Raw genomic sequence first — 57671 nt, 5'->3', positions numbered from 1 at the left:
GTCGGGCGAAGAGGCGTTGCGCGCACTGCTGAAGGAGGATTTCGCAGTCATCCTGCTGGATGTGCTGATGCCCCGGCTGGATGGCTACGAGACCGCGGGATTGATCCGCCAGCGCGAGCAATCCAGGCGAACGCCGATAATTTTTCTCACCGCCATCAACAAGGAAGACGCGCACATGCTGCGCGGCTACGACGCCGGCGCGGTCGATTACGTGTTCAAGCCTTTCGACCCGGCCATGCTGCGTTCCAAGGTCGCCGTGTTCGCCGAACTTCATGAGAAGACGCTGGAAATCCAGCAAAAGGCGGCTGCCGAGCAACGGCTGCTGGCCCAGGCACTGCAGGCGCAGAAGGAAAAGCTCGAGGCCGAGCGAGCCCTGCGCAGCGCCCAGGAGCGGCAGCATGCCATTTTGAGCTCTCTTCCGGTCTGCTTCCACGCAAGGGCGGCGGAGCCGCCGTTCGGCGCCAGCTTTGTCACCGAAGGGGTCGAACGCCTGACCGGCTTTCCTCCCGAACGCCTGACATCCGATCCAGGCTTCGGCCTGAGCCGGGTTCATCCCGACGATCTGCCGAGAGTGAGGGAGGTCCTGCTCGCAGCCAAGGCCGCCGGCTCCTACACCTGCGAATTCCGCTGGCAATGCGCCGACGGCAATTACCGGATTTTTCTCGACCAGGGCGTCCTGTCGAATGGCTCCGACGGCAAAGAGCCTGAGATCCTCGGCACGTTGCTGGACGTTACCGAGCGGCGCGAGCTTGAGAACCAGCTGCTGCAATCGCAGCGCCTCGACGCGATCGGCAAGCTTACCGGCGGGCTGGCGCATGATTTCAACAATCTGCTTGCCGCAATTCTCAGCGGATTGGGATTGCTCGAGCGCCACGCCGAGTTCGATGGACAGACCAGGCAGGTTCTGGAACTGACACGCCGGTCGGCAAAACAAGGCGCCGAGCTCGTCAACCGCATGCTTGCGTTCTCGCGCCGCCAGACGCTGAGGCCGCAGGCCGTGCGCCTCGCCGCGCTCGGCGATACAATGAACGGGTTGGTGGCCCCGGTCCTGGGCGGCCTGATCCGTTTCGATTGGCTTGTCGACGACACTGTGTGGCCGGCGCATGTCGATGCCAGCCAGCTGGAGCTCGCGCTGATGAACCTGGTCTTCAACGCGCGCGATGCCATGCCGTCCGGCGGCACGATAATCGTGGAGGCGCAAAATCGAACGCTAGGCCGTGCAGCCGAGGATATTTCGGCGGGCGACTATGTCGTGGTCACCGTCAAGGACACCGGGTCGGGCATACCGGCTGACATTCTCGCCAAGGTCGTCGAACCGTTCTTCACCACAAAACCGGTCGGCAAGGGCACTGGCCTCGGTCTGAGCACGGTGCATGGTTTCGTCAAGCAATCGGGCGGCACGCTTCGCATGGAAAGCACCGTCGGCAGTGGAACATCCGTCCAGCTCTGGCTGCCGCGTTCAATCGAGCGTCCGGTCGAAATCCCCGAGAAATCCGATGCCGACGACAGCGTCGTGAATGCCGGCGAGGACTATCCATCGGTCCTGCTGATCGACGACAGCAACGTACTGCGGGAACTGACGGCGCAATCGCTTCGCCAACACGGCTTTGCGGTTACCTGTGCCGCGGGCGGTGCCGAAGCGCTGGCGATGATCGAGCGCGCGCCGTACGATTTCGATGTCATCGTCACCGATTTTGCCATGCCGCTCGTCTCGGGCCTGGAGGTCATTCGGTTCGCCCGCAATCTGCGGGCCGATTGGCCGGCGGTGATGATAACCGGATATGCCGATGCCGACGCGATCGCCGGCCGGCCCCCCGACGTGCCGCTGCTCGGCAAACCGCTGCGCGACAAGGATCTTGTGGAGAGCATTCTTGCAGCGGCCGCGCGCGCCGGCTCGCAGAAAGCCAGGCAGGCCCAGCCGGTGAAAGGCGGGTACCGGTTTTCGACCTGAGGAGACAAGCCTCATCGAATCGAAACGGTACGTTCCGTATCCTCGATCGTCCGCGACATCCAGCCTGTGCGCAACACGGAGCGCCGGCCATGCCGCGCTCGACGGGCTGTGATGCGATTGATAAGCCCTCTCCGCAAGGAGAGTCGAGACATGACCGTTGCGATCGAGATGGGCCAGACGAGCGCAGGCGCCCCGGCGGCGCTGGATCTCGAGGAGCTGCTGGCGACCCGCCTTTTGGTGCAGGGCAATTCGGGCTCCGGCAAGTCCCACCTGCTGCGCCGGCTCTTGGAGCAGAGCGCGCCCTGGGTGCAGCAGACCATCATCGACCCCGAAGGCGACTTCGTGACGCTGGGCGACCGTTTCGGCCACCTGGTGATCGACGCCGAGGAGCATACCGAGCGCGGCCTGCAGAGCGCCGGCGAGCGGGCGCGCATCCACCGCGTCTCCACGGTGCTCAATCTCGAGGGGCTCGACGCCGAGAACCAGATGCGGCGCGCCGCCGCCTTTCTCGGCGGGCTTTTCGAGGTCGCCCGCGACCACTGGTACCCGATGCTGGTGGTGGTTGACGAAGCGCAGCTGTTCGCGCCGGCTGTCGCCGGCGAGGTTTCCGACGAGGCGCGCAAGCTCTCGCTCGGCGCCATGACCAATTTGATGTGCCGCGGCCGCAAACGCGGGCTGGCCGGCATCATCGCCACCCAGCGGCTGGCCAAGCTTGCCAAGAACGTCGCGGCCGAGGCTTCCAATTTCCTCATGGGCCGGACCTTTCTCGATATCGACATGGCGCGCGCCGCCGACCTGCTCGGCATGGAGCGGCGCCAGGCGGAGGCTTTTCGCGACCTCGAGCGCGGGCAATTCATGGCGCTCGGCCCGGCGCTGTCGCGCCGTCCGCTGGGCTTGCGGATCGGCCCGACCGATACAAGTCCGCGCAACGCGACCCCGCGCCTGATGCCGCTGCCGGAATCGGCGTTGGAGGACGCGCGCGCGATCATCCTGGCGGCCCCGCCGCCCGAAACCGTCCGGCCGCAGCGCCGGTCGTCGCCGGACCTGCTCGACCAGCTGATGGCGGCGAAATCGGCGGCGCTGGAAATCCGCCCCGAAGCGGTGGAGCCGCCGATCAGCGCCGAGGATTTGGCGGAGCGCCGCGAGCGCGTCGACCGGGTGCTGCGCGCCGTGCTGGCGCAACCCGATGCCGGCTTCCGGGTCATCGGCGTGCTTTATCAGGAGTTCGTGGTCCGCTGCCGCATCGAGGGCCTCGCCTCGGTCGTGCCGGACCTGCCGGAGTTCCGCCGCATGCTGACCCGCGCCCGCGCCGGCCTCGGCTCCGACATGGCAGGCGATGACGCTTGGCAGGACGTCTCGGCGCGCGCCTCGCTGCTCCCCGAGGACATGCAAGGCGTGTTCATGATGATCGCCCGCGCCGCCAAGGAAGGCTGGCCCTGCCCGAGCGACGCGGCGATCGCCCGCGCCTACGGCTCGCACTCGCTACGCCGCGCCCGGCGCCTGCTGATATATATCGAGGAGCAGGGGCTGATCGTCTGCCAGCTCGACGGGGTTGGAAGGCGGACGGTGACGCTGGTGGAGCTCGCCTGGGCGACCGCGCCGGGCGATCCCAATGCAGAGGACGCGGAGCAGGGGAGTTTGGCGGTGTAAGGGCTGATGCGGTTCCGATAGCGAAATGGCGGCTTTAACGTTTGAAGAAGGGTTGCGGACGTTCAGCCCGACGGGACCAAGGTCTGTTCCCAGGTCTAGCCGCCCCCTCTCAATGGCATCCCCGGACCGCCCGGTGGATCTGCATCGCAAGTGGCGGGTGGCGGGGCAGCCACAGGGTGGACATTTCAGCCCACATCGAAAATGATCATGTTGCCATGCACACACTGTAGTGCTCTGATTTCGACGAAAGCCTGAGCGTAGAAGCGGATCAACCGACCTCCGGGTCCAGCGAGCGAGGACGCAAATGGACACCCAAGAGAATGGGCAATTGCATCGCGACGCGGGCGGGCGACCCTGTCGATCGGCCGGCTGGCTTACCCGCGCCGCCGTGTTGGCGGCATTCCTGCTCGGCATGGCTTTCAGCAGCACTGCGTTTGCGCAGGACCAACAGTTACCCGTGGTGACGGCGGCCAAGCCGGTGGTCCGTGAAATCGTCGAAGACGACGAGTTCGTCGGGCGCTTCGAAGCCGTCGACCAGGTCGCCATCCGTTCGCGCGTCAGCGGCTATCTGGACAAGGTCAGCTTCCAGGACGGCGCACTGGTCAACAAGGGCGACCTGCTCTTCACCATCGACCAGCGTCCGTACCAGGCGGCTTATGATGCCGCCAAGTCGCAAGTGGACGTCGCCAAGAGTCTGCTCGAATTCTCCAAGATGCAGCTGGATCGCGCCGACGAACTCGCCAAGACCGGCAATATTTCAACCGCGACGGTCGACGACCGCCGGCGGGAATACCTTTCGGCGCAGGCGCAGATGCAGGGCGCGACGGCTGCGCTGACGACGGCCAGACTGAACATGGAATTCACCGAGATCAAGGCGCCCTTGTCCGGCCGCATCGACCGCCGGCTGGTGTCGGTCGGCAACCTCGTGCAGCCGGATTCCACCTTGCTGACGACCATCGTTACGCGCGATCCGATCGACTTCTATTTCGACGTCGATGAGCGCCTGTATTTCAGCTACGCCCGCGACGCGAAGGAGCGCGGCGGCAGCATGCAGGAAGGCGCCGGCGGGCTTGAGGTGGTGGTTCGCGTCGCCGACCGCGCGGAGGCGGTATTCAAAGGCAAGCTCGATTTTGCCGAGAACCGGATCGACAACGCGACCGGCACCATGCGGGTGCGTGCAAGATTTCCCAACGCCGACGGCATTCTCCAGCCAGGCATGTTCGGGCGCATCAACGTGCCGGGGTCGCTGCCGCATAGCGGCGTGCTGGTGCCCGACGAGGCGATCGGCGCCGATCAGGATCGCCGCATCGTGTTCCTGGTGGATGAGGCCGGGATGGTGTCGGCGAAGCCCGTGCGCACCGGCCCGCTTCTCGACGGCTACCGGGTGATCCGCCAGGGCCTGACCGGCGATGAGACGATCATCGTCAACGGGCTGATGCACGCCAGGCCCGGCACCAAGGTGAAGGTCGAGATGGTGACGTTGCCGCCCAGGGCCGAGACCGCCGAGTTGCAGCAATGAGGTTCGCACATTTCTTCGTCGACCGTCCGATCTTCGCATCGGTCGTTTCGATCGTCCTGCTGATCCTTGGCGGGATTGCTTATACCCAGCTGCCGGTCGCGCAATATCCCGAGATCGCGCCGCCGACCATCGTCGTTCGCGCCCAGTATCCGGGCGCAGACGCCGACACGGTCGCAGCGACGGTGGCAACGCCGATCGAGCAGGAGATCAACGGCGTCGAGGGCATGCTCTACATGTCGTCCTATTCGTCGGGCGACGGGGCGATGGCGCTGACCATCACCTTCAAGCTGGGCACCGACCTCGACCAGGCGCAGGTGCTGGTGCAGAACCGCGTGTCGGTCGCCGAGCCGCGCCTGCCCGAAGAAGTCCGCCGCCTCGGCATCACCACCACCAAGACCTCGCCCGACCTGATGATGGTCGTGCACATGCTGTCGCCCGACAATACCTACGACCAACTCTACGTCTCGAACTACGCCCGCTCGCGGGTGCGCGACATACTGCTCAGACTAGACGGCGTCGGCGACCTCATCATCTTCGGCGAACGCGAATATTCGCTGCGCATCTGGCTCGATCCGGAAAAACTGTCCGCCCTGGGGATGACCTCGGGCGATGTGGTGCAGGCGCTGCGCGACCAGAATGTCCAGGTGTCGGGCGGCTCGATCGGCGCGCCGCCGACCAGCACCGGCACGGCGTTCCAGTACACGGTCACAACGCAAGGCCGCTTCAACGACGCACGCGACTTCCGATACGTGATCGTCAAATCGACCGACGACGGCCGCCTGATCTCGCTCCAGGACGTGGCGCGCATCGAGCTCGGCGCCAAGGATTACGTCACCAACTCCTATCTCAACGGCAAACCGGCGGTGGCGCTCGCCATCTTCCAGCGGCCGGGCACCAATGCGCTCGCCGCAGCCGCGGAGATCCAGGACAAGATGAAGGAGCTTTCCCGCGACTTCCCGAAGGGGTTGAGCTACGACATCGTCTACAATCCGACCGAGTTCGTCGCCGAGTCGATCCAGGAGGTCTACAAGACGATCCTCGAGGCGATGCTGCTGGTCATCATCGTCATCATCGTCTTCCTGCAATCGTGGCGCATGGCGATCGTGCCGATCGTGGCGATTCCCGTGTCGCTGATCGGCACGCTGGCGGTACTTTACGCCGCCGGCTTCTCGCTCAACATGCTGACGCTGTTCGGCCTCGTTCTGGCGATCGGCATCGTCGTCGACGATGCGATCGTCGTGGTCGAAAACGTCGAGCGCAATATCGCCAGAGGGCTGGCGCCCAGTCCGGCGTCGCACCTGACCATGGACGAAGTCGGAACGGCCGTCATCGCGATCTCGCTGGTGCTGATAGCCGTGTTCGTGCCGACAGCCTTCATCCCCGGCATTTCTGGGCAGTTCTATCTGCAGTTTGCTATCACCATCGCGGTGTCGACGGCGATCTCGGCATTCAATTCGCTGACGCTTTCGCCGGCGCTGGCCGCACTGCTGTTCAAGCCGCATCACGCCGCGGCGGCGCCGCCGCGCTTTTTCCTGGCGCGGTTCGGACGGGCGCTCGCCGACGGCTTCAATCGCGGCTTCGACAGGGTCGCCCATTGGTATTCGAGCATTATCCGCGTGCTGGTCGGCTCGTGGATAACGATGGCCGCCATGCTGGCCGTTTTCGCGGCCCTCATCTACGCCACGGTCTACATGGTGCAGGCGGTGCCGCGCGGTTTCATTCCGTCGCTTGACCAGGGCTATGCGATCGTCGTCGTCCAGTTGCCGGACGGCGCTTCGCTGTCGAGGACCGATTCGGTCATCCAGCAGGCGTCGCAGATCATCCAGAAAACGCCAGGCGTCGATTACGCTGTCGCCTTCGCCGGCTTCTCCGGCGCGACCTTCACCAACGCCAGCAACGCGGGCGTGATCTTCGCCAGGTTCAAGCCGTTTGACGAGCGACTGAAAGCCGGCCAGTCGGCGACCCAGGTCATCGGCAATCTGTTCGGCAGCCTGCAAAGCATCAAGGAAGCCTTCATTATCGCACTGCCACCGCCGCCGATCCGCGGCGTCGGCAATGCCGGCGGCTTCAAGCTGCAGATCCAGGAGCGCAACAGCGCCGACATGCGGCAGATCCTGGCGCTTGCCTACGAAATCGCCGGCAAGGCCAACAAGACGCCGGGGCTGACGGGCGTGTTCACCACCTTCTCCGCGTCGAGCCCGCAATTCTTCCTGGAGATCGATCGCGACAAGGCGCGCATCCTGAACGTGCCGATCCCCAACATCTTCGAGACGCTGTCGATCAATTTGGGCACCGCCTACGTCAACGACTTCAACGCGTTCGGGCGCGTCTACCAGGTGCGGGCGCAGGCCGACCAGGCGTTCCGCCTCGATCGCGCCGACATCTTGAAACTGAAGGTGCGCTCGGCGACCGGCGCGCTGGTTCCGCTCGGCACGTTGATCGAGATCCGCGACGTCACCGGCCCGGCGCTGGTCCAGCGCTACAACATGTACGTCTCAGTGCCGCTGCAGGGCAACGCCGCGCCCGGCGTTTCCACGGGCGACGCGCTGGCATTGATGGAAGGGATCACGGCAAAGACGCTGCCCGCCGGTACCTCCTATGAATGGACCGAGCTCGCCTATCAGGAGCGCAACACCGGCAATGCCGCTGTCTATATTTTCGGACTGTCGGTGCTGTTCGTGTTCCTGGCGCTGGCGGCGCAATATGAAAGCTGGGTGCTGCCGTTCGCCATTGTGCTGGTGGTGCCGCTCGGCGTGCTCGCGGCGTTGCTCGGCGTGTCTTTCCGAGGGCTGGACAACAACATCCTCGTGCAGATCGGCCTCATCGTGCTGATCGGGCTTGCCGCGAAGAACGCGATCCTGATCGTCGAATTCGCGCGGCAGGCGCAGGAACGCGGGCTGTCGGCCGCCGAGGCTGCCGTCGAAGCCTGCCGGCTCAGGCTGCGGCCGATCCTGATGACCGCCTTCTCGTTCATCCTCGGCGTCGTGCCGCTGATGATCGCAACGGGACCGGGCGCAGAAATGCGCCAGTCGCTCGGCACCGCGGTATTCTCCGGCATGCTCGGCGTCACCTTCGTCGGCCTGTTCCTGACGCCGGTGTTCTACGTCACGCTCAGGTCGCTGTTTTCACGGCGCAAGCCCCGTGCCGAGGCCGAACCTTCGGGGCCGGCAGAGGCGCCATCGGAGACGGCCGCCGAGTAGGGTTACGAATTCGCCGCGCGAGCGCGGTTATCACTCCAGAAAATCGGCGCGGCGCGGCAACGGCTACGATCTGCGCAACCTCGGCGTCGAGGTGCCGCGGAGACCCTGCTCGGTCTGATCCAGCCTGACAGCCGCATCCAGTTCAGCGAGACGATGCCGGGCGGAGAGGCCAATGCGATCTTCTATCTGGTCGACCAGGCGGGGCTTGAGGGCGCAACCGCGACCTCCGGAGTCCTCGCTTGCGATGTCTGCTTCCGCCCGACGCGATCACCGTGCGCCGACAGACCTGCAGGCAGCCGATCAGGCGGGTGCGGCGCCCGCGGCGTCAACTTCGTGGCGCCGGCCGTCGTCCAATTCCTCAGGCGGCGCCTGGACGCCGGCTTTGTTTCCGTGAATCTCGCCATGCCGCATTGCACAATCGTCTCGCCTGCGCAAAATGCGGCATGATCCGCAAATCCCTCACTGTTCTGGTGATCGATGAAAACCACATCCGCGCTTCGATAATCGAAGCGGGATTGCGGGAGGCCGGGCATCAGCAGGTCACGGTCATCCACGACGTCGCCGGCATCGCGCGGCGGATCGCCGAGATCGAACCCGACGTGATCGTCATCGATCTCGAAAATCCCAACCGCGACATGCTCGAAAACATGTTCCAGCTTTCGCGCGTGGTGAAGCGGCCGATCGCCATGTTCGTCGACCGCTCGGATCAGGCTTCGATCGAAGCTGCGGTGGAAGCGGGGGTATCGGCCTATGTCGTCGACGGCCTGCGCCAGGAGCGGGTCAAGCCGATCCTCGACATGGCGATCAGCCGCTTCAACGCCTTCTCGCGCATGGCGCGCGAACTGGAAGAAGCCCGCAGCGAGTTGGAGAGCCGCAAGGTGATCGATCGCGCCAAGGGCATCCTGATGAAATCGCGCGGCCTGTCGGAGGACGCGGCCTACACGCTGCTGCGCAAGACAGCCATGAACCAGAACCGCAAGATCGCCGAAATCGCGCAGAGCCTGGTGACGGCGGCAGGGCTTCTGGATCCCGAGGAGAGTTGAGAATGGCGGCCGAGCACCGGATCAATGCTGGCTTCATGCCGCTCTTCGACAGCGCCATCCTTGTCGCGGCGAAGGAAATCGGCTTTGCTTTGCGCGAAGGCATCGACCTCACCCTCAACCGGGAAACGTCCTGGGCCAACATCCGCGACCGCATCGCCATCGGCCACTTCGATCTGGCGCACATGCTGGGGCCGATGCCGATCGCCTGCAATCTGGGGCTGACGCCGCTCGCCTCCGACACGGTCGTGCCGTTCTCGCTCGGCCTCGGCGGCAATTGCGTGACGGTTTCAAACGCGGTCTGGGCCGGCATGGCCGCGCACGGCGCCCAACCCGATCTCGATCCGGCGCGGGCCGGCAAGGCATTGCGAGCGCTGATTCGCGAACGGGCGAATGGCGGCGGCGATCCGCTGCGCTTCGCCGTCGTCCATCCGCATTCCGGGCACAATTACGAATTGCGCTACTGGCTCGCCGCCTGCGGCATCGACCCGTCGCGTGAAATCGAGATCGTCATCGTGCCGCCCCCCTTCATGGCCGACGCGCTCGCCGCCGGCAGGATCGACGGCTACTGCGTCGGCGAACCTTGGAACAGTGCCGCGGTCGTCGCCGGCACCGGCCGCATCGCCACGGTCAAGGCGGCCATCTGGAAGACCAGCCCGGAGAAAGTCGTTGGCGTGCGCAAGGCATGGGCGGAAAGAGAGCCGGACGCGCTTTCAGCCCTGCTGCGTGCGCTTCATCACGCGGCGCGCTGGTGCCAGGATCCGGCAAACCGTGACGAACTCGCGGCCCTGATGGCGCAGCCGGCCTTCCTCGGGCTTGCGCCGGCGCTGCAGATGCCGATTCTCAGCGGGCATCTGGCGCTCGGCGGCGGCGCCGAACTCACCGTCGGTGACTTCTTTCTGCCCTTCAACAAGGCGGCGAACTTCCCGTGGAAGAGCCATGCGCTGTGGTTCTACACGCAGATGGTGCGCTGGGGGCATGTCCCGCACACGCCGGAAAACCTCGCTATTGCCCGCGACTGCTACCGCCCCGATCTCTACCGCTCGGCGTTGAAGCCGCTTGGCGTGGCGCTTCCCGGTGCCAATGCCAAGGTCGAGGGCGCGCTGAAGGCCGCGACTCCGGTCGGTTCGGCGGGGGCAAGCCTGGTGCTCGGTCCCGATGGCTTCTTCGATGGCCAGATATTCGATCCCGACGAGATCGACGCCTACATTGCCGGCCAGAAATTGGCGCGCGCTGAGGCCTGATCATTTCTCCGGCATTCTTGTGCGCTGCACAAAAAATGTGCGTGCAACTGCGCTAATGAACAATCCTTGGCTTGCTCGCCCAGCGGCCCGGCGCGCCGAAGATTGTGGCATGCCGTTGATCTCATTGATGTTTGTCACCCATTCCGAAACTGGCACGGTTCCTGCTTTGTAATAGGCAGACTCTTCTCGGGTCACGGAATAGGCGTCCAATGGCGGGCGCTACAGGCAAAGCTGCCGCTCAGGTCAACACGCGATCCCGGATGGACGGACGCGCGCGGCCTGGCCGGCGGCTTTTTTTGTTTTGGTCGAACACGCAATCGACGGCGCCGATCCCAAGCCGCGCCCAACCGGAGATGACGATGACGAAAAGCACCAATAGCCATTCCGCCCAAACGGCGATCAGCCGCCGGGATTTCCTGAGGATCAGCGCGGCCACCGCGGCAACGCTGGCCGCGGCGCGTGCGCTGCTGCCCTCCGGCGCCTATGCGGCGCCCGCCGCGCCGGAAGTCACCGGCGCCAAGCTCGGCTTCATCGCATTGACTGATGCAGCACCGTTGATGATCGCCAAGGAGAAAGGCCTGTTCGAGAAATTCGGCATGCCCGATGTCGAGGTGCTCAAGCAGGCCTCCTGGGGGGCGACGCGCGATAATCTGGTGCTCGGCGGCGAAGCCAACGGCATTGACGGCGCCCATATCCTGACGCCGATGCCTTATCTGATGCACACCGGCAAGGTGACGCAAAACAAGCAGCCACTGCCGATGGCGATCGTGGCGCGGCTCAACTACGACTGCCAGGGCATTTCCGTCGCCCAGGAATATGCCGGCACCGGCGTCGGCCTCGACGCCTCCAAGCTGAAGGACGCCTTCGCTGCGAAAAAGGCCGCAGGCAAGGAGGTGAAGGCCGCCATGACCTTCCCGGGCGGCACGCACGATCTTTGGCTGCGCTACTGGCTGGCTGCCGGCGGCATCGATCCCGACAAGGACGTCTCGACCATCGTCGTGCCGCCGCCGCAGATGGTCGCCAACATGAAGGTCGGCAACATGGACGTGTTCTGTGTCGGCGAGCCGTGGAACGAGCAACTCGTCCACCAGAGCGTCGGCTTCACCGCCGCCACCACCGGCGAACTGTGGAAGGGCCATCCGGAAAAGGCGCTCGGCCTGCGCGCCGCCTTTATCGACAAGTACCCGAACGCCACCAAGGCGATCCTGATGGCCGTCATGGAAGCCCAGCAATGGTGCGAGGCAAAAGAAAACAAGGACGAGATGGCCGCCATCATCGGCAAGCGGCAGTGGATGAACGTGCCGACTGCCGACATCATCGGCCGCCTCAAGGGCGACATCAACTACGGCAATGGCCGCGTCGCCAACGGCACCGACCTCTATATGAAGTTCTGGAAGGGCGGCGTGTCCTATCCCTTCAAGAGCCACGACAGCTGGTTCCTCGCCGAAAATATCCGCTGGGGCAAGTTCGCGCCGACCACCGACATCAAAGCACTGGTCGGCCAAGTAAACCGTGAGGATCTGTGGCGCGAGGCGGCCAAGGATCTTGGTGTCGCCGCGGCCGATATTCCGGCGTCTACGTCGCGAGGCACTGAAACCTTCTTCGACGGCAAGATATTCGATCCGGAGAACCCGTCGGCCTATCTCGACAGCCTGAAAATCAAGGTGTCGGCCTGAGCCTGACAGGGGATGCGCGGCAGGCGGTGGCAGCGCCGCCTGCCTTGCACCTGCCGCCAAGGAGTTTTTCGAGAATGTCTATCCAAGCCATCGAGGACCGCAAGGTGAAGCCGTTCCCCGCACCGGCCAAGCCCGCCGAGGTCATCGCCTTGACCGCCAGGGCGCGGCGCCGCTTCGACCCGGCCGCGGTCGCCGCCAAGCTGGCCAGCACGCTGGTGCCGCCGGTCATCGTCATCACCATTATGCTCGTCGTCTGGCAGGTCGCCTGTTCGTCGCCCACGGCCAGCCTGCCACCGCCGAGCCAAGTGTGGAACCAGGCCTATGACCTGATCGCCCACCCGTTCTTCGACAATGGCCCGCAGGACATCGGACTCGCCTGGCGGGTGCTGATGTCGCTGCAGCGCGTCGCCATGGGCTTCGGCCTGGCAGCAATCGTCGGCGTCGCGCTCGGCGCGCTGGTCGGCCAGTCGATCTGGGCGATGCGCGGTCTCGATCCGGTCTTCCAGATCCTGCGCACGGTGCCGCCGCTCGCGTGGCTGCCGCTGTCGCTGGCGGCGTTCCGCGATTCCAGCCCGTCGGCGATCTTCGTCATCTTCATCACCTCGATCTGGCCCATCATCATCAACACCGCGGTCGGTGTCCGCAACATCCCCGAGGACTACCGCAACGTCGCCCGTATCCTCCGGCTCAACCAGTTCGAGTTCTTTGTGAAGATCATGGTGCCGGCGGCCGCGCCCTACATCTTCACCGGCTTGCGGATCGGCATCGGCCTGTCCTGGCTCGCCATCGTCGCCGCCGAAATGCTGACCGGCGGCGTCGGCATCGGCTTCTTCATCTGGGACGCGTGGAACTCGTCGCGCCTGCCCGACATCATTGTCGCGCTCGCCTATATCGGCATCACCGGCTTTTGCCTCGACCGCCTGGTCGCGGCGGTCGGCGTCTTCGTCACCCGCGGCACAACGGCAAAGTGAGGAGAGGGACGATGACGGCCTATCTGAAACTCGACCACATCAACAAATCCTTCGCCCGCGGCAGCCAGGTCAGCGACGTGCTGAAGGACATCCGGTTGACTATCGACAAGGGCGAATTCGTCTCGATCATCGGCCATTCCGGCTGCGGCAAGTCGACCTTGCTCAACCTGATCGCCGGCCTGACCAAGGTCTCGGCCGGCGCCGTCCTGCTCGAAGACAAGGAGGTCGACAGCCCCGGCCCGGAACGCGCCGTGGTGTTCCAGAACCACAGCCTGCTGCCATGGCTCACCGTCTACGAAAACATCAACCTTGCGGTATCCAAGGTCTTCGGCGGCAAAAAGAGCCGGGCCGAACGGCATGAATGGATCATGCGCAATCTCGATCTCGTGCAGATGGCGCATGCCAAGGACAAACGTCCGGCCGAGATTTCGGGCGGCATGAAGCAGCGCGTCGGCATCGCCCGGGCGCTGGCCATGGAGCCGAAGATCCTGCTGCTCGACGAGCCCTTCGGCGCGCTCGACGCGCTGACCCGCGCGCATCTTCAGGACGCGGTGATGGATATCCATTCGAGGCTCGGCTCGACGACGATCATGATAACTCACGATGTCGACGAGGCGGTGCTGCTGTCCGACCGCATCGTGATGATGACCAACGGGCCGGCGGCCACCATCGGCGAGGTTCTTCCCGTGCCGCTGGCCCGGCCGCGTCGGCGCATTGAGCTTTCCTCCGACCGCACCTTCCTGCGCTGCCGCGAGGCGGTGCTGAAATTCCTCTACGAACGCCACCGCTTCGTCGAAGCGGCGGAGTAAGGCCATAATTGGAAACTCGTCATCATCATTGGCAAATCTGCATCGGCAATGGGCAATCTACCGCATTGCACAAATATTATGCTGCTGTGCAAGGCATTTTGACTAATCTTTGATCCGCTGCCGAGCTTGGTCAAAAGTCGCGCGGCTGCGGTTCATATTGATTTCATTCTATAATTAAGAGCGCTGTCGAATTGGCACGCTTCCTGCTTTCCAAAATGTAGGGTCCGCAAGGGCCAAGTGACACGGCGTCCAATGGCGGGCGCCACAGGCAAAGCTGCCGCTCAGGTCCACACGCGCTCCCGAAATCCCGGACGCGAAGACCTGGCCGGCGGCTTTTTTGTTTTGACGCAATCGACACGCTGGTCCCAAGCGGCGCCAACCGGAGACGACGATGACGAAACGGATCGGAACTGGCGCGTCCCTCGCGGACTTCACGCGCCGCGATTTTCTGGCCGCCAGCGCGCTGACGGCGGCGCTGTTCACCGCCGCGCTCCTCCTCTTTCCCGCCGGCGCCAAGACTGACGGCAAGGGTCTTGAAGTGACCGCGCAAAGGTCGGTTTCAACCAGTTCGCCGATGCTGCGCCGCTGACAGTCGCGAACGAACAGACAAGGGCGGTGCCTCCCACGCCGCAAACCGGAGCCAGAAAATGACCGCAAATCTCCCAGCCGCGCCCAGCCAGGACAGCGCTCCCCGGCAGGCGCTTGCCATGTCCACCATCGCCTTCACCGTCTGCTTCGCGGTGTGGACGATCTTTTCAATCATCGGCGTGCGCATAAAGCAGGAGTTGGGGCTGAACGAGACGGAGTTCGGCCTGCTCGTCGGCACGCCGATCCTCACCGGCTCGCTCGTGCGTATGGTGCTCGGTGTCTGGACCGACCGTTTTGGCGGACGGCTGGTATACACCGCGACCATGCTTGCGGCGGCGGTCGCGACCTTTCTGCTCGCTTTTGCGCACACCTACGGGCAGATGCTGGTCGCCGCATTAGGCGTTGGGCTCGCCGGCGGTTCCTTCGCCGTCGGTGTCGCCTATGTCTCGCGCTTCTTCCCGGCCGGCAAGCAGGGTACGGCGCTTGGCATTTTCGGTGTCGGCAATGTCGGCGCCGCGGTCACCAAGTTCCTGGCACCGTTCGTGCTTCTTTCCTGGGGCTGGCAGTCGGTCGCGCTGATCTGGGCGGCAGCACTAGTCGTCATGGCCGCCGTCTTCTGGTTCACGACTGGCGACGATCCGGTCATCCGCGAGCGCCGCGCCGGCAAGGCAGCGCCCAAGAGAAGCTTCTTGCAGGAATTCGCGCCGCTCAAGAACCTGCAGGTCTGGCGCTTCGCCTTCTATTATTTCTTCGCCTTCGGTGCATTCGTGGCGCTCTCGCTGTGGCTGCCCCGCTACCTGATCGGCGTCTACGGCTTCGGGCTTGCGACCGCCGGCATGATTGGCGCGGCCTATTCAATTCCGGCAAGTATTTTCCGCGCCTATGGCGGCGTGCTTTCCGACCGGATCGGCGCCCGCACCGTGCTCTACTGCACCTTCGCTGTCAGTGCCGTCGCGACTCTCGTTCTGTCTCTCCCCTCGGCAGACTACGTCGTGCGCGGTATCAGCGGGCCGATCGCCTTCCATTTCGAGATCGGCCCGCTTGCCTTCATAGCCGTTGCCTGTGTGCTCGGCTTCTTCATGAGCCTTGGCAAGGCCGCCGTCTACAAGCACATCCCGGCTTACTATCCCCAGAGTGTCGGCGCGGTCGGCGGCGTTGTCGGCATGATTGGCGGGCTCGGCGGCTTTATCCTGCCAATCGCCTTCGGCGTGCTCAACGACCTCACCGGCGTCTGGTCGAGCTGCTTCATGCTGCTCTTCGTCATTGTCGCCACCTGTTTTGCCTGGATGCATTTTTCCATCCGGCGGATGGAGCGCACGGCGTCTGACGAAGCTTCAGGCCTTTCCTACGCGGCTGAGTGAGAGCGGAGTGGATCAGGACATGACCGAGAAACTCGTCATCATCGGCAACGGCATGGCCCCCGGGCGCATGCTGGAGCATCTCCTGGAAAAGGCGCCTGGGCGCTACCAGGTCACCATCTTCAACGCCGAGCCGCGCGTGAACTACGACCGCATCATGCTGTCGCCGGTTCTGTCGGGAGAAAAGGCCTATGAGGAGATCATCATCCATGGCGACGGTTGGTACATCAAGCACGGCATCACCCTCTACAAGGGCCACAAGATCGTCGCCATCGACCGGCAGGCAAAGACCGTCACCTCCGATCATGGCGTGACCGAGCCCTACGACAAGCTCGTCATCGCCACCGGCTCGGTGCCGTTTATCATTCCGGTGCCAGGCCATGACCTGCCGGGCGTGCTCACCTATCGCGATCTCGACGACGTCCGGGCGATGATGCTTGCCGCCCAGTCGCGGGCCAAGGCTGTCGTCATCGGCGGCGGCCTGCTCGGCCTGGAAGCGGCTGCGGGTCTGAACGCGCAGGGCATGGACGTCACCGTGCTGCACGTCATGCCGACGCTGATGGAGCGTCAGCTCGATCCGGCCGCCGGATATCTCCTGCAGCGCGCCGTCGAGCAGCGCGGCATCAAGGTCATCACCAAGGCCAACACCCAGGCGATCACCGGCAACGGCAAGGTCGAGCGGGTGGAGCTTGCCGACGGCACAGTCATTCCCGCAACGCTCGTCGTCATGGCGGTGGGCATCAGGCCGAATGCGGCGCTGGCGAAGGAAGCCGGCATTGCGGTCAATCGCGGCATCGTCGTCGACGCCGGCATGCGCAGCAACGATCCCGATATCTACGCAATCGGCGAATGCGCCGAGGTCAACGGCCAGGTCTACGGGCTGGTCGCGCCGCTCTACGAGATGGCGCGCGTCGCCGCCAGCCATCTGGCCGGCAATGAGGCGGCGGCTTTCGTCCACATGGACACGCCGACTAAGCTCAAGGTCACCGGCATCGAGCTGTTCTCTCTCGGCGACTTCGCCGAGGGCGATGACCGCCAGGAGATCGTGCTGCGCGATGCCGCGGCCGGCGTCTACAAGCGCCTGGTACTCAAGGACGACCGCATCATCGGCACCGTGCTCTATGGCGAGACGGCGGACGGCGCCTGGTTCAACGACCTCAAGAAGAAGCAGACCGACATATCCGAGATGCGCGATACGCTCATCTTCGGCCAGTCCTACCAGGGAGGCGCCCCCCTGGACCCTATGGCGGCCGTTGCAGCCTTGCCGGATGATGCGGAAATCTGCGGTTGCAACGGCGTATGCAAGGGAAAGATCACCGGCGCGATCACGGCCAGGGGCTTGACCTCGCTCGACGATGTGCGCGCCCACACCAAGGCGTCGGCCTCCTGCGGCTCCTGCACCGGGCTGGTCGAAAAGCTGATGGTGCTGACCATCGGCGACAAATACAACCCCGCGGCGGTCCAGCCGATGTGCAGCTGCACCGCGCTTGGCCATGACGAGGTCCGCCGGCTGATCAAGGCCAAGGGCCTGAAGACCATTCCCGCCGTCATGCAGGAACTGGAGTGGAAGACCTCCTGCGGCTGCGCCAAATGCCGGCCGGCGCTCAACTATTATCTCGTCTGCGACTGGCCCGACGAATACGCCGACGATTACCAGTCGCGCTTCATCAACGAGCGCGTCCACGCCAACATCCAAAAGGACGGCACCTATTCGGTAGTGCCGCGCATGTGGGGCGGCGTCACCAACGCGGCCGAATTGCGCGCCATCGCCGACGTCGTCGACAAGTTCGAGATCCCGATGGTCAAGGTCACCGGCGGCCAGCGCATCGACATGCTCGGCATCCGCAAGGAAGACCTGCCGGCGGTATGGGCCGATCTCGGCCAGGCTGGCTTCGTCTCCGGCCACGCCTATGCCAAAGGACTGCGCACGGTGAAGACCTGTGTCGGTTCGGACTGGTGCCGCTTCGGCACGCAGGATTCGACCGGCTTGGGCATCCGTATCGAAAAATTCATGTGGGGCTCGTGGACCCCGGCCAAGGTCAAGATGGCGGTGTCGGGCTGTCCGCGAAACTGTGCCGAGGCGACCTGCAAGGATGTCGGCGTGATCTGCGTCGATAGCGGCTACGAGATCCATTTCGCCGGCGCCGCCGGTCTCGACATCAAGGGCACCGAAGTGCTCGGCCTGGTCAAGACCGAGGACGAGGCGCTGGAGCATATCGTGGCGTTAACGCAGATGTATCGCGAGCAGGGCCGCTATCTCGAGCGTATCTACAAATGGGCCAAGCGCGTCGGCATAGCTGAGATCAAGCGTCAGATCATGGACGATGGCGAGAAGCGCAAAGCCTATTTCGACCGCTTCGTCTTTTCGCAGAAATTCGCCCAGGTCGACCCATGGTCGGAACGTGCTTCCGGCAAGGACAAGCATGAATTCCGGCCGATGGCTTCGGTCGGCTTTGCCCAGGCGGCGGAGTAGGCGCGTGTTCCCGAAAAGTGGAATGCGGTTTTCGGACAAGAACACGCGCAAAAGAGGAATGGCCACATGAATTGGGTATCGATCGGCACGCTCTCGGACATTCCGCGTCGCGGCGCGCGCTGCGTCGCCACGCCGGAAGGAAAGATCGCCGTCTTTCGCACGGCCGACGATCAGGTCTTTGCCATCGACGACCATTGCCCGCACAAAGGTGGGCCGCTCAGCCAGGGCATCGTCCATGGCACGGCGGTGACCTGTCCCTTGCACAATTGGGTGATCTCGCTGGAGACAGGCAAGGCGCTCGGCGCGGACGAGGGCGCGGTGCGCACCATTGCGGTGCGGATCGACGGCGAGCGGCTGTTCATTGCGCTGGAAGCGCTGGCCAGCCGCGCGGCGTGAACCATGCAGATTGATGAAGCGCGCGAGGTGAGGACCACCTGCCCCTATTGCGGGGTGGGTTGCGGCGTGCTGGCGAAGGTCGCCGCGGACGGTGAAAAAACCGTTCGCGGCGACCCGGACCACCCGGCGAATTTCGGCCGGCTCTGCTCCAAAGGCTCGGCGCTGGCTGAGACCATCGACCTCGACGGCAGGTTGCTATACCCGGAGATCCACGGTCGCCGCACCGACTGGGACGAAGCGCTCGACCTTGTCGCTTCGACCTTCTCGCAAACCATTGCCGAACACGGCCCTGGTTCGGTCGCCTTTTATGTTTCCGGCCAGTTGCTGACCGAAGACTATTACGTCGCCAACAAGCTGATGAAAGGCTTTATCGGCTCGGCCAATATCGACACCAATTCGCGCCTGTGCATGGCCTCGTCGGTCGCCGGCCACCGCCGCGCCTTTGGCTCGGACACCGTTCCGGGAAATTACGAGGATCTGGAACTTGCCGACCTGATCGTGCTGGTCGGCTCCAATCTCGCCTGGTGCCATCCGGTACTCTACCAGCGCATAGCCGCCGCCCGGGAAAAGCGGCCCGAGATGAAGGTGGTGCTGATCGACCCTCGCCGCACCATGACCTCAGATATCGCCGACATGCATCTGGCGATCGCGCCCGATGGCGACGTCGCTTTGTTCACCGGGCTGCTCGCCTATCTCGGCCAGCACAACGCGCTGGACCGCACCTATATCACGTCGCACACGACCGGCTTCGGGCAAGCGCTTTTCGCCGCCTCGGCGCTCGATCTTGCCGGCATCGCGGCTGCCACGGGTCTCAGTGAGGACGAACTGGCCCGCTTCTACAGCCTGTTCGCCGCGACGGCGAAGACGGTGACCGTCTACAGCCAAGGCGTGAACCAGTCGTCTTCGGGCACCGACAAGGTCAACGCCATCATCAACTGCCATCTGGCCACCGGCCGCATAGGCCAGCCCGGCGCCGGGCCGTTCTCGGTGACCGGCCAGCCCAACGCCATGGGCGGCCGTGAGGTCGGCGGCATGGCCAACATGCTGGCCGCCCACATGGAGATCGAAAACCCCGAGCACCGCGAACGCGTGCAGCGCTTCTGGAATGCCCCAACCGTCGCCGAAAAACCCGGCCTGAAAGCGGTCGAGATGTTCCAAGCGGTGGCCGACGGACGCATCAAGGCGCTGTGGATCATGGCCACCAACCCCGTCGATTCGATGCCGGACGCCGATGCCGTCGAGGCGGCGATCAAGGCCTGCCCGTTTGTCGTGGTGTCGGACGTGCTGGCCAAGACCGACACGGTCCGCCACGCCCATGTCCGGCTGCCGGCCACCGCATGGGGCGAAAAGGATGGCACCGTCACCAATTCGGAGCGCCGCATCTCGCGCCAGCGAGCCTTTTTGGCCACGCCCGGTGAGGCAAGAGCCGACTGGTGGATCATCGCTGAAGTCGCCAAGCGGATGGGCTTCGGCGAGGCTTTTTCGCATGTGTCGCCGGCCAACATCTTCGCCGAGCATGCCGCGCTGTCGACATTCGAGAATGACGGGGCACGCGATTTCGACATCGGCGCCTACGCCGGGATCGATGCAGGGACGTATGAGGAGTTGGCGCCATTCCAATGGCCAGCGCCGAGCCAGGGCACCCCCCTCTGGCCTGCCGGCCATCTCCCTCTCAAGGGGGGAGATTGGATGTCGCCACCGGTTTCGCCAATCGTTGCCATTGCTGAAAAGGTGGTGCCGGCAAAACTGCCAATCTCCCCCCTTGAAGGGGAGATGGCCGGCAGGCCAGAGGGGCGCGCGCGGCGCCAGCCGGAGGACAAAAGCACCCGCTTCTTCGCCAACGGCAATTTCTACACACCCGACGGCAAGGCACGCTTCATTGCCATCCGCCCAGCCGCACAAACCCGCACCAGCCCGGACTTCCCGCTGGTGCTCAACACCGGGCGCGTGCGCGACCATTGGCACACCATGACGCGGACCGGCAAGAGCCCGCGCTTGTCGCAGCACATGGCCGAACCGTTCGTCGAAATCCACCCGTCGGATGCGCAGCACTTCGGCATCGGCGATGCCGAGATCGTCCGCGTCTCGACTGCCCATGGCGAGGTGCTGGTCCGCGCCCTGGTGACGGTGCGCCAACGCCAAGGCTCTGTATTCGTTCCGATGCACTGGACCGATCAGTTCTCCGGCCGCGCGCGCGTCGATGCACTGGTCGCGCCGACGACCGATGCGATTTCAGGCCAACCGGCCTCGAAGAATGTTGCCGTCCGCATCGAGCGGTTCGCCGCCACAGCCTTCGGCTTCGCCGTGCTTGCCGAACGGCCCGCATCGATCGACGCCGATTACTGGAGCCTCGCCCGCGGCCCCGCCGGCTGGCGGCTTGAAATTGCGCTGCAGGACAGCCGCGACTGGACCGGGTTTGCCGCCGCGCTATTAGGCATGGAAGGCGAGACGCTCGCCTATCACGACATCGCTGGCGGGCACCATCGCTTCGCCCGTTTCGCAGGCAATAGGCTGGTCGGCGCGCTCTATCTTGCGCCTACCCCGGTGGCGGTGTCGCGCGGCTGGGCGGTCGAACAACTTGGCGCTGACCATGCCAATCGGCAGGCGCGGCTGGCGATTGTCGCCGGGCGGCCGGGCGGCAACAGCGTCGACCGCGGTGCCATCGTCTGCGCCTGTTTCGGGGTTGGTGCCAACCAAATCGCGGAAGCGGTACGCGGCGGCTGTACCAGCGTCGCGGCAATCGGCGCCGTCCTTCACGCCGGCACCAATTGCGGCTCTTGCCGCGCCGAGATCAAGACCATTATCGACGGGCGGCGTCTGCAAGCTGCGGAGTGAATGCGCCGAGAAACTCTGCCGTGCCGCCGCATGATGCTTACTAGCAATTTACAAACCATGGGCTACCAACGTTCTGACTTCGATTCGCTCGGAACGGGAGCCTCATGAGCAAAGCCCTGACCTCATTCGCGCTTGCCGCCGCGCTGGCGGCCTTGCTGATGGCGCTCTGCCTGATGGTGGCCAGGCATGGCTATCCCTATGGCGCGATCGGTGCCAAGCGCTTGAGCGACATCGCCGATGCGGGGACGTTCATTCCGCTCGCGGCGATCTATTTTTTCAGCGCACTGCTGATGATGGTTCTGCCGATCAGGCTTGCTGGCATCGTCCTGACACATGCCGCCGATGCGATCTTCTGGACGGTCATCTTGTTGTTTGCGGTCATCGTTGGATGTCTCGCCGCGAGATTTGCTTTCGGTCAGCGCGATGTGCTCCCGGCACTGCTGAACTGGCGGTTCCTGTTTGTCGCAGCCGTCGTCGGAGGCCATCTCTTCATCAACGAGCTGCGCCGGAACATCCTATTGCGAAGCCTGTTCTTCGTCGTCTTCGCCGCAGCGACACTGGCCTGCCTGTTTTGGTCCTTCACCGTCTGAGCATGTGCGACCCGTCGGGCAGACGGCCTAATTCTTGTCGACCGGCTTCGAACGCATTCGCGAAACGGTCTCACGCTCGGCCCGCTTCGAACGCATCGGCGGCAGGCCGCGGTCGACCAGGTCCATGTCTTCCAGCACCATGTCGCCCATCCGCTTGAAAGCGACGTCGAGCGCACCGGCCCGGTGGGCGGAGCGCAGGAACCCCGGCAATGTGCGGACCGGGTGATCCTGGGCAAGCGGCTCCTCAGGAAAAACATCGCTGGCGGCGACGATATGGCCGCTGCGGACGACGTCCATCAGTGCCGGGAAATCGACCACGCCGGCTCGGCTGAGCAGGATGAAAGCGGCTCCCTTGCGCATCCTGGCAAACGCCTCGGCGCCGAGGAAGCCCTGGTTTTCGCTAGTCACGGAAGCGACGACGAAGACGAAATCGCTGTTCGACAGAACGTCGTCGAGAGAGGCGGGCTCGACGCCGTTTTCGATCAGGATCGACGGCGGCAGCCACGGGTCGAAGACTTTTGTCCGCGTGCGAAAGCCTGACAGCAGCCGGTTGAGCGCACGGCCAAGATCGCCGAAGCCGATAATGCCGACATCCGCGCCGGAAAGAAGCCGTGCCGTCCGGTTGCCGTCGCCGCCCCACAGCTCCTTGCCCTGACGAAATGCGAGATCGGCGTCGACGATGCCGCGGGCGAGGTTGAGCGCCATGGCAAGGCCGAGCTCGGCCACCGGTTCGGCAAACACCAGCCCGGTGGTGACGACATGGATGCCGCGCGAAAACAGCGTCTCGTAGGGCATGTTGTTGATGAGGTTGCTCTCGACATTGAAGATGCAGCGCAGCGCCTTCATTCTTTCCAGCGTCTCCGGCGCGATAGGTGGCTGGCCGACGATGTAGCGCGCCTCGGCAAGGATATCGGCCGGCAGCGCCGCCACCGCTTCGGCCGATATTTCGATGATGCGGTATTTCGATCGAAATTTCGCCAGCGCAGCCGGCGTGAAGATCAGGTCGAGCGTGCGCGGTTCGGGTGCGCTGATCACCAGCGGCAAAGCGCTGTCGGACATGATGATTTCCTCCCGTGCGATCCGCGTCGCACCACACTAGAATCGTCTTCCCCGCCCCGACACCTATCACATGCCTGTCGAGCAGGAGAAGTTTGCCTGGCTTCGGCCTTGCGGTGCGGCGGTCGGTGGTCCAGATAGACGGCGATCGAAGGACGACAAGGAAGACAGCGACATGATCCCGTTTCGAAAGAACCTCATCGATGGAGAGTGGGTAGGCGATGCCGCCTCCCGTAACATCAACCCGTCCAATCTCGACGACGTGGTCGGCGAATATGCATCGGGAGGCGCCGAGCACGCCCGGCAGGCCATCGCGGCGGCGAAGGCGGCATTTCCGGCGTGGTCCCGATCGGGCGTGCTGGCCCGCCATGCGGTGCTGAGGAAGGCGTCGGACGAGATCACCGCGCGGAAAGATGAAATCGGCCGGGCGTTGGCGCGCGAGGAAGGCAAGACGCTGGTCGAGGGCATCGGCGAGACTGTTCGCGCCGCCCAGATATTCGACTTCTTCGCCGGCGAGACGCTGCGCCTGTCGGGCGAGCTGGTGCCGAGCGTGCGGCCCGGCGTCGGCGTCGAGATCACCCGTGAAGCGGTCGGCGTCGTCGGCATCATCACGCCGTGGAATTTTCCGATCGCCATTCCGGCTTGGAAAATCGCTCCGGCGCTGGCCTACGGCAACACCATCGTCTTCAAGCCGGCGGAACTCGTTCCGGAGAGCGCCTGGACTATTGTCGACATCCTGCACCGCGCCGGGCTGCCCAAGGGTGTGCTTAACCTGGTGATGGGCAAAGGTTCGGTGGTCGGCCAGGCCATGCTCGACAGTCCTGACCTCAACGCGATCACCTTCACCGGATCGGTCGGCACCGGCAAGCGCGTCGCCGCCGCCAGCGTCGAGCACATGCGCAAGTTTCAGCTCGAAATGGGCGGCAAGAACCCGCTTGTCGTGCTCGACGATGCCGACCTTGCCGTCGCTGTCGACTGCGCCATCAACGGTGCCTACTTCTCGACCGGCCAGCGCTGCACGGCGTCGTCCCGGCTGGTGGTGACGGACGGCATTCACGACCGCTTCGTCGAGGCGCTCAAGGACCGCATGGCCAAGTTGGTCGTCGGCGACGCTCTCGATGCCAAGACCCAGATCGGGCCGGTTGTCGACCAGAGCCAGTTGAAACAGGACGAGGACTACATCGCCATCGGACGTCAGGAAGGTGCCGATCTCGCCTTCGGCGGCGAGCGGCTCGATCGTGAAACCCGCGGCTTCTATTTGCAGCCGGCGCTGTTCACCGAAACCACCAACGCCATGCGCATCTCGCGCGAGGAGATTTTCGGACCGGTCGCCAACGTCATCCGCGTCAAGGATTATGACGAGGCGCTGGCGGTGGCCAACGACACGCCGTTCGGCCTGACCTCCGGCATCTGCACCTCGAGCCTCAAGCATGCCACGCACTTCAAGCGCAATTCGGAAGCCGGCATGGTCATGGTCAATCTGCCGACGGCGGGCGTCGACTTCCACGTGCCTTTCGGCGGGCGCAAGGGATCGAGCTACGGCCCGCGCGAGCAGGGCCGCTATGCCGCAGAGTTCTACACCACGGTGAAGACCGCTTACACGTTTGCCGGCTAGGAAAAGGCGGCAGACCAGCCAGGCAGCGAGCAAGTCGATGGCATCTGAGAATACGGACCTGACCTGGCTCAATCCGCCGCCGCACCACGCCTTCGGCAACAATACGGTGCATGTACGGACCGGCGAGGAGACCGACTTCTGGCGCGAGACGTTCTACGGCTTCTGGCGCGACAATGGCCATTTCCTCTATCGTGAGGTCGAGGGCGATTTCAGCGCCGAAGTCACGGTCAAGGGGCACTATGAGGTGCTTTACGATCAGGCCGGGCTTATGGTCCGCCTGAGCGAGACGCACTGGATCAAGGCCGGCATCGAATACACTGACGGGCTGATGTATTTTTCCGTCGTCGTCACCAACGATGCCTCCGACTGGTCGCTGGCCAGCATACCGGCCGATCCGGACGGGGTCAGGATCCGCCTGACCCGCCATGCCGAGACGGTCCGCGTCCAGTATCGCGACGCATTCGACAAGCACTGGAAACCGGTGCGGCTTGCCTATTTCCCCCCGTCGAAAACGGTCGATGTCGGCATGATGTGCTGTTCGCCGCAGCGCGAGGGCTTCGAGGTGACATTCAGCGATTTTTCGATCGGCCCGCCGATCTCGCGAGAACTTCACGACTAAGGCGCCGCGATCCGGTCGCGCGGTTTGCGTCCGGCCTGCCTCAGTAGGTCGCCCGGCCGCCGGAGACGTCGAAGACGGCCGCCGTTGTGAACGAGCATTCCTCGGACGCGATCCAGCAAATCAGCGCCGCCACCTCCTCGACCTCGCCGAACCGCGCCATTGGTATTTTGGACAGCATAAAGTCGATGTGCTGCTGGCTCATCTGCTGGAAGATCGCGGTGCGCACGGCCGCCGGCGTGACGCAGTTCACCGTTACTTTGGTCTTGGCCAGTTCCTTGCCGAGCGATTTGGTCATGCCGATCACCGCCGCCTTGGAGGTGCTGTAGGCCGAGGCGTTCGGGTTACCTTCCTTGCCGGCAATCGAGGCGATGTTGATGATCCTGCCGTAATTGCGTTCGAGCATATGCGGGACCAGCGCCTTGTTGCAGAAGAAGACGCCGTTGATGTTGATGTCGGTGACCCGGCGCCAATCCTCCACCGAATACTCCCAGGTCGTCATGTTCGGCCCGGTGATGGCAGCACTGGTGACAAGGACATCGACCGCGCCAAGCGCTTCGATCGTCTCTCCGGCGGCGGCTTCGACCGCTATGGGGTCGGCGACGTCTAAGGTGACGCTGTGCAGGCCTGGAACAATGGCCTTGGCCTGCTCGATCTGGGCGGCATCGCGATCCCAGACCGAAACACGCCCGCCTTCGCCAGTGATCCTTTGCGCGACGGCCAGGCCGATGCCTGAGGCGCCGCCGGTGATAACAGCAGATCGTCCGGCAAATCGTCCCGCGAAACTCATCGGCATGTGGTCTTCCTCCCAATTGGCGGCGAATGTGAAGTCAACGGCGGACAAGTTCAAGCGCGGACTTGCAACCTCAGAACAGCTTATGATGGGCCAGCACCGGTCAATTGTACGGCACTGCCTTCTGGCCAAATCGTCTCGCCCGTATGGAGAGCCCGATACGGAGAGAACGGCTGGAACGACGCACCCGGTTGGCATCCGGGTGACAGGCGGCGCCGGATGGGTTATATTGCACTGCACAATGCGAGCGCCTGCAGGCGAGGCTCCCATCGATCCGACGAATCGGCGCACGAGCGGCCCATGAAATCGGCATTGAGCTGCAAGGACGGAAAACCGCTATCGAGATGAAGATTCCAAAATCTCTGTTGATCGATCCGGACAAGAACACGGTCTACGGCAGCTTTGCCGTTGCCGTCTCGATCTGGGCCTTTTCCTACTCGACCATTTTCGGCCAGGCCATGATCCTGGCCTACTATGCGGTCTGGCTACCGCTCATCCTGGTCGACTACCGCAAGATATTAAGGCACGCTTCCAGCGCCTGGCTTCCGCTGGCCTTCGCAACCTATGTCTGCTTCTCGGTGTTCTGGTCGGCAGCTCCCGGCACCACGGCAAGGACGGCCGTCCAATATTGCTCCCATATCGCCTGCGCCTACATTGCCGCGCGCACCGTCAGCGTCCGGACCTTGACCATAGGTGCCCTGATCGGGATTTTCGTCGTCCTGCTCTACTCGCTCAAGGTCGCGAGCTATTCCTACGACGTTCTCGATGGGACGTATAATTTCGTCGGCGCGTTCAGCTCCAAGAACCAGATCGGCTTTGTCGCATCGCTTGGCATCTATTTCTGCGTTGTCTATCTCGCCTTTCTCAGGCGCGGCCGGATAAGCTGTTTGTTGATCGTACCGATTGTCCTTCTATCGGGCTATCTGCTGGTGGTGTCGCATTCCGCCACTTCGATGGCATCGACCCCCGCGGTTCTCGCTCTGGTCGCCCTGCTTTCCATCGGCAAGCTGCTTTCGCTCCGCCATCGCCGGGTGATTTTCATGATCGGTGCGGGCGGGCTGGTCGCCTGCACCGTGATTGCGCTGAATCTCGGGCTGATGGACTTTGTCCTGGGCCTTTTCGGCAAGGATTCGACGCTCACCGGACGAACCTACCTCTGGCAACAGGGCTGGAATGCCGCGCAGCAATCGCCCATCCTCGGCGTCGGCTACGCGGCTTATTGGGTGCAGGGCTTCTCCGAGGCCGAGCGGCTGTGGAACGAATTCTATATCGCCGCGCGAAGCGGCTTCCACTTCCACAACACCTACATCGAGACCTTGGTGGAACTCGGCTTCGTCGGCGCGACACTGCTTTCGCTGATCATCCTGCGCACGCTCTGGGGTCACGTCTCGGCGCTGATATTCAGGACATGGCAAGCCGACTCCGTGATTCTTGCCGGCGTCATGGTGCTTCTGTTCATCCGATCCTTCGTCGAGGTCGAGACCCTCAATCCCTACATCATGGGATCGTTCCTGCTGTACTACAGCTACTTCAAGCTGGTGAGGGTGCCGGCCGTCGCTCCTTCCCGGTGGAGCGCCGTGAACCATCTTGAGGAACCGGACGCCGTGCGAGGCTAGAGCGGGCGGATCCAGGCGGTTCGTTGCCCGAAGGCCGCCTTGTTTTCTGACCCATAAGATCCCAAACGCAAAAACCCCGCAGACCGCTGCCTGCGGGGTTGGTGCTTTGCTCCGGTGGAAAGAAGCTACTGGATGGCCAGGGGCGCCGGTTTGACCTTGATCACGTCCCCTGGCAGCACCGGCGTGTCTTCATCGGCGGTGATTTCGCTGGTCTTGCCGTCGACCACCCGCACCAGGGAAAATGATAAGGCCGCTGGTTCGTTGTTGCCGTAGAATTGCGGCATGGGGCTGCCCGACAAGGCTTCGGACATCAAGGCCTTTTCCATATTCAGCTTCAGCGTCGCCTCGTTGAGATCGGCTTCCGTCTGTTGCCGGTCGGTCGCGAGGCTGGAGTTTTGGGTGTTCTCGAGATCGATGGCGTCCTGGGTGGCCTTGCTGATCGACTGCTTGGCCGTGAGAATCGCCGTTTCGTAATCCAGGATCTGGCCCTCGAGGTCGGCGATGGTTTGCTGCGAGTTCAAAACCCGCGTGTTGACGACCAGGCCCTTTTGCGCCAGCGAGCCGATGCCGTTGAGCTGCTCCTTCGCCAGATCAACCTGCTTCTGCTGGTTGACGATCTTCTTCTGCAGCGAATCGATCTCGCTCTGCAGCAGCGCCTTCAAATCGTCGAGCGCCTGCAAGCGCAGCTTGAGTTTCTTCTGGTCGGCCGCCAGGATCGCCGTCTCATCGGCAACGATGCTGGGCAGCTTCGGATCGTCGGCCACCTCTTTCGGCACCGCGAATGCCGGCTTGTCCGCCAGTTCCGCTTCGATGCGGGCGCGCTTGACGGTCAGCCTGACCAATTGGTCTTGTAATACGTCGAAATTGCCCTTCGCATTGATCAGGTCGCGGTCGTAGCGCTGCCCGCTCTCCGGGTTCCGCCGGGCTCCGCCGGCAATGCTCATCGCTTTCAGCACGGACAACCCAGGCACACAAGGATACTGGCCGGGCGATTGCACCTCGCCGGAGATGTAGAATGGCCGGTACTGTGCCATTTCGACGGAAGCCTCCGGCTTGTCGGCCAGAGCGAGCTTGCGCTGCAGCGCCTCGCCGAGCGATGCGGCGATCTCCGAAGTCGTCTTGCCGGATGCGGGCATCTCGCCGACGAAGGGAACCGACAAGGTTCCAGCGGGCCCGACCGTGTATTCTCCATTGATGGCCGACCAGTCACGGAACGTGCCTTCGACGGTCTGCCATTCCGCCACGCGAATGGTCAGCTTGTCCTGTGCTCCTAGGCGATAGTCGTCGGCGAAGGCAAACTGTGGCAAGGCGAGCGACAGCGTCAGGCCGGTCGCCATTGTAAGGCAAGTCGTCAAAAGCCGTACTCGCCGCATGCGTCTGGAGAGAATACCGGTGCAAAAAATATCGATTATATCTGCTTTCAACTGAGCGTTTCCGATCTGGTTTGCCCCGCCCGATGAGCTGCCGATGCCTGAGTTAGGGGCCTGAGTTCCAGGCCGAATTCTGGACAGTCGCTCCTCGATGCACGGCCAGCAAGCGGCCGTCAGTAGCAGCCTCGCGACATCCAGACCGCGGGTACGGTCTTGATGATGATGCGGATGTCTTCGAACATCGACCAGTTCTCGACATAGTGCCTGTCGAATGCGACGCGGCTGTCATACGAAACATCGTTGCGTCCGCTGACCTGCCACAGCCCTGTCAGGCCGGGGCGCGATTTAAGATAATAGACGGCCGAATTGCCATAAATCTCCAGCTCATCGCGCACCACGGGACGAGGCCCGACCAGGCTCATATCCCCCTGCAGGATGTTGATGATCTGCGGCAACTCATCGAGGCTGAGCTTCCTCAGCACCGCTCCGACGCGCGTGATCCGCGGGTCGTTCTTCAACTTGCGGGTCGCTATCCATTCGGCGTTGGCCTCCGGATTCGCGGCGAGATAGGCAGCAAGCACCCGCTCGCCGTCTGGAACCATGGTGCGGAACTTGAGGCACGGAAAAATCCGTCCTCCGCGGCCGATCCGGCTGTGACCATAGAAAATCGGCCCGCCATCGGAAAACCTGACAAGCAGCGCTATCATCACGAACAGCGGGCTGAGAGCGACCAGGCCGATCAGCGAACCGACAATATCGAAGCTGCGTTTGAGCAGGCCGCCAATCGGTGGCGGAAAATCGACGCCGGCCTGCGAAAAATCCGCATCGGCCGGCTTGGCTACGTCCCTCATGCGTAAACTCCATACGTTGAACGGATGGTTTACCGCACGATACCAAAAAAATGTTGCAGCGCAACACACAATTTCCCAGACGGCTGTAATAGTCGCGTCATAAACTGACTAAATAATAAACTCGTCCTGCACAAAATTTCGCCTTTATGTCGCAAAAGAGACAGATTATGGGCAATTTTGGAAAAACTAGTCCAATTTTGGGGCTGATTTTAGGCGAATCGCTCTTTATACCCTCCTGTGGAGCTTTGCCGTCATTTAGAATTTCAAGATAATGACTGATGTTATGCTAAAATACTATTCAATATTATAAATCTTACTGGAGCGAGTCGATATCCGGCAATCAGTGGTGATGCCGACGTGTGCGTTGCACCATGGCAGAGTCGATCCCGAGGATTCGTTTAAAATTTATTGCGCAGCTGCCCTTGCCGCCTATTGCGCGGCTCAATAGAGTTGCAAATTGTTTCTGTCGGACTATGGACAGATTGGGCTAGGCCGGAAGCAACCGGCCAGAAGCGGGCAACCTAAATAAGCTCGCAGAGTTTAAGGGAGGTGCTCGGGGTGGGCTTGTCGACATTTTTTCCCGAGCCGGTTGATGGGCTATCGGGTATGTCACTGCCAAAGTTCATTATCGGAATGTGTTTTGCGCTGGCGATCGTGATCGTCTGGTCCTATTTAGGCGGCGCCTCGCTCGGTACGACGCTGTTTCGTGTCATCGGCTGCGCTATAGTCATCCAACTGGGTTATTTTCTGCTGGTCTTTGCCATGGTTGCCAGAAATGCCCCGACCCCGGCCGACAAAATCCGCGACGCTGAACGAAAGCTGAGTTCGAACGAAGCGGCCGAAGCCGAGAAACTCAGCGCCAGGAGAGGCCTTCACTGATTTCGGGCCTGGCCGCGGTCTGCGATGTCCATGTGACCTGTGATTAAGCTCGCCGGTCCCCTGACGAATTGCTCACCTCAACGACACCGGCAGTCGGCATTCCTGTTCTTTCAATTCCTTGACACTGCGGGCCTCGACGCGCTCGCTCCGCCCCGCCGCCGTCCGGTCGGCGAGGATCAGCAACTGGTTTCTGCCAGTTGAGCGCTCTGATGGAGCGTGTAGGAACGGCTCTGCCAAGCGGCGCATTTCTGGAGCCATCCCGATTGAGGCTCGCCGCCTGCCCAACCGGGCCATGACACCCAGCAAAATGAAAAACTGGACGGCGCCGATGATTTTGGCGATGCTTGCTTCGCACTTGCAGCATAGGCGTTTGGGCCGATGCATTTCAGGATGGGCGGTGGGGCATTGAGCGGACGGGGCGAGGAAATCCGCAACGGCTTCTGCAACCGAGAGGCATGTCTATGACATCATTCCAGGTCTGCGTGATCATCGCCGCCCGCAATGCGGCGCGGACAATCCCGGCTGCCATTGCATCGGCATTACGCGAGCCTGAGGTTGCGGAGGTTGTCGTCGTCGACGACGCGTCCACCGACGACACCGCGAAAGTCGCCAACGCGGCCGGCGACGGCACGGGCCGTCTTTCCGTCATCCGCTTCGACACCAATCGCGGCCCATCCTTTGCACGCAACGCCGCGATTGCCGGTTCCAGGTCGCCGTTCATCAGCATTCTGGACGCTGATGATTTCTTTTTCGAAGGCAGGTTTCACAGACTGTTCGCCAGCACCGATTGGGATTTCGCCGCAGACAACATCATGCTTGTCAGGGATGACGCGGCAACCGACGTTTCGAAAATCGTGGCTCCACCGTTCTCGCCCGAGCCGGAATTCCTCGATTTCGAGGGTTTCATCGACGCCAACATCTCCAGGCGCCGTGTGCAACGAGGGGAACTGGGGTTCCTCAAACCCGTGATCAGCCGCGCCTTCCTCGATCGGCATGGGCTGCGCTACGACGAGAAGCTGCGCCTGGGTGAAGACTATGAACTCTATGCGCGTGCGGTTGCCCTTGGCGCGCGCTTCAAGGTCATCAAATCCTGTGGCTACGGCGCGATCGTGCGCGCCGATTCGCTGAGCGGACGGCACAAGACCCAGGACCTGAAGCATCTGGCCGATGCCGACCTGGCACTGCTTGCGATCGACAGTTTGCCGGAGGCATCGAAGGCTGCGCTGAGAAGGCACGAGCGGCACATCCGCGACAAATATCGATTGCGGAAGTTTTTAGACGTGAAGGCTGAGCGCGGGTTGGCACCGGCCGCGGCCTACGCCTTGGCCGGCTCGTCCAACCTCACAGCCGTCGTCCGCGGCGTTGCCTCCGACAAGCTGGATGCGCTGTTTCGCCGCGCTGGCCTCGCCGCGAAGCGTCAGCATGTGCCGCCGCTGCGCTTCCTCATGGCCGGAACCAGCACGGCCAACGAAAGCTAGGCCCGTCAACGTGCGATGGCGGTAGCCACTCCCTTACCCTTCGGTCGGCTCGCACCATTTCAACGAGATTCATGAGTTTACGATCTAGGTGGTTGCCTATGCGCGCAGGGAATGGCAATCTATGTTGCGGTGCAGCAATTTTGGACGGCCAACCGAACTGGCCCGAGACATACCCTGTCGGAGGAGCTGGACGATGCAAGAAATGTCTTTTGAATGTGGACGGGCACTAAGGCCGTTCACCAGCTCGACGATGATGGGGCGCTGACTGCATGGCCTCGATCTTTCGCTTCCGGTCGAGAGATCCGGCGCGCGACACGCAGACCGACACCTCGCGCCTTGATCGGTTGGCAAAGCTGCTGGACCAGATCTCGGCCGAAGTCGAGGCGGAGAAGAGCGGCCTTGAGAACCGCTACAGGACAACGGCTACCAATGCCGCCTTTCTGGTTGAGGCGATGGAGAACGGAACGGTCTCCTCTCGCAGGTCTTCCGAAGTCGGCGAACTGACCAGGTCGATCCTGAATTGCGAGCGGCGCATCGCAGCGCTGTCGCGCCAGATGCAGAAGATGAAGGATCTCCGTCATTCGCTGGATGAAATCTTCGAAGAGAAGCGGCAGAACGGTCCCGACATAAGGACCGATTTTGTGAAGCCCGCCGATTCCGGCACAGGCTGAGCGAACACCCGGGTCGGCGCAATGGTTTTAGGCACAACACGGAGCTTGGGAGCGACAGAGGTCAAGATCAGGTTGTTTCGTCACGGTTCGAACGATCGCTTTGGGGGCGCACAGCACAAGGTGAGTTTGATATGAACGCAGATCTTAAAAGCACGCCCGCCCCGGCAACCCGAGGCACCCCGTTCACGCGCCCGATCCCAGGCAAGCTGCGGCGGCTCCGTTCAGACGGCGCGTTTCTGCTGGTCGTTCTCGGCAGTCTGGTTGCGGGCCTGGTGCCCGCCGGCGCGCAGGATCTCCCAACCGCGCCGTCCTTTGTCGATGATTTCACCAGCCTCAGTCGCGCGCGCTGGTACATTTCCGACGGCTGGACGAACGGCAAGCATCAGAACTGCACCTGGTCCAAAAGCCTGATCGGACTTTCCGACGGCATGCTGACGCTCGGTTTCGAGAAGCGCAAGCTGAAGGATCGCGAATTCGCCTGCGCCGAGATCCAGACCAAGCAGCGCTTCGGCTACGGCACCTACGAGACGCGGATGAAGACCGACACGGGCTCTGGCGTCAACGCGGCATTCTTCAGCTTCGTCGGCGATGCCGACAAGCAGCCGCATGATGAAATCGACTTCGAGGTGCTGACCAAGGACACGTCCAAGGTCCAGGTCAATGCCTACATAGCCGGCAAAGGCAAGAACGAGAAACTGGTCGACGTCGCCGGCGGCACCGACAAGGCCTTCAACGACTACGCCTTCGTCTGGGAAAAGGACCGGCTGCGCTGGTACGTCAACGGCAAGCTTGTCCACGAGATCACCGATCCGGCGAAGCTGCCCACCCATTCGCAAAGGATCTATTTCAGCCTGTGGGGCAGCGATACGATGAAGGGCTGGATGGGGCCGTTCTCGGATCCGGGCCGCAAGCTCACCATGCAGGTGGATCGTGTTGCATTCACCGCACTTGGCCAGCCCTGCCAATTCCCCGAATCGCTGGCATGCAACACAAACTAGAAGCGCATCTGAACCGGCCGGGCCGAAGGTGGTCGGAAAACCGAAGCTCGAACAGGCCCGAAGCCTTGAACAGGGATGAAACCGAATGAATTTGACTGTCTTTGGAATCGGCTATGTCGGTCTTGTACAGGCGGCGGTGCTTGCCGAAGTCGGCCATCAGGTGGTCTGCGTCGACATCGATGCAAAAAAGGTCGAGCGGCTCAACCAGGGTCATGTCCCGATCTTCGAGCCTGGGCTCGAAAACATCGTCAAGGAGAACCATGCCGCCGGCCGCATCAAGTTCACCACCGACGCCGCCGCGGCGATCAAGCATGGCCAGATCCAGATGATCGCCGTCGGCACGCCGCCGGGCGAGGATGGTTCGGCCGACCTCAAATATGTGCTGGCCGTCGCCGAGGCCATCGGTCGTGAGATGGACGAGCCCAAGATCGTCGTCGGCAAGTCGACCGTGCCCGTCGGCACCTGCGAAAGGATAAAGGCCAGGATCGCCGCAACGCTGAAGGCGCGCGGGCGCGAGGATCTGGCTTTCGACGTCGCCTCCAATCCGGAATTCCTCAAGGAAGGGTCCGCTGTGAGCGACTGTATGAAGCCCGACCGCATCATCGTCGGCACCAGCAACGAGGACACCGAGGCGGTGATGCGCGAACTCTACGCGCCGTTCAACCGCAACCACGAAAAGATGATCGTCATGGATGTGCGCAGTGCCGAGTTCACCAAATACGCGGCCAATTGCATGCTGGCGACCAAGATCAGCTTCATGAATGAAATGGCCAACCTGGCCGAGCAACTGGGCGCCGACATCGAGGAAGTCCGCAAGGGCATCGGCAGCGACCCGCGGATCGGCTACCACTTCATCTATCCGGGCCTCGGCTATGGCGGCTCGTGTTTCCCGAAGGATGTGCGTGCCCTGATCAAGACCGCCGAGGCCGTCAAGTTCGACGCCAAGCTGCTGCGTGCCGTCGAGGAGCGCAACAACCAGCAGAAGTCGGTCCTGTTCGAGAAGGTGGACCGCTATTTCAAGGGCAATCTCAAAGGCAAGACATTTGCGCTGTGGGGCTTGGCCTTCAAACCCAATACCGACGACATGCGCGAGGCCCCGGCCCGCACGCTGATGGAAGCGCTCTGGGCCGCCGGTGCCAATGTCCAGGCCTACGATCCCGAGGCGATGCAGGAATGCCAGGCGATCTACGGGCTGCGCGACGACCTGCAACTGTGCGGCACCAAGGAGGCCGCGCTGCGAGGCGCCGATGCGCTCTTGATCGTGACCGAGTGGAAAAGCTTCAGCGCGCCGTCTTTCGATGCGCTGAAGAACGCGCTGACCACGCCCGTTATCTTCGACGGACGCAATCTCTACGACCCCAAGGTCATCGCCCGCCACGGCATCGAATACCACAGCATCGGCAGAATGGCGGCGTGACGCTAGGGCGGTCCAGCAAGGAGCCAGGTCCATGAAAGTTCTGTTTGCGGGCGGCAACGGCTACACGCCGCAGTTCAGCGGTGGCGTTCAGTCGAGCACGCATCATCTGGTCGAGCAGCTGCGCGAGCACGGTCATGACGCCTCGGTTCTGGCGGCGCTGTTCGGTGACGGCATGTTCGGCTTCAAGGCGCGCGCCAAGATGAAGCTGCTTCGCCAGCGAGCGGTCATCGACAGCTATCCCGGCTATCCGGTCGTGCGGGCATGGTTTCCCTGGGAGGCGGCGCGCTTCGCGGTCGAACGGCTCGATCCCGATGTCGCCGTCGTGCAGTGCCACAAATCGGTGCCGATCGGAAAGGCGCTGCAGGCGCTCGGAATACCGCTGGTGGTCTATCTGCGGAACGTCGAATTCCACGAATTGGCCGGCGACCTGCGCGAATTGCATTCGGCGCTTTATATCGCCAATTCCGAATTCACTGCGCGCACCTATAAGGAAAGGTTCGGCATCGACTCGACCGTGATCCCGCCGACCATCAATCCCGGGCTCTACAGCACGCCGACCACCGGTGAATTCGTCACGCTGATCAATCCTTACAACGAAAAAGGGTTCGAACTCGCCGTGCGCATCGCCGGCCAATGCCCCGAAATTCCGTTCCTGTTCGTCGAAAGCTGGAAGCTCGACGACGACCATCGGGCGCAGATCGAACAGATCATCGCCCCGCTGCGCAACGTCAGGCTGGAAAGCCGCACCAGCGACATGAAGACCGTCTATGGCCGCACCAAGATCCTGCTGGCGCCCAGCAAATGGGAAGAGGCCTGGGGGCGGGTGGCATCCGAGGCCCATTGCAGCGGCATTCCAGTCGTCGGGTCCCGTCGCGGCGGCCTGCCGGAGGCGATTGGCGCCGGCGGCGTGGTGCTCGACTATGACGCACCGCTCGACGACTGGGTCGCCGCGGTCAGGCGACTATGGAGCGACAAGGCCGAGTACGATCGGCTGTCGGCGGCGGCGCAGCTGTTTTCGGAGCGGCCGCAAATGAACCCCGACGGCCAGTTCGCGACTTTTCTCGGCGTTCTCGACCGCGCCAGGCAAGGCGCGCTGGAGCGTGCCGCCTGATGCAATTCGTCCAAAACCATCCACGTCGTTCAAAAGCCTGCCTTTGCGCCTGACCCAGGGGTGGGAGCTGCTTTGGGACAACGACACGCACAACACCGGACGCTTGAGGCGCCTCGCACGGCGGCGACGGGCGTCATCCCTCATCCGCGCGAGCAGATCGCCGACCGGCCTCGAAAGATCGTCCATTCGATGAAGATTTGCTTCGTAGTTGATAAGTTCCCCTCTTTGTCGGAGACCTTCGTCCTCGACCAGATAGAAGGGTGCCTCGAGCGCGGCATGCAAGTCGGCGTCGTCTGCAACGAGACGTCCTTCGGCAAGGACAGCAACATCGACGATCGCCGCTGGCAGGGTCTCCCTGGCAAGGTCGTCTGCTGGTGGGGCGGGCTGGGGCGCTTTCGCCCGACGCTCAGGAGATGGTCGGGCAGGTTCTGGGATAAGCTCTCGACCGCTGTCGACATCGCTTTTGCGCGCAAGTTGCAGAACGCCGATGTGATCGTCGCGCATTTCGGCAATAACGGCATGCGCGTCGCCCGCGCCATGAAACGAGGCCGGATTTCCGCTCCGCTGGTGACCATATTCCACGGCCGCGATGTCGGCGAACCGCTGCATGACAACACGCTCACGCGCTACAAGGTTGTCTTCGACAAGGGCGTTCTCCAGCTCCCGGTGAACGCGTTTTTCCGCGATGCCCTGATCGGCGTCGGCGCACCCCCGGCGCAAGTCATGGTTCACCATATGGGCGTGCGGCCCGGTGAGATCGGCTACCATTGGCGTTCCTGGGACCGGGACACGCTGTCCTTCATCTCGGTCTGCCGGCTGACCGAAAAGAAGGGCATCGAATTCGCCCTTCGGGCGCTCGCCAGCCTGCCGCGGCGCGACTGGGTCTATTCGGTGATTGGCGGCGGCGAATTGCTGGAAGAGTTGAAGAAGCTCGCCGCAAATCTCGGCATTGCCGACCGGGTGACTTTCCTCGGGCCGCGTCCGCATGCCGAGGTCAAGCAGCGCCTGCACAATGCCCACGTATTCCTGCTGCCTAGCGTAGCCGCGCGAGACGGCGATCTCGAGGGTATTCCGGTGGCGCTGATGGAAGCTATGGCCGCCGGGCTCATCGTCGTCAGCACCTATCACTCGGGCATCCCCGAACTGATCGAGGATCAGGAGACAGGCTTCCTCGCACCGGAGCGAGACGTTGCGGCGTTGGCCCGCAAGCTTGTCTGGGTGGCAGAGAACCCGGACAAATGCGAGCGCATCGCATGTGCGGCGCGCCGCAAGATCGAGCAGGATTTCAACGCGGACGTACTCAACGAACGTTTTGCGCAGATCGTTGCTCAACTGGCCGAAGCCAGGCAGCCGGCATGAACGCCAACCCGCCCCCCCAGTTCGGTCGCGTCGCCCTGCGCGGCGGCATGGTGACGATCGGCGCGCAAGGCTTCAAGATGGCGATCCAGTTTCTCTCCGTCATCGTGCTTGCGCGTCTGCTCGTGCCCGAGGATTTCGGCCTGGTGGCTTCCGTCGGGCCGATCGTGGCCTTTGTCGGGCTGCTTCAAAACCTTGGCCTGCAGCAGGCCGTGGTCCAGCGCAAGGATATCAGTACCGAGCAGCTCAACCAGGTATTCTGGATCAGTGCGCTGGTGGGGCTGGGCAGTGCCGTGGTGGTTGCATGCCTGGCGCCCGCCATCGCTGCCTTCTATGGCGATCAACGCATGGTCGGGATCACCATCGGCTCTGCCTTGCCGCTGCTGCTTGGCAGCCTCGCCGCGGTGCCGCTGGCGCTGATGAACCGTCACTTGCGCTTTGGCCAACTCGCGCTGAACGACGTGATAACCGCCGCTGCCGGACTTGCGACTACCGCAATCGCCGCCTATGCGGGGCTGGGCTACTGGTCGCTGGTCATTGGCCCGGCGGTTTCGGCTGTTGTCGCGCTGGCCGCGGCATGGCAGGTGGCGCGCTGGACGCCGTCGCGGCCGGACCTGAAGGTCGATACCGACATATTGTCCTTCGGCGCCAATCTGACCGGCTTCAATCTGGCCAACTTCTTCTCGCGCAATCTCGACAACATCCTGATCGGAAAATATTCGGGCGCGATCGAGCTCGGCTATTATGACCGCGCCTACAAGCTCCTGCTGTTTCCGCTGCAGAATATCAACCAGCCGCTGACACGCGTGATGGTGCCGCTGCTGAGTCGCATCCATGAGGACAAGGCGCGGTTTCGCGACATCTATGTGCGAACCAATTGGATGCTGGCGGCCATCACTATGCCCGGCATCGCGGCGCTGACGCTGACGTCGGACCAGGTCGTCGGGCTTCTCTTCGGCGAGCGCTGGACGGCGGTGGCGCCGATCTTCGCCTGGCTGGGCATCGCCAGCCTGATCCAGTCCGTCTCGAGCACCACCGGCTGGATCTTCATCTGCCAGGGCAAGACCAAGACCATGTTCCACTGGGGCATCTACTCGTCGCTGACGACGGTCGCCGCCTTCATCATCGGCCTGCACTGGGGCGCCGTCGGTGTCGCGGCGGCCTACGCGATCAGCGGTTATGTGCTGCGCGTCCCGGTGCTTGCCGTTCTTGTCCACCGGGTCGGCCCGGTGACCGCAGCCGACTTCCTGGTCATGCAGGGACTATTCATCGCGTCGTCGCTGCTTGCCTGGTCCGTGTACCGCGAGTTGCCGGCATCGCTGACCAGCCAGTCAGACCTGCTCGCGGTGGTCCTGGCGGGTGCCCTCAATTATTCGATCGGCCTGGTCCTCATGCTCGCCCTTCGCCAGTCGCGCAGCGCCCTGTTCACCACGCTTTCCAGCGCCATGCGCAACGCCCGCTAGGCCGGCAATCACCGGCCTCAAAAGCTCACCTGCCGACATCGCCGACGCATGCTCCTCAAGCACTGCCTGAAGGCTCGTCCTGCGATAGAGGTCGAGATTGGCGGTAAGTCTGCCGAGCTTCGCGCTCGCTTCCTCGGGCGTCACCGTGTCGATGTCGAGCAGCAGGTCGGCGACGCCGATCCGCTTGGCAAGTTCCTTGGTCTTGAATTCATAGGCAATCGGCAGCACCGGCGTGCCGACGCAGAGCGACATGATCATCATGTGCATGCGCGTTGCGACGACGAAGTCGAAGCCTTTCACCAGTGCCATCAGTTGCTCCGGCGTGTGGAACGAAGCGTCCACGCTGACATGCTTGGCGATCTCCGGATCGAGTTCGGCAACGATAGCCCGCGCCGTCTTGGAATCATCATGGGCGTATTCCGGCACGCCCTGGCAGGTGGAGACGAAGGTGACCTCCTTGGCGTGGTCCCTGACCAGGATGGTCGCGATCGCGCGGATCGAGTCGATGTAGCGGCGCATGCCGCCCTCGCCGTCGCTGACATAGTTCCAGTGACGGACGGAAATGGCGACGCGGCCGGTGACGGTCGCCGACTGGCAGGAGGCCAGAATTTTTCCGATCCTGTCAGTATCGGCCAGGGCAAAGACGGCGTCGGCCACGACGTGGCATTTGCCGGGGTCTTTCACCATGTCCACAATGTGGCCTCGCGAACGTTCGTCGCGCAGCAGGATGAGCGGGCTCCGGTCGAAGATCGGGCTCAACTCCTGGCGATTGTAACTTTTGTTGAACGGGCCGAGCGATTGCGTGAAGAAGACGGGGTCCTTGCCCAGAATCGCGTCGATCCGGAATTGATTAAGTCGCCGTTCCAGATTGTAAGTCTCGACAAGATAGGTTCCGCCTGTCGTGACCACGAGGTCGGCGTCTTTGTAGATATCGAGACCACGGCGATTGCTTGAGCTGAACAAACGCCCGAGAACGCCGCGGGTGCCGAACCGCCGCAGGGCATTGAGGACGAGCCGATTGTAGATCGGCTTGAACAGGTTCTTCAGCCCGCTGCCGTATTTGTAGCGGAACAGAGATTCCGACAGCAGCTTGTGAAATTCGAGATCAGGATACTCTTTCTTCGTGTAGAGCCTCGCCGCCACCTCCGGCTGGCTGTCGAAGACGTAGAACTGGATATCGTCTTGCACGATCGTCTTGAAAACATGGCGGATCGCCAGGAGAATCGCTGCATCCCCGGTATTCAGGCAAACGGTGTTTTCAACCGCGATCTTCATGGAATGACCTCATTTCGTGAGTAGTCCCGTGCTTCCATCGACGGGTGCGAAGGGCGGATTGCAGGCGGGTTGGCCGAAAATGCTGCACGCCAAGGATGGTCCTCGCGTCGTGATTATTGGCGCGCAGCCCGATGGCAGGCCAACGCGCGGTCCATGTGGCCCAAGCAGAGCGAGATTAACCCATCGATTTTGCAGTGCAACAAAAAACGGGGATCTTTGCTACGCTGCAACCAAAAATGTTGCGATGCAGCAAGAGCTGTACTAGCATTGTCGCGGGCGGGCCAACAGCGGTCGAGTTTTCATGCTGCATGTCTTGTACTTGGTACACGACGTCTCCGACCCGGCAGTGCGCCGGCGGATCATAATGCTCAAGGCAGGCGGCGCCCAGGTTACGCTGGCGGGCTTTCGTCGTACGGCAAGCGCAGTTGCTGATGTCGAGGGCTTGCAGCCGATCGATCTCGGCCCGACTCGTGATGGCCGATTCGCCCAACGTCTGGCCGCGATCATGAAGGCAGTTGTCTCGACCGGCTCGAAGCTGGGCTCAATGCCACGGCCCGACCTCATTGTCGCGCGCAATCTGGAAATGCTGGCGCTTGCCCGCCGCGCCAGATCGGCTTTCCAGGCAACGGTGCCGATCGTCTACGAGTGCCTGGATATCCATCGCCTGCTGCTTCGCGACGATCCGCTGGGATGGGCGATGCGCGGCGCAGAACGCTTCCTGGCTAGGGATGTGAAGCTTCTGGTGACCAGCTCTCCGGCCTTCATCGCCAACTATTTCAAGCCGTTCGGGCAGATTGCCGCCCCAGTCGAACTGCTCGAAAACAAGTATTTCGAGCCAGCCGCGGCCTCGCTGGATGACCGCGCGGCGCCGGAGAACCCCGTAGCGCCGCCTTGGCGGATCGGCTGGTTCGGGGCGCTCCGCTGCCGCCGTTCCCTGGAGCTTCTGGCCGAATTTTCGCGCCGCCTCGACGGCCGCTTTGAAATCGTCCTCAGGGGCCGCCCGGCGCTGTCCGAATTTCCCGATTTCCACGGTTTCGTCGAATCGGAACCCTGGCTCTCGTTTGGCGGGCCCTACCGCAATCCCGAGGATATGGCGGCGATCTACCGCGAGGTTCACTTTTCCTGGGCCATCGACTTTTTTGAGCAGGGCCTGAACTCCGAATGGCTGCTGCCCAACCGGCTCTATGAGGGCTGCCGCTTCGGAGCCGTGCCGATTTCGATGGGAGCCACCGAAACCGGCCGGTTCCTCGACCGGCAAGGCATAGGGGTTCTTTTGCCAGAAGCGACGCCCGAGGCGCTCGAAGCCGCCGTCGGCACGATGGAGCAGCATCGGTTCGGGACATTGAGGGCGCGTGTTCTCGCCCGCAATCCGCGCACCTGGAGCTACGACCGCGCCGATTGTCGGGCGCTCGTCGAAAAGCTCCGCGGGCTGACTGCGGCTCCCGGTCCATATGCTGCCGAAGCATTGGCATAGAAGGACTGCCGATGACGCAAACCGAAATTCCATCCTGCACGATCGTGGTTCCGTGCCTGAACGAAGCGGCCCATATCGGCGCGTTGCTTCGAGAGCTCCGCCCTGCGGCCGAGAGGCTGGGCGCCGTGATCATCGTTGCCGATGGCGGCAGCACGGACGGCACCAGGACGATCGTCGCGGACATCGCCGCAAAAGATCAGCGGGTGATCCTGCTGCACAATGAAAAGCGCTTGCAGAGCGCGGCAATCAATCTCGCCGTCGCCAGGTTCGGGGAAGGCGTCGACTATCTCATTCGCATCGACGCGCATGGCGGCTATCCTGCGGATTATTGCGACCGGCTGGTCGAAGAAGCGCAGGCCACCGGTGCGGATTCGGTCGTCGTCTCGATGCTGACCAGTGGCAGCGGCATGGTTCAGAAAGCAGCGGCAGCGGCGCAGAACTCCAGGCTCGGCACCGGCGGCTCCAAGCACCGGCATCTTTCGGCGGGAGAATGGGTCGATCATGGCCACCACGCACTGATACGGATATCGGCCTTCACCGCGGTCGGCGGCTATGACGAAACGTTCAGCCACAATGAGGATGCCGAACTCGACTATCGGCTCCGCCAGGCCGGTTACCGCATCTGGATGACCGGCAAGACGCAAATGGTCTACTACCCGCGTTCCTCGCTGAAGGGCCTCTATTTTCAGTATCTCGGCTATGGCCGTGGCCGGGCGAAGAACGTTCTCAAGCACCGCATGATCCCGAAGATCCGGCAGATGGTGCCGCTTCTAGTGTTCCCCGTGGTTCTTCTCGCCGCCTTTTCCTTCGTCCACTGGCTGGCGGCCGTGCCGCTTTTGCTATGGGCGTCGGTCTGCCTCGGCTACGGCTTTTGGACCGCTCTCAGCCAGCGCAAAGCCGACATTGCCCTTGCCGGCGTCTCGGCAATGGTCATGCATTTCGGCTGGTCGGTCGGTTTCTGGCTGCAACTGCTCGCACCGCGACCGCAGCGCGGGGTAGCGTGATGGACCCGGTCAGGAAAAATCGAAGCATCGATATCTGCGTCTGCACATTTCGCCGGCCGGAGCTTGCCGACACGCTTCGCTCCATAGCGGCCATGGATATGCCCGCGGGATTCGACGTCGGTGTTATCATCGCGGACAACGACGATACGCCGACGGCCGAACAGATGGTGACGACGCTGGCTGCGGAGTTGAAGCTGCCAATGACCTACCGGCACGCCCCGGCCCGCAACATCTCGATAGCGCGCAACGCTTGCCTCGATGCCAGTGCGGCGGATTTCGTCGCCTTTATCGACGATGACGAGACGGCCACCGCTGGCTGGCTTGCCGAACTGGTGGCGACGGCGGAAGCAACAGGTGCTGCGACGGTGCTTGGGCCGGTGCAAGCCCGTTACCTGCCGGATGCGCCCGCCTGGATGCGCAAAGGCGATTTCCACTCGACCTTGCCGGTCTGGGTGAGCGGCGAAATCCGCACCGGCTACACCTGCAACGTCCTGCTCAGGATTGGCGCTGAGAGCCTGCGCGGCCGGCGCTTCAGCCTGGCACGTGGCCAGACCGGCGGCGAAGATACGGAATTCTTCGACCAGATGGTCAAGGCCGGCGGCCGCATCGCCTTTTCGCCGGAGGCTTGGGTCGACGAAGCGGTGCCACCTGCCAGGGCGGCATTCGACTGGCTCGGCCGCCGCCGGTTCCGCGTTGGGCAGACGCATGGTCATCTTCTGGGGCGCAACGCACACGGCCTTGCCCGGCTCAAGCAGGTCGGCATTGCCGCGGCAAAGGCCGCCTACAGTTTCCTGTCGGCAATTCCGGTCGCCATCGACCCCGTACGTCGGAACCGCAGCGTGCTTCGCGGCATTATGCATGTCGGCGTCGTCAGCGGCCTCGTCGGGGTTCGTGAAATCCGCCAATACGGCCTGTCTTCGCCGCAGCAAGGGGGCAAGCGTGCAGCCTGACGTGAGCTTCGTGATTGCCGCCTACAATGCCGAGGCGACCATCGATCGGGCGATTGCCAGCGCCGTCGCCCAGCGCAATATCAGCGTCGAGGTCATCGTCGTCGACGACAAGTCGCGCGACCGGACGCTCGACCTGGCGAGATCCTACCCCGAAGACATCGTACGCGTTGTCGCGCTTGAGCAAAACCGTGGCCCCGGCGGCGCCAGGAATGCCGGCCTTGAGCTTGCCCGCGGCAGGTGGGTCGCGGTCCTAGATTCGGACGACGCGGTCTATCCCGGGCGAATCTGCACCATGATCGAGCGCGCGGAGAAAGCGGGCGCCGAGATCGCGGTCGATAATCTGCAGGTCGTTCGCGAGGATGGCGTTGCCGAAGAGACGATGTTCCCGGCCGACTATCTGGAAGGCCTCGGTTCAATCTCGCTGGCGGATTTCATCGGCGGTAACGTCCTCTTCGAATCGAGGTTCAATCTCGGCTACCTCAAGCCGATCTTCCAGCGCCGGTTCCTGAACGAGAACGGGCTTCGTTACGATGAAAGCCTGATCATTGGCGAAGACTATATCCTCCTGGCCAGTGCTCTGGCTAAAGGCGGCAAATGCGTCGTCGAGCCGACGACGGGCTATATCTACCACATTCGCACCGGTTCCATCTCCCGGGTGCTCGAACTTCATCACGTCGAGGCGATGCGCAGGGCCGATGCCACCTTCGCCGCGACCCATTCCATGGATGCTGCGGCCGAGGCGGCGTTCGCCAGGCGCGCTCGCAGCCTGCGCCGGGCGGCATCATTCCTGTCGCTGGTCCAGCACATCAAGGCGCGGTCCCCGCTCAAGGCGATATGGACGGCGCTCAGCGATCCGGCGGCGGTTCGGCATATGAGCATGCCGATCGCCGTCCGGCTGCGAAGGGTAGCGGCACAGTTTGCCGTGGTGGCGGGGAGGTGAAGGGCTGCAGGTGAATGAAGACAGTTTCGCCGCCTGCGACAGGGTTGAAATCGATCTCCTCAGAAGGAACATGCAATGAAAAAAGTCAGGAAGGCAGTCATACCGGTGGCGGGGCTCGGAACGCGGTTCCTGCCGGCGACCAAGTCCATGCCGAAGGAAATGCTGCCGGTGGTCGACAGGCCTGTCGTGCAATATGCGGTTGACGAGGCGTTCGAGGCCGGCATCGAGCACATCGTCTTCGTCACCGGCCGCAACAAGGCGGTGATCGAGGACTATTTCGACCTGCATCCTGAACTGATCGGAACCCTGGAGCAGAGCGGCAAGAAGGCTCAACTCGAATCGCTTGAAAGCCTGCTTCCCGTCGCCGGCGCGACGAGCTTCATCCGCCAGCAGTCGCCGCAAGGCCTCGGCCATGCCGTCTGGTGCGCGCGCGAAGTCATCGGTGACGAGCCCTTCGCATTGCTTTTGCCGGACATGGTGTCCTTGGGCGGGCGCGGCTGTCTCGCCGAGGTCGCCGATCTTTACGCACGGACTGGCGCAAACGTCATCGCCGTCGAGCGTTGCGATCCGACCGAGACCAGCAAATACGGCATTGTCGGGCGCGGCGCTGATGTCGGCACGGGCTTCGAGGTAACGGCCATGGTCGAAAAGCCGGCTCCTGCCAACGCGCCGTCGAACTTCTACATCAACGGCCGCTACATCCTGCAGCCCGAGATATTCTCGTTGCTTGCCAGCCAGCAACGCGGCGCCGGAAACGAGATCCAGCTGACCGACGCAATGGTGCGTCTCGCACAGACCCAGGCCTTCTTCGCCCAGCCTTTCGACGGCCGCATGTTCGACTGCGGTTCGAAGGAGGGTTTCATCCAGGCCAATATCGCTTTCGCGCTGGCGCGGGAGGACATGAAGGGCCCGATCTTCGAGATGCTGCAGGAATTCGTCCGGTCGCATCAGCGTCGGGAAGAAGCCGCATAATGTCCATTTTTTCGAGGCATTGTGGGTGCGGCTGATGACGCAGGACAGGCCGTTGCGCCGCGCGTAACGCGCACTGTCCGGCGCAAGGTTTGCACCCTATGTCCCGACCTTCGAGGCGGTAGCGCCTGCAAACTAGAATTGGACCGAAGATGAACTATGCCAATTTTCCTGTCGACAAGAGGACGCCATTGCCGGCTTCTAATGCGGCAAACGCCGAAGACTTCATCGACATCGAGCGCCTGCTTGGCATGGCCGCGCGGCAGGCGAAAGTGGTTGCCGCCTGCGCCGTCATCGGTCTCTTTCTCGGCGTGCTCTATTTGCAGACGACGCCTCCTACCTATGTGGCGACGAGCAGCGTGCTGATCGACGAAGGATTGAACAAGGTCGTCGACGACATTTCGGCGGCGTCGGTCAGCATGCAGACCGACTCCGCCGTTCTGAGCCAGATCGAAATACTACAGTCGGCCAGGCTGGCTGGGGTGGTCGTCGACAAGCTGAAGCTCGATCAGAACGACGCTTTCATGAACCCTCCGACGTCGGCCCTGTCGAAGGTTGCTGGCTTTGTGCGCGGTATCGTCCAGTCTGTCCGCCCCAAGCGCGCCGCTAGCACAACCGATGTCACTCAGCTTGATGCTGCGACGCGTGACGCGATCACCGCATCCTCATCGCCCCGTGACTACGCAATCTTCAAACTGCAGACCCAACTCGATGCCGAGCGGATCGGCCGGAGCTTTGTCATCAGCATCTCCTTCCAGGCGACGGATCCGGCGCTTGCGACCGCCATCACCAAGGCCTATGCCGATGCCTATCTAGCCGATCAACTCGATGCCAGCTTCGACGCGACCGAGCGGGCGGCGGTCTGGCTGCAAGGCAGGCTGACCGAGCTTCGTGAGAGCTCCCAGGCGGCTGCACTGGCGGTCGAAAAGTTCAGGGCCGAACACGGATTGGCCGTCAATGACGGCCAGCTGATCAGCGACAAGCAATTGTCCGATCTCAACACCCAGCTGATCGTCGCGCAGGCCGATACAGCACGTGCCGGCGCCCGCTATCAGCAGTACAAGTCGATCGTCGAAAGCGGCTCGGACAACGCGTTCAAGGACGCTGCGATATCGAACGACCAGCCGAGCAGCTCGGTCATCACGACGCTGAAGAACCGCTATCTCACCGTATCCAAGCGACAGCAGGATGTCGAAGCCAATTTCGGCCCGCAACATCCGCAGGCCGTCGCGCTCGCCAAGGAGAAGGCTGACATATCGGCGCAGATTTTCGGCGAGCTGAAGCAACTGACCGAAAGCTACCGCAACGAATACGAGGTCGCTCTGGCGCGCGAAACCGCGCTCCGCGCAAATGTCGCCTTGGCGGCTGGCAAGAGCTCCATCGACAACCAGTCGCAGGTCAAGCTGCGTGAGCTGGACCAAAAGGCGACGGCGCTGTCGACGCTCTACCAGACGTTCCTGAACCGCTATGAGGAGGCCGCCCAGCAGCAATCCTTCCCGGTCGGCAAGATCCGGGTCATCTCGGACGCGACGATGCCGCAGTCGGCCGCAACCCCCCGCACAGCCATCGTGCTGGGGCTTTCGCTGGCGCTTGGCATGATGCTGGGGGCAGGGGTTGGTGGCCTGAATGAATTCAGGGAACGCTTCTTCAGGACCGGCGAGGATGTGCGCGACCGGGTCGGCCTCAAATTCCTCGGCTATCTGCCGGTCATCGGCAAGGCTGGCAAGGATGACCAGCGCAATGGCGGTCAGCCTGACGTCAAAGTCGTTGAATCCAAGACCGCCAAGTCCTCCAAATCCCAGCCCTCCAAAACATTGTCGGCAGCCGAAAAACGTGCGCGGATGCGGGTAACCGTCGATGCCCCGGCATCGATGTTCTCCGAGACGCTGCGCAACGCCAAGATCGCCTTCGATGTCGTCATGGAAGGCCAGGGCAGCCGGGTCATCGGCGTGGTCTCGGTGCTTCCCGGCGAGGGCAAGTCGACGGTGGCGGCCAATCTTGCCGGGCTGCTTGCCGTCAACGGATCGAAAACGCTGCTGATCGACGGCGACCTGCGCAATCCCGGCCTCAGCCGCAGCCTCGGTATGGAGGCCGAGCAGGGCCTGATGGAAGCTGTGGTGAGCGGGCAGACATGGCAGTCGGTCGGCAAGATCGACCGGCAGACCAAGCTGGCAATCATTCCGGCCGTCCTGCGTGGCCAGTTTTCGCATACCAGCGAGCTTCTGTCTTCAGCCGGCATGCGGCGTTTCATCGATAACGCCAAGGAAACCTTCGAATACATCATCGTCGATCTGCCGCCGCTCGGGCCTGTCGTCGACGCCAAGGCCTTCGCTCCGCTTGTCGACGGCTTCGTGCTGGTCACCGAATGGGGACGCACGCCGCGTGCGATGGTGCAATCCATGCTCAGCTCGGAGCCCTACATCGCCAAGAAGATCATTGGCGCGGTGCTGAACAAGGTCGAACTGAAGAAGCTGGCCAAATATGGCGCGATCGGCGGCTCGGAAAAATTCTTCGACAAATATTCGAGCTACTATCTGGAAAAATCGGAAGCGCGCACCAAGGCAGCCGCCTGAGCGACGACATCGCGCTCAGGAAAATATCAACCTGGCGCGGTTGTCGACGATCCTGAGGGCGGTCAGCTGGCCGGTTTGGAAGGCGCCGGTGTCTATGCCAAGCCGGCGTCCCTCGAGCTTCGGAGTGTCGACCGGCGTATGTCCGTGCACGACATAGCGGTCGAGAAGATGCGCAGCGTCGAAGAAGTCCGAACGGATATTCAGCAGGTCGTCCTCGTCCTGCGCGGCGAGGTCGATGCCGGGCCTGATGCCGGCATGGACGAACACGAATTTCGCCGAACAGACCATGACCGGCAGCGCGCGCATGAAGCTAATGTGGTCGGCTGGAATGACTTCCCGAATGCGCTTGTCGACCTCCTCGCTTGACCCATAGAGATCGGCCATGCGCGACGGGTCGACGCCGTAGGAAAACAGCGTTTGCAGGCCGCCTATCGCCAGCCACGACTCTCTCGAAATGATCCCGTCGACGTAGTTCAGCATCACGACTTCGTGGTTGCCGGCAAGGCAGATGCGCTGGAAATCACGGAGCGGTGGCGCCAGCAGATGATCGAGCACACGCGCCGACTGGCGTCCACGATCGACGTAGTCGCCAAGCATGATTATGAGCTTGCGCCCTTCGAAGGGCGCCGAATCGAGCACGATCTTCTGCTCCAGGGCGCGGAGTTCCTTGTAGCAGCCATGCACGTCGCCGATCGCATAGACGACTGCGCCCCGCATATCGATCTCCAGCCGCTGGCGTGCCGCGGCCTGGGGCTTTCTCGATCGCTGGAACAGGGTCACGTATGGCGTCTCGCATGGCTGTGGGTGCGTCTCGATTCCGAAACAACATGACGACACCGCGCGTGGATACCACGTCCGGCGCCGGTCGTTCCATACCGGAGCTTCGGACGCAACTCGGCTTCGGCGCCCATTACAGGCCGATGCCGCGGCGGTTCAGCGCGGCGGTGATCTCGTCGAGGATGGCCGGGTCGTCGATCGTTGCCGGCATGGCCCATTCCTCCTTGTCGGCGATCTTCTGCATGGTGCCGCGCAGGATCTTGCCGGAGCGCGTCTTCGGCAGGCGCTTGATCGTCACCACCGTCTTGAAGGCAGCGACCGGGCCGATCCGTTCGCGCACTAGGGTGACAACCTCGTTTTCGATGATGCCGGCGTCGCGGTCGACGCCGGCATTCAGCACGACGAAGCCGAGTGGAACCTGGCCTTTCATAGCATCGGCAATACCGACGACGGCGCATTCGGCGACGTCGGGATGCGCGGCCAGAATCTCCTCCATGGCGCCGGTCGATAGCCGGTGGCCGGCGACATTGATGATGTCGTCGGTGCGAGCCATGACATAGAGATAGCCGTCCTCGTCCATCATGCCGGCATCCGCGGTTTTGTAGAAGCCGGGGAACTCGTCGAGATAGGCTTGGCGAAACCGCTCGTCGGCATTCCACAGCGTCGGCAGGCAGCCGGGGGGCAACGGCAATCTCACCACGACATTGCCAAGCGTACCACGCTTGACCTCATGCCCGGCATCGTCGAGCACGCGGATGTCATAACCGGGCATCGGCACGCCGGGCGAGCCGTATTTGACCGGCAACAGGCCCAGTCCGGCGGGGTTGATGGTCATCGGCGAGCCGGTCTCGGTCTGCCACCAATGGTCGATCACCGGCAAGGTCAATTTCTGCTCCGCCCATTTGATGGTTTCGGGATCGGCGCGCTCGCCGGCGAGGAACAGCGTCCGGAATTTGGACAGGTCGTATTTCGGGACGAATTCGCCCTTCGGGTCCTGTCCTTTGATGGCGCGAAAGGCGGTTGGCGCGGTGAACAGCGCGACGACGCCATGCTCGGCGATCACACGCCAATAGGTGCCGGCATCGGGCGTGCCGACCGGCTTGCCCTCGAACAGGATCGTTGTGCAGCCATGCAGCAGCGGGCCGTAGACGATATAGGAATGGCCGACCACCCAGCCGACATCGGAAGCCGCCCAGAACACTTCGCCCGGTTTGACGCCGAACTCGTTTTCCATCGACCATTTCAGCGCGACCATATGGCCGCCATTGTCACGCACGATTCCCTTCGGCTGGCCGGTCGTGCCCGACGTGTAGATGATGTAGAGCGGATCGGTGGCAAGCACCGGAACACAGTCGACATTGGCACCCGCGGCCCGCTCCCGCGCCACGGCGTCGGCATAGTCGATATCGTGGTTTTCCCTGAGTTCGCAGCGCAGTTGGTCGCGCTGCAGGATAAGGCAGCTTTCCGGCTTGTGCCGCGACATCTCGATCGCCTTGTCGAGCAGCGGCTTATAGGCAACCACGCGCCCTGGCTCCAGGCCGCAGGAAGCGGAGATGATCAGCTTCGGCTTGGCGTCGTCGATGCGGGTGGCGAGCTCATGCGAGGCAAAGCCGCCGAAGACCACCGAATGCACGGCGCCGATCCGCGCACAGGCAAGCATGGCGAAGGCTGCTTCCGGCACCATCGGCATGTAGATGATGACGCGATCGCCTTTTTGGATGCCACGATTCTTGAGCACCGAGGTCAGCGCGATCACCTCGCGCTTCAACTCGGTATAGGTGAACTTCCTGATTGTGCCGGAAATCGCGCTGTCATGGATCAACGCGATCTGGTCGGCACGGCCGCCCGCCACATGACGATCGACGGCATTGAAGCAGGTGTTGCACGAGGCGCCAATGAACCACCTGCCATAGACGCCGGCATGGGCGTCGAACACCGTCTCAAAGGGCGAGAACCAGTCGATTTCGCCCGCGGCATCGGCCCAGAATTTTTCCGAGTCGCGTTTCCAGTCGTCATAGACCTCGTGGTAGCGTGACGCCATCCAGCTTCCTCCCCAGGAATGTTTGCTGTCCTTGAAATAGCGTATGCTGGTTTGTGTAACCATGTATTTGTGCGTTTCGTTTGCCGTCGTTCTAACTTGGCCGCAAGTGCGGGTCATGGTGGTCTGGGGGCCGGTATCGTTCGAATTTTCGGCATTAGGGGCAGGGCGCGATGAAATTGCGATATGAGCTTGGGTTTGCCGCGGTTGCGACGCTGGCGGTGGTGCTCGCTTCAGCTGCTCAGGCAGGCGACGCGGCGGCTCGGCGCGTCATCGGCTTTTCGCCAGACGGCAACTACTTCGCCTTCGAACAGTACGGCACGCTCGATGCCGGTGCTTCGGATTCGGGCTGGTCGGAGATCGACATCATCGACACGCGGACCGATGAGTTCGTCGGCGGCAAGCCGATCGTCATCGCCGACGAGACGGAGGATTCGACATTGACGCTTGCGCAGGCGAGGGCACAGGCCGCCGAACTGGCGGCGCCCTTGCTGGCCAAATATGCCATCGCGCCGCGCGGCGAGCGGACTGCCTTGGACAGGTTCACCTTTCCCGACGACATGGTCGCCTACAATGACATTGCGCGCCTCGAGCAGGTTTCGCAAAAATGGCTTTCGCCGGCCTATGACGAGCTTGGCACCATCCAGCTCGAGCAGATCCGTGCCGACAGCACGGCGGATTGTTCAGCGAGTTTCGACGCGACGCTGCAAGGCGAAACGACCGGCAAGGCGCTCGGCTTTCGCCTGACGCTGCAGGGTCAGGACGGCAAGCCGATCAAGCTGCTGCATGAGGACAAGGCGGTGCCCGGTTCGAGGAATTGCCCGACTTCCTACAGCCTGTCGGAATCTTACGCATTCACCCCGGATGGAAAACCGGGCGTGCTTGCGGCTCGTGCAGCGCTTCAGCCAGGGATTTGAAGGGCGCGACCGCCGTTTCATCGCCGTGACTGGCCAGGCGCACTGAGGCAACGCGCTGAGACGTAGTCCGCTACCCGAGTTTGTTGTCCCTAAAGCGGGAGGGCAGCGAGCATAAGTCCGACCCCGCCGACGATCAGCAAGGCGGCTGCCAGCACCTTTCCATGGCGCTCGAAACCCGTCGGCGCCCGATCCCAATTGTAACGCATGCTCGAACTCCCCAAACCCGCAGATTCTTTATCTTACGCAGGGTGAGGAGGGCAACTGTCTGGCGATGCGCGGCGTTGCCGGTACCGGTCTTGTCACCGACTATTTCTGGGGCATTCTCCGCCGCTACATGCCCCAGCGCAGCGCGGCCGTATGTACCGGTGCATCCCACCAAACAGCCGCCTCGTCGTCGAGCATGCTCAGCGTGATCGAACAGCCGGCCATATCGAGCGAGGTCACATAGGACCCGACCAGCGACCGGATCACCGTCACGCCGTGCTTCTCGAAGATTTTGCGGGCGCTGTTGTACATCAGATAAAGCTCCATCAACGGTGTGCCGCCAAAGCCGTTGACGAAGAGTAGCGCCTGGCCTCTGGCACCGTCGCCCAGGTCACCCAGGATTGCGGTACAGATCTCCTCGGCGATAGCATCGGCGCTTTTCAATGTGTCGCGCCGCCTCCCAGGCTCGCCGTGGATGCCGACCCCGAACTCCATCTCGCCGTCGCCGATATCGAAGGTCGGCTTGCCCGCCGCCGGCACGGTGCAACTGGTCAGCGCCACGCCCATCGAGCGCGTCGCGCCGTTGACGCGCTCGCCGAGCGCCTTCAACGGCTCCAGTGCCATGCCTTGTTCGGCCGCCGCGCCGACGATTTTCTCGACCACCAGCGTGCCGGCGACGCCGCGCCGGCCGGTGGTGTAGGACGAGTTTTCGACCGCAACGTCGTCATTGGTCACGATTTGCATCACGCCTTCCGACATTTCAGCGGCCATGTCGAAATTCATCACGTCGCCCTCGTAGTTCTTGACGATGAACAGGCAGCCGGCGCCCGTATTGACGACTTCGGCCGCCGCCATCATCTGGTCAGGCGTTGGCGAGGTGAATACCTGGCCGGGGCAGGCCGCATCCAGCATGCCGTGCCCGACGAACCCGCCATGTAGCGGCTCGTGACCCGAGCCACCGCCGGAGATCAGCGCCACCTTGCCCGGTGTGAGCAGCTTGCGGCGGACAAATTTGTGTTCCTCGCCAAGCGCCAGGATATCGGCATGCGCGGCAACGAAGCCGTCGAGGCTCTCGGTCAGCACCGTATCGACCGAATTCAAAAATTTCTTCATGGCCGTCCTCCCGAAATAGCCCAGCGTCAGCTGCCCTTGCCGGCGATGCTGGTGATCTTCTGGATGAAATCGTTGACCGCCCGGTCGAGCGCCGCGTTCTGCTTGTCGTCGCCGAAATCGGGAACGATCAGCGAGACATGGCGTGTCTTGCGCAAGCCTGCGGCCAGCGACATCTTTCCCGGATGCGCCCGATGGTAGGCCTCAAGGAAATGATCGCGTTCGGCCGGGCTGAAATGGCAGACGGAGAAGATAGCCGGCAAATGCTTCGACGGGATCGGCGTCGAATAGGCCGGGCTGGAAATCTGCGTGACGAAGCTGCGATGCTTGCCCAGCGCATCAGCGAGGCGCTGGCGCATGCCGGACGGGCGCTGGTCGATCACCTGCGACAGGATCGTCTTGTAGGCGCGGATCGCCTCTTCGGGGCCGGATTGCGACGCCTTGTCTGCCATACCGGGGCCTAGATCGAAACGTCCGCGATGGCCGCCTTGGCCATCGCGAGTTGGGCGGGAGCGACGGAGAGGTCACGCAGGCCGGTTTCGAGCAGCGCCGGGATCGAGGCGGGGTCGCCGCCGGCATCGCCACACAGGCTGACCGGGATATTATGCTCGCGGCCGAAGGCGGCAACCGAGGCGATCAGCCGGAGCACGGCCGGATGCCTGACGGAATTCAAATGTGCGACCGACGCATTGTCGCGCGCGGCGGCCATCACGTATTGGGTCAAATCATTCGAACCGATCGAGAAGAAAGCGGCCTTGGCGAATGCCTCCGGTGCGATGGCCACCGACGGCACCTCGACCATGATGCCAAGCGGCGGCATTTTGTGCGCGATGCCGCGCGCCAAAAGGTCAGCCTGCTCCTCAGCGAACAGCGCGGTGGCGTGTTCATACTCTTCCGGAACGGCGATCATCGGGAACATCACCTTCAGATTGCCGTGCATGGCGGCACGTAGCAAGGCGCGGATCTGCACACCAAAGACCTCCGGACGCATCAGCGACAGCCTGATCCCGCGCAGGCCAAGGAATGGATTACCTTCCTCGACGGTCAGGCCCGGCACAGGTTTATCGCCGCCCGCATCGACAGTACGGATCGTCACCGGCCTGTCGCCTGCCCATTCCAGCACTCTACGGTAGGCGCGATATTGCGTCTCCTCGTCCGGCAGCGTCTTGCCGAACAGGAATTCGGTCCGCATCAGCCCGACACCGTCGCACGCCGCAGCATCGATGCGGTCGACATCGGACGGATCGGCAATATTCACCTGCACGTGGACCGCTATGCCGGTCTTCGTTGCTGCCGGCCTTGTCAAATAGGCTGCCGCTTTGTCGCGATGCGCCGCGAAAGACGACGACGATCGCCGGAATGCGTCGATCTCCACTTTCGAAGGCGCCAACACGATGCCGCCATGTTCGGCATCGAGCAGTGCGATTCCGGCAAGGTGAGCCGGCGAAGCACCGGGCCCGGCTACCCCACGCGCTACGAGCCCCAACCCCACCACCATTGGCACGCCGCGTGAGCGTGCCAGCATTGCGACATGACTTGCGGCACTTCCGGCCGTAAGTGCTATGCCGCCGCCGGCACTCCAGTCGGTTTCGAGGAAGCGCGTCGGTGCGATATCCTCGCCGTAGAAGATCGCACCTGCCGGCGCGGCAATGTCGCCGCCCCCGGCAAGCGCGCGTAGCACCTGGTCGCGTATGTCGCGCATGTCGGCCGCGCGCGCCCGGAAATAGTCCTGCTCGGATGTTTCATAGCCGGCTATCTCGGCGTCGAGCGCTTTTCGCCAAGCCACATCAGCAGCCATGCCCTCGGCAATTCGCTCAAAGGCCGGGCCGGTCAGCGCGTCGTCCTCCAGCATGGCGAGCTGGAATTCGAGGATACCGGCCGCCTCGCTGTCGCTGGTTTCCATCAATGTCGCGAGCCGGCCTGCGGCAATGGAGATGGCGGCCTCAAGCGCCGCCTTCTCGTCCGCGGCAGTCGCCTTGCGGACATAACGCACAGCAGCCTGGTCCAGATTGAACAGCGGCCCCTCGGCATAGCCGGCCGATGCCGAAATGCCCTGCAGCCTAAGCGGTTCGGGCATGGTCCTTGCCTTCGTCGAAATCGCGCCGCACCAGCTCGACCAGTGCGCCGACCGCCTCGCCGGCGCCGTCCCCTTTGGCTCTGATATGCAGGACAGTGCCTTTCGGCGCTTTCGCCGCCATCACCTTGACGATGCTCTTGGCGTCGAACCATGGCCCGTTGGCGGCGAGCGCAATCTCGACGTCGGCCGAAAACGTCTTGGCAAGCTTGGTGAACTTCACCGAAGGACGCGCATGCAGTCCCACCTCATGGGTGATCAGGACGCTGGCTTCGGCTGCTGCGGACATGCTTGTCAAAATTCCCGTTCGTTCACGACGGCGACAATTCGTGCGCCGTCGCCACCACTTCCCTGAGCGAGGCGCCGCCGGAAGCCTCGGTCGCCGCCATCACCGCGCCTTCGACGATCGGCGCATTGCAGACAATGATCTTCTGGGCGCGTGGTTCGCCGATCATCTCGACCGCCATCTCGCTATTGGTCTCGGCACCGCCGAGATCGACGAGGATCGCGACCCCCGCCTCCGACCAGGCCTTGTCGATGGCGTCCATGATCGCCTCGACATTGGTTCCCAGCCCGCCATGGCCGTTTCCCCCGCACCATGCAAGCGGCACTTCGTTGCCGACCATCTGCCGCACCATGTCGGCGGTGCCTTCGGCGACCAGCGGCGAATGCGATACGATGACGATGCCGACATTGCTCATGCGCGCCTCTCGATTGCCTCGGCTACGGCCCGCACCAGAAGCGCAGTCGAGCGTGCGCCGGCATCCATATGACCGATCGAACGGTCGCCAAGGAACGAGGCGCGCCCACGCAGCGCCTTCATCGGCACGGTCGCGTCGGCCGCGTTGTCGGCGATCTCGACGATGTCCGCTGCCGTCTTTCCCTGCAGCAGGGCCTCATGCACCGGCTGCAGCACATCTAACATGGTTTTTTGCCCGGCCTGCGACTTGCCTCTGGCGGCAACCGCTTCGATCGCCTTGCCGAAGGCCGCCGCCAGGTCGGCGCGACCCGGCGCGGCGGAAATCTCCTTGCCGAGCGCCATGAACAGCGTGCCGAACAACGGACCGGAGGCTCCGCCGACGGTCATCACCAGTTTGGTGCCGATCGCCTTCAGCGCCTCGGGCAACGGCTTTGTCGCAAACGCGCCGGCCTCGGCCCGCACTGCCTCGAAGCCGCGTCTCATGTTGAGCCCATGGTCGCCGTCGCCGATGGCCTGGTCGAGACTGGTCAGCTCGTCGGCATGTGCGGCGATCGTGTTTGCCGCCGCCTCGATCAGCCTGGAAATATCCGCTGCCGCCATATCACCCATGCTCCTGGCCCCTGCGCTGCCGGCAGTACGAGAAAATTGCATATCCGGCAATTGAAGCATTCTTTTCCCCAGTCAAGCGGGTTCGAGCAACGCAGCGAGGGCAGTGAAGACCTCGGCGACGGCAAAGGCGCCGGGGTCGACCACGCCGTCGAGCTGGCTGCCAATATAAGCGGACCGCCCGGCCTTGGCCTTGCGCATGGCAGCGGTGGCCTCGGCGCCGCGTTGCGCCGCGACCGCCGCATCTTCCAGACTCCCCCTATCCAGCGCCCTCAAGGCGGGTTCCAGGGCATCGATCATCGTGCGATCGCCGACCCTCGCTCCACCATAGAAGGACATCCGATCGAGGCCGGCGAGAAGCGCCTTGGGAAGCGTTTCGCCAGACTCCAGCGCCTGCGCGGCGGCGGTGAAGAAGATCGACAACAGCACGCCGCTAGAGCCGCCCATGCTGGCGCTCAGGATGTCGCCGA

At 63.0% G+C, this 57671-nt stretch carries 46 protein-coding genes and 1 pseudogene (2 of these 47 running past the window's edge); 33 read left to right on the top strand and 14 right to left on the bottom strand.

Features of this window, described 5'->3' with window-relative positions; all coding sequences use genetic code 11:
- The 15 genes from NKH67_RS13895 to NKH67_RS13825 form a co-directional block, all read left to right on the top strand.
- Window positions 1–1951, top strand: the 3' portion of a protein-coding gene (locus NKH67_RS13895; protein WP_353031155.1) for a PAS domain-containing hybrid sensor histidine kinase/response regulator. It extends 116 nt beyond the left edge of the window; only the last 1951 of its 2067 coding nucleotides appear in the window; its start codon lies beyond the left edge, outside the window; it ends in the stop codon at window positions 1949–1951.
- Between the two features lie 150 nt (window positions 1952–2101).
- Window positions 2102–3601: a helicase HerA domain-containing protein gene (locus NKH67_RS13890; RefSeq protein WP_352767273.1), complete on the top strand. Its 1500-nt coding sequence runs from the start codon at window positions 2102–2104 to the stop codon at window positions 3599–3601.
- A 412-nt stretch (window positions 3602–4013) separates the two neighbouring features.
- A complete protein-coding gene (locus tag NKH67_RS13885) occupies window positions 4014–5120 on the top strand; it encodes an efflux RND transporter periplasmic adaptor subunit (RefSeq protein WP_353031203.1) in 1107 nt (368 codons plus the stop codon).
- A complete protein-coding gene (locus tag NKH67_RS13880; protein ID WP_353031153.1) occupies window positions 5117–8320 on the top strand; it encodes an efflux RND transporter permease subunit in 3204 nt (1067 codons plus the stop codon). The genes NKH67_RS13885 and NKH67_RS13880 overlap by 4 nt, the downstream gene beginning before the upstream one ends.
- Window positions 8321–8763: 443 nt before the next feature.
- A complete protein-coding gene (locus tag NKH67_RS13875) occupies window positions 8764–9363 on the top strand; it encodes an ANTAR domain-containing response regulator (protein ID WP_023676288.1) in 600 nt (199 codons plus the stop codon).
- 2 nt (window positions 9364–9365) lie between these two features.
- Window positions 9366–10604 (top strand): CmpA/NrtA family ABC transporter substrate-binding protein, encoded by a 1239-nt coding sequence (locus NKH67_RS13870; protein WP_352681461.1) that lies wholly within the window; start codon window positions 9366–9368, stop codon window positions 10602–10604.
- A gap of 359 nt (window positions 10605–10963) precedes the next feature.
- Window positions 10964–12280, top strand: a complete 1317-nt coding sequence (locus NKH67_RS13865) for a CmpA/NrtA family ABC transporter substrate-binding protein (protein WP_352681459.1) — start codon at window positions 10964–10966, stop codon at window positions 12278–12280.
- Between the two features lie 74 nt (window positions 12281–12354).
- Window positions 12355–13251: a nitrate ABC transporter permease gene (gene ntrB / locus NKH67_RS13860; RefSeq protein ID WP_353031151.1), complete on the top strand. Its 897-nt coding sequence runs from the start codon at window positions 12355–12357 to the stop codon at window positions 13249–13251.
- Between the two features lie 11 nt (window positions 13252–13262).
- Window positions 13263–14060: an ABC transporter ATP-binding protein gene (locus tag NKH67_RS13855; protein WP_352681456.1), complete on the top strand. Its 798-nt coding sequence runs from the start codon at window positions 13263–13265 to the stop codon at window positions 14058–14060.
- 391 nt (window positions 14061–14451) lie between these two features.
- Window positions 14452–14649: a twin-arginine translocation signal domain-containing protein gene (locus NKH67_RS13850; protein ID WP_352469909.1), complete on the top strand. Its 198-nt coding sequence runs from the start codon at window positions 14452–14454 to the stop codon at window positions 14647–14649.
- Window positions 14650–14707: 58 nt separating this feature from the next.
- Window positions 14708–16009 carry an MFS transporter gene (locus NKH67_RS13845; RefSeq protein WP_352448438.1) on the top strand — a complete coding sequence of 434 codons (1302 nt, stop codon included), beginning with the start codon at window positions 14708–14710 and terminating at the stop codon, window positions 16007–16009.
- 19 nt (window positions 16010–16028) lie between these two features.
- Entirely contained in the window at window positions 16029–18479 is a 2451-nt protein-coding gene (gene nirB / locus NKH67_RS13840; RefSeq protein WP_023676296.1) for a nitrite reductase large subunit NirB, read from the top strand.
- A 66-nt stretch (window positions 18480–18545) separates the two neighbouring features.
- Complete coding sequence (gene nirD / locus NKH67_RS13835) at window positions 18546–18875, top strand: nitrite reductase small subunit NirD (RefSeq protein WP_023676297.1); 330 nt, start codon at window positions 18546–18548, stop codon at window positions 18873–18875.
- A 3-nt stretch (window positions 18876–18878) separates the two neighbouring features.
- The gene (locus NKH67_RS13830; protein ID WP_352681454.1) at window positions 18879–21710 is read left to right on the top strand and encodes a nitrate reductase; all 2832 of its coding nucleotides are present in this window, start codon (window positions 18879–18881) and stop codon (window positions 21708–21710) included.
- Window positions 21711–21814: 104 nt separating this feature from the next.
- Entirely contained in the window at window positions 21815–22300 is a 486-nt protein-coding gene (locus NKH67_RS13825) for a hypothetical protein (RefSeq protein ID WP_352681451.1), read from the top strand.
- A gap of 27 nt (window positions 22301–22327) precedes the next feature.
- Here NKH67_RS13825 and NKH67_RS13820 read toward each other — a convergent pair whose 3' ends face one another.
- The gene (locus NKH67_RS13820; protein ID WP_353031148.1) at window positions 22328–23359 is read right to left on the bottom strand and encodes a hydroxyacid dehydrogenase; all 1032 of its coding nucleotides are present in this window, start codon (window positions 23357–23359) and stop codon (window positions 22328–22330) included.
- A gap of 175 nt (window positions 23360–23534) precedes the next feature.
- Here NKH67_RS13820 and NKH67_RS13815 point away from each other — a divergent pair, with 175 nt between their 5' ends.
- Window positions 23535–24971, top strand: coding sequence for an aldehyde dehydrogenase family protein (locus NKH67_RS13815; RefSeq protein WP_352681565.1), 1437 nt, complete (start codon window positions 23535–23537; stop codon window positions 24969–24971).
- A 37-nt stretch (window positions 24972–25008) separates the two neighbouring features.
- On the top strand, window positions 25009–25590 hold the full coding sequence (locus tag NKH67_RS13810; protein WP_352540401.1) for a DUF1349 domain-containing protein: 582 nt from the start codon (window positions 25009–25011) through the stop codon (window positions 25588–25590).
- A gap of 40 nt (window positions 25591–25630) precedes the next feature.
- Here the strand turns inward: NKH67_RS13810 and NKH67_RS13805 are convergent, their stop codons facing one another.
- Entirely contained in the window at window positions 25631–26383 is a 753-nt protein-coding gene (locus NKH67_RS13805; protein ID WP_352448445.1) for an SDR family NAD(P)-dependent oxidoreductase, read from the bottom strand.
- Window positions 26384–26724: 341 nt separating this feature from the next.
- On the opposite strand from NKH67_RS13805, the gene NKH67_RS13800 reads away from it, so the two are divergent.
- Window positions 26725–27996, top strand: a complete 1272-nt coding sequence (locus NKH67_RS13800) for an O-antigen ligase family protein (protein WP_352969979.1) — start codon at window positions 26725–26727, stop codon at window positions 27994–27996.
- A 125-nt stretch (window positions 27997–28121) separates the two neighbouring features.
- Here the strand turns inward: NKH67_RS13800 and NKH67_RS13795 are convergent, their stop codons facing one another.
- Entirely contained in the window at window positions 28122–29333 is a 1212-nt protein-coding gene (locus NKH67_RS13795) for a polysaccharide biosynthesis/export family protein (protein WP_352681445.1), read from the bottom strand.
- Between the two features lie 206 nt (window positions 29334–29539).
- A complete protein-coding gene (locus NKH67_RS13790; RefSeq protein ID WP_023676307.1) occupies window positions 29540–30217 on the bottom strand; it encodes a sugar transferase in 678 nt (225 codons plus the stop codon).
- Between the two features lie 558 nt (window positions 30218–30775).
- Between NKH67_RS13790 and NKH67_RS13785 the strand changes: the two genes are divergently transcribed.
- The 8 genes from NKH67_RS13785 (at window position 30776) to NKH67_RS13750 (ending at window position 39590) form a co-directional block, all read left to right on the top strand.
- A complete protein-coding gene (locus NKH67_RS13785; protein ID WP_352469919.1) occupies window positions 30776–31096 on the top strand; it encodes an exopolysaccharide production repressor protein in 321 nt (106 codons plus the stop codon).
- Between the two features lie 455 nt (window positions 31097–31551).
- Window positions 31552–32574: a glycosyltransferase family 2 protein gene (locus tag NKH67_RS13780; protein WP_353031145.1), complete on the top strand. Its 1023-nt coding sequence runs from the start codon at window positions 31552–31554 to the stop codon at window positions 32572–32574.
- A gap of 269 nt (window positions 32575–32843) precedes the next feature.
- Complete coding sequence (locus tag NKH67_RS13775) at window positions 32844–33245, top strand: hypothetical protein (RefSeq protein ID WP_352469921.1); 402 nt, start codon at window positions 32844–32846, stop codon at window positions 33243–33245.
- A 131-nt stretch (window positions 33246–33376) separates the two neighbouring features.
- Window positions 33377–34243 (top strand): endo-1,3-1,4-beta-glycanase ExoK, encoded by an 867-nt coding sequence (gene exoK / locus NKH67_RS13770; RefSeq protein WP_353031143.1) that lies wholly within the window; start codon window positions 33377–33379, stop codon window positions 34241–34243.
- A gap of 85 nt (window positions 34244–34328) precedes the next feature.
- Window positions 34329–35660 (top strand): UDP-glucose dehydrogenase family protein, encoded by a 1332-nt coding sequence (locus NKH67_RS13765; protein ID WP_352469923.1) that lies wholly within the window; start codon window positions 34329–34331, stop codon window positions 35658–35660.
- A gap of 31 nt (window positions 35661–35691) precedes the next feature.
- The gene (locus tag NKH67_RS13760; protein ID WP_352872239.1) at window positions 35692–36771 is read left to right on the top strand and encodes a glycosyltransferase; all 1080 of its coding nucleotides are present in this window, start codon (window positions 35692–35694) and stop codon (window positions 36769–36771) included.
- Window positions 36772–36843: 72 nt separating this feature from the next.
- A complete protein-coding gene (locus NKH67_RS13755) occupies window positions 36844–38130 on the top strand; it encodes a glycosyltransferase (protein ID WP_353031141.1) in 1287 nt (428 codons plus the stop codon).
- Window positions 38127–39590, top strand: a complete 1464-nt coding sequence (locus NKH67_RS13750; RefSeq protein WP_352769074.1) for a lipopolysaccharide biosynthesis protein — start codon at window positions 38127–38129, stop codon at window positions 39588–39590. Before NKH67_RS13755 ends, NKH67_RS13750 begins: the two co-directional genes overlap by 4 nt.
- A 222-nt stretch (window positions 39591–39812) precedes the next feature.
- Here the strand turns inward: NKH67_RS13750 and NKH67_RS13745 are convergent.
- A pseudogene (locus NKH67_RS13745) lies at window positions 39813–40865 on the bottom strand (polysaccharide pyruvyl transferase family protein); the annotation flags it as partial.
- A gap of 301 nt (window positions 40866–41166) precedes the next feature.
- Between NKH67_RS13745 and NKH67_RS13740 the strand changes: the two are divergent.
- The 6 genes from NKH67_RS13740 to NKH67_RS13715 all read left to right on the top strand — a co-directional run bounded on the left by NKH67_RS13740 (window position 41167) and on the right by NKH67_RS13715 (window position 48775).
- The gene (locus tag NKH67_RS13740) at window positions 41167–42339 is read left to right on the top strand and encodes a glycosyltransferase family protein (RefSeq protein WP_353031139.1); all 1173 of its coding nucleotides are present in this window, start codon (window positions 41167–41169) and stop codon (window positions 42337–42339) included.
- Between the two features lie 11 nt (window positions 42340–42350).
- Window positions 42351–43343 (top strand): glycosyltransferase family 2 protein, encoded by a 993-nt coding sequence (locus tag NKH67_RS13735; RefSeq protein WP_352469928.1) that lies wholly within the window; start codon window positions 42351–42353, stop codon window positions 43341–43343.
- The gene (locus tag NKH67_RS13730) at window positions 43343–44293 is read left to right on the top strand and encodes a glycosyltransferase family 2 protein (protein WP_352681433.1); all 951 of its coding nucleotides are present in this window, start codon (window positions 43343–43345) and stop codon (window positions 44291–44293) included. The genes NKH67_RS13735 and NKH67_RS13730 overlap by 1 nt, the downstream gene beginning before the upstream one ends.
- The gene (locus tag NKH67_RS13725; RefSeq protein ID WP_352681431.1) at window positions 44283–45233 is read left to right on the top strand and encodes a glycosyltransferase family 2 protein; all 951 of its coding nucleotides are present in this window, start codon (window positions 44283–44285) and stop codon (window positions 45231–45233) included. Before NKH67_RS13730 ends, NKH67_RS13725 begins: the two co-directional genes overlap by 11 nt.
- 75 nt (window positions 45234–45308) lie before the next feature.
- Entirely contained in the window at window positions 45309–46205 is an 897-nt protein-coding gene (locus tag NKH67_RS13720) for a UTP--glucose-1-phosphate uridylyltransferase (protein WP_353031137.1), read from the top strand.
- Window positions 46206–46354: 149 nt separating this feature from the next.
- Window positions 46355–48775: a polysaccharide biosynthesis tyrosine autokinase gene (locus tag NKH67_RS13715; protein WP_352469932.1), complete on the top strand. Its 2421-nt coding sequence runs from the start codon at window positions 46355–46357 to the stop codon at window positions 48773–48775.
- A 15-nt stretch (window positions 48776–48790) separates the two neighbouring features.
- On the opposite strand, the gene NKH67_RS13710 is transcribed toward NKH67_RS13715, so the two are convergent.
- Both NKH67_RS13710 and NKH67_RS13705 read right to left on the bottom strand, forming a co-directional pair.
- A complete protein-coding gene (locus NKH67_RS13710) occupies window positions 48791–49492 on the bottom strand; it encodes a metallophosphoesterase family protein (RefSeq protein ID WP_352813824.1) in 702 nt (233 codons plus the stop codon).
- A 193-nt stretch (window positions 49493–49685) separates the two neighbouring features.
- Window positions 49686–51593 (bottom strand): propionyl-CoA synthetase, encoded by a 1908-nt coding sequence (locus NKH67_RS13705; protein ID WP_353031135.1) that lies wholly within the window; start codon window positions 51591–51593, stop codon window positions 49686–49688.
- 170 nt (window positions 51594–51763) lie between these two features.
- On the opposite strand from NKH67_RS13705, the gene NKH67_RS13700 reads away from it, so the two are divergent.
- Window positions 51764–52507, top strand: a complete 744-nt coding sequence (locus NKH67_RS13700) for a DUF2259 domain-containing protein (RefSeq protein ID WP_353031133.1) — start codon at window positions 51764–51766, stop codon at window positions 52505–52507.
- Between the two features lie 330 nt (window positions 52508–52837).
- Here the strand turns inward: NKH67_RS13700 and dhaK are convergent, their stop codons facing one another.
- From dhaK to NKH67_RS13665, 7 genes are all read right to left on the bottom strand, one after another.
- Window positions 52838–53824 carry a dihydroxyacetone kinase subunit DhaK gene (gene dhaK / locus NKH67_RS13695; protein WP_352454687.1) on the bottom strand — a complete coding sequence of 329 codons (987 nt, stop codon included), beginning with the start codon at window positions 53822–53824 and terminating at the stop codon, window positions 52838–52840.
- 26 nt (window positions 53825–53850) lie between these two features.
- Window positions 53851–54273 carry a hypothetical protein gene (locus NKH67_RS13690; protein ID WP_023676327.1) on the bottom strand — a complete coding sequence of 141 codons (423 nt, stop codon included), beginning with the start codon at window positions 54271–54273 and terminating at the stop codon, window positions 53851–53853.
- A gap of 8 nt (window positions 54274–54281) precedes the next feature.
- Complete coding sequence (ptsP, locus tag NKH67_RS13685; RefSeq protein ID WP_352469936.1) at window positions 54282–55898, bottom strand: phosphoenolpyruvate--protein phosphotransferase; 1617 nt, start codon at window positions 55896–55898, stop codon at window positions 54282–54284.
- Complete coding sequence (locus tag NKH67_RS13680) at window positions 55882–56184, bottom strand: HPr family phosphocarrier protein (protein ID WP_023676329.1); 303 nt, start codon at window positions 56182–56184, stop codon at window positions 55882–55884. Before NKH67_RS13680 ends, ptsP begins: the two co-directional genes overlap by 17 nt.
- 22 nt (window positions 56185–56206) lie before the next feature.
- On the bottom strand, window positions 56207–56596 hold the full coding sequence (gene dhaM, locus NKH67_RS13675) for a dihydroxyacetone kinase phosphoryl donor subunit DhaM (RefSeq protein WP_352469937.1): 390 nt from the start codon (window positions 56594–56596) through the stop codon (window positions 56207–56209).
- The gene (dhaL, locus tag NKH67_RS13670) at window positions 56593–57195 is read right to left on the bottom strand and encodes a dihydroxyacetone kinase subunit DhaL (RefSeq protein WP_352469938.1); all 603 of its coding nucleotides are present in this window, start codon (window positions 57193–57195) and stop codon (window positions 56593–56595) included. The genes dhaM and dhaL overlap by 4 nt, the downstream gene beginning before the upstream one ends.
- 81 nt (window positions 57196–57276) lie before the next feature.
- Window positions 57277–57671 carry the 3' portion of a dihydroxyacetone kinase subunit DhaK gene (locus NKH67_RS13665; protein ID WP_352469939.1) on the bottom strand. It continues 1249 nt past the right edge of the window, so the window shows 395 of its 1644 coding nt (coding positions 1250–1644); the start codon falls outside the window, past its right edge; its stop codon occupies window positions 57277–57279.

Origin of the sequence: Mesorhizobium sp. M0968 (assembly GCF_040319065.1) — a bacterium.
In the GTDB taxonomy this organism is placed as follows: Bacteria; Pseudomonadota; Alphaproteobacteria; order Rhizobiales; family Rhizobiaceae; genus Mesorhizobium.
The sequence above is the reverse complement of the archived record's forward strand: the minus strand, read 5'-3'. Positions and strand labels throughout refer to the sequence as shown.

What these genes read in the sequence shown, in the direction of transcription:
- NKH67_RS13890 (WP_352767273.1), top strand. Translation starts at nt 2,102, where the DNA reads ATGACCGTTGCGATCGAGATGGGCCAGACGAGCGCAGGCGCCCCGGCG.
- NKH67_RS13885 (WP_353031203.1), top strand. Translation starts at nt 4,014, where the DNA reads ATGGCTTTCAGCAGCACTGCGTTTGCGCAGGACCAACAGTTACCCGTG.
- NKH67_RS13880 (WP_353031153.1), top strand. Translation starts at nt 5,117, where the DNA reads ATGAGGTTCGCACATTTCTTCGTCGACCGTCCGATCTTCGCATCGGTC.
- NKH67_RS13875 (WP_023676288.1), top strand. Translation starts at nt 8,764, where the DNA reads ATGATCCGCAAATCCCTCACTGTTCTGGTGATCGATGAAAACCACATC.
- NKH67_RS13870 (WP_352681461.1), top strand. Translation starts at nt 9,366, where the DNA reads ATGGCGGCCGAGCACCGGATCAATGCTGGCTTCATGCCGCTCTTCGAC.
- NKH67_RS13865 (WP_352681459.1), top strand. Translation starts at nt 10,964, where the DNA reads ATGACGAAAAGCACCAATAGCCATTCCGCCCAAACGGCGATCAGCCGC.
- ntrB (WP_353031151.1), top strand. Translation starts at nt 12,355, where the DNA reads ATGTCTATCCAAGCCATCGAGGACCGCAAGGTGAAGCCGTTCCCCGCA.
- NKH67_RS13855 (WP_352681456.1), top strand. Translation starts at nt 13,263, where the DNA reads ATGACGGCCTATCTGAAACTCGACCACATCAACAAATCCTTCGCCCGC.
- NKH67_RS13850 (WP_352469909.1), top strand. Translation starts at nt 14,452, where the DNA reads ATGACGAAACGGATCGGAACTGGCGCGTCCCTCGCGGACTTCACGCGC.
- NKH67_RS13845 (WP_352448438.1), top strand. Translation starts at nt 14,708, where the DNA reads ATGACCGCAAATCTCCCAGCCGCGCCCAGCCAGGACAGCGCTCCCCGG.
- nirB (WP_023676296.1), top strand. Translation starts at nt 16,029, where the DNA reads ATGACCGAGAAACTCGTCATCATCGGCAACGGCATGGCCCCCGGGCGC.
- nirD (WP_023676297.1), top strand. Translation starts at nt 18,546, where the DNA reads ATGAATTGGGTATCGATCGGCACGCTCTCGGACATTCCGCGTCGCGGC.
- NKH67_RS13830 (WP_352681454.1), top strand. Translation starts at nt 18,879, where the DNA reads ATGCAGATTGATGAAGCGCGCGAGGTGAGGACCACCTGCCCCTATTGC.
- NKH67_RS13825 (WP_352681451.1), top strand. Translation starts at nt 21,815, where the DNA reads ATGAGCAAAGCCCTGACCTCATTCGCGCTTGCCGCCGCGCTGGCGGCC.
- NKH67_RS13820 (WP_353031148.1), bottom strand. Translation starts at nt 23,359, where the DNA reads ATGTCCGACAGCGCTTTGCCGCTGGTGATCAGCGCACCCGAACCGCGC.
- NKH67_RS13810 (WP_352540401.1), top strand. Translation starts at nt 25,009, where the DNA reads ATGGCATCTGAGAATACGGACCTGACCTGGCTCAATCCGCCGCCGCAC.
- NKH67_RS13805 (WP_352448445.1), bottom strand. Translation starts at nt 26,383, where the DNA reads ATGCCGATGAGTTTCGCGGGACGATTTGCCGGACGATCTGCTGTTATC.
- NKH67_RS13800 (WP_352969979.1), top strand. Translation starts at nt 26,725, where the DNA reads ATGAAGATTCCAAAATCTCTGTTGATCGATCCGGACAAGAACACGGTC.
- NKH67_RS13795 (WP_352681445.1), bottom strand. Translation starts at nt 29,333, where the DNA reads ATGGCGACCGGCCTGACGCTGTCGCTCGCCTTGCCACAGTTTGCCTTC.
- NKH67_RS13790 (WP_023676307.1), bottom strand. Translation starts at nt 30,217, where the DNA reads ATGAGGGACGTAGCCAAGCCGGCCGATGCGGATTTTTCGCAGGCCGGC.
- NKH67_RS13780 (WP_353031145.1), top strand. Translation starts at nt 31,552, where the DNA reads ATGTCTATGACATCATTCCAGGTCTGCGTGATCATCGCCGCCCGCAAT.
- NKH67_RS13775 (WP_352469921.1), top strand. Translation starts at nt 32,844, where the DNA reads ATGGCCTCGATCTTTCGCTTCCGGTCGAGAGATCCGGCGCGCGACACG.
- exoK (WP_353031143.1), top strand. Translation starts at nt 33,377, where the DNA reads ATGAACGCAGATCTTAAAAGCACGCCCGCCCCGGCAACCCGAGGCACC.
- NKH67_RS13765 (WP_352469923.1), top strand. Translation starts at nt 34,329, where the DNA reads ATGAATTTGACTGTCTTTGGAATCGGCTATGTCGGTCTTGTACAGGCG.
- NKH67_RS13760 (WP_352872239.1), top strand. Translation starts at nt 35,692, where the DNA reads ATGAAAGTTCTGTTTGCGGGCGGCAACGGCTACACGCCGCAGTTCAGC.
- NKH67_RS13750 (WP_352769074.1), top strand. Translation starts at nt 38,127, where the DNA reads ATGAACGCCAACCCGCCCCCCCAGTTCGGTCGCGTCGCCCTGCGCGGC.
- NKH67_RS13740 (WP_353031139.1), top strand. Translation starts at nt 41,167, where the DNA reads ATGCTGCATGTCTTGTACTTGGTACACGACGTCTCCGACCCGGCAGTG.
- NKH67_RS13735 (WP_352469928.1), top strand. Translation starts at nt 42,351, where the DNA reads ATGACGCAAACCGAAATTCCATCCTGCACGATCGTGGTTCCGTGCCTG.
- NKH67_RS13730 (WP_352681433.1), top strand. Translation starts at nt 43,343, where the DNA reads ATGGACCCGGTCAGGAAAAATCGAAGCATCGATATCTGCGTCTGCACA.
- NKH67_RS13720 (WP_353031137.1), top strand. Translation starts at nt 45,309, where the DNA reads ATGAAAAAAGTCAGGAAGGCAGTCATACCGGTGGCGGGGCTCGGAACG.
- NKH67_RS13715 (WP_352469932.1), top strand. Translation starts at nt 46,355, where the DNA reads ATGAACTATGCCAATTTTCCTGTCGACAAGAGGACGCCATTGCCGGCT.
- NKH67_RS13710 (WP_352813824.1), bottom strand. Translation starts at nt 49,492, where the DNA reads ATGCGGGGCGCAGTCGTCTATGCGATCGGCGACGTGCATGGCTGCTAC.
- NKH67_RS13705 (WP_353031135.1), bottom strand. Translation starts at nt 51,593, where the DNA reads ATGGCGTCACGCTACCACGAGGTCTATGACGACTGGAAACGCGACTCG.
- NKH67_RS13700 (WP_353031133.1), top strand. Translation starts at nt 51,764, where the DNA reads ATGAAATTGCGATATGAGCTTGGGTTTGCCGCGGTTGCGACGCTGGCG.
- dhaK (WP_352454687.1), bottom strand. Translation starts at nt 53,824, where the DNA reads ATGAAGAAATTTTTGAATTCGGTCGATACGGTGCTGACCGAGAGCCTC.
- NKH67_RS13690 (WP_023676327.1), bottom strand. Translation starts at nt 54,273, where the DNA reads ATGGCAGACAAGGCGTCGCAATCCGGCCCCGAAGAGGCGATCCGCGCC.
- ptsP (WP_352469936.1), bottom strand. Translation starts at nt 55,898, where the DNA reads ATGCCCGAACCGCTTAGGCTGCAGGGCATTTCGGCATCGGCCGGCTAT.
- NKH67_RS13680 (WP_023676329.1), bottom strand. Translation starts at nt 56,184, where the DNA reads ATGTCCGCAGCAGCCGAAGCCAGCGTCCTGATCACCCATGAGGTGGGA.
- dhaM (WP_352469937.1), bottom strand. Translation starts at nt 56,596, where the DNA reads ATGAGCAATGTCGGCATCGTCATCGTATCGCATTCGCCGCTGGTCGCC.
- dhaL (WP_352469938.1), bottom strand. Translation starts at nt 57,195, where the DNA reads ATGGCGGCAGCGGATATTTCCAGGCTGATCGAGGCGGCGGCAAACACG.